This is a genomic window from Rahnella sp. PD12R, assembly GCF_019200965.1.
Lineage (GTDB): Bacteria > Pseudomonadota > Gammaproteobacteria > Enterobacterales > Enterobacteriaceae > Rahnella > Rahnella laticis.
This window is the reverse complement of the sequence record NZ_JAHTMS010000005.1, coordinates 1-57671: the sequence shown is the minus strand read 5'-3', so window position 1 is coordinate 57671 and position 57671 is coordinate 1. Positions and strand designations below refer to the sequence as shown.

The window sequence follows — 57671 nt, the reverse complement described above, 5'->3', positions numbered from 1 at the left end:
AGAACATGCGTTCACCGGCGGCAATCGGAATATGCGTTTGTGCGGCAAGGCGCGGATAATATTCAGATTGTTCGGCCAGAACCGGTTCTTCAATAAACAACGGGCGATACGGTTCGAGCTCTTTGATCAGCACTTTTGCCATCGGCGCACTGACGCGACCATGGAAATCCAGACCAAATTCAATTTCATTGCCGAACTCAGCGCGGATCTGCGCCGCCTGTGAAACTGCGGCATCGACCTGACGGGCGTTTTCGATAATACCCATTTCTTCGCAGCCGTTTAGCTTGAAGGTATCGAAACCAATTGTGCGTAATTTATTAATGCCATCAATGAGTTCAGACGGTCTGTCGCCGCCGACCCAGCTGTAGGCTTTGATTTTGTCCCGCACCAGACCGCCCAGAAGCTGATAAACCGGAACGCCAAGCGCCTTGCCTTTGATGTCCCACAGCGCCTGATCAATACCGGAAATCGCGCTCATCAGAATCGGACCACCGCGATAGAATCCGCCGCGATACAGCGTCTGCCAGATGTCGTTGATACGCGCCGGATCCTGTCCGATAACATATTCACTCAGCTCATGAACCGCGGCTTCCACGCTGCGCGTGCGCCCTTCAATAACCGGTTCGCCCCAGCCCGTAATGCCTTCGTCCGTCTCAATCTTCAAAAACATCCAGCGCGGGGCTAAGCGGTAGGTGGTCAGTTTGGTGACTTTCATTGCGTTGCATCCTTATAGGCTTTGATAAATGCGTTCGCCTTCTGAGCGGTCGTTTCAGGCGTCTGGCCTGCGCGGTACAAATCACTGCCCAGCCCGGCACCGGCGCAACCGGCGTTCAGGTAAACCGAAAGGTTTTCAGGCGTGACGCCGCCGACGGCAAATACCGGCACATCCGGCGGAAGTACGGCTTTCAGCGCTTTGATGTAGTCGGGGCCAAAAGCGGAAGAAGGGAAGATTTTCAGCGCCTGCGCACCGGCATCCAGCGCGCTGAACGCTTCTGTGGCCGTCGCGCATCCCGCGTAAACGGTCATGCCCCGCTCAACCGCGCGGCGGATAACGTCCGGGCAGGTGTTTGGCGTGACCACCAGTTTGCTTCCCAGCGAATGCAGTTCGTCGACCTGTTCCGGTTTCAGCACGGTTCCTGCACCCAGCAGTGCGCGGTGGCCAAAATTTTCGACCGCCAGCGCAATACTTTTTTGCCAGTCCGGCGAGTTGAGCGGTATTTCGATGGCGTCAAAACCGGCATCGAGCAGCGCCGAAATATGCGCGTTCACTTCTTCAGGGCGGATCCCCCGCAAAATACCGATCAGTGGAATTTCAGTTGCCCATTGCATTCACAATTCTCCTTATACCTGATTGAAAAGCCTGGTCGCCGTCGAGGGCCTGCCAGCCAATACCGGCCAGATCGAGCGCCTGTCCGTAGCGGCCAGTTAACAGCGGATTCCCGATAACGGTGATGCGATGTTCACCGCCAAAGTGGCTGAGCATCTGCGCGACTTCGCTGCCGATCAGCAGGCCGGAAAGCCAGTCGCTGACCGCCGTTTTCGCCAGCCGGTTCAGCACATGCGCGGCGCGGACTTCAAATAAGCGCCCCGTAATTTCAGGCTGACAAAAACCGGATTCGAGCCCCTGCCGGAAGATGTCCGCAGAGTTTTGCTGTTCAGGCAGACCCTTGCCGATCAGCGAATAATTCATCAGGAGATGGTGAAGTTCGCCCGTCATCGCGGTGCGAAAATCACAAATTTTGCTGCCTTCGGCATGTACCCATTTACTGTGCGTACCGGGCATCAGATATAAGGAGGCGGGAGATTCGTCATAAGCGCCCAGAAGCTGGGTTTCTTCGCCGCGCATTACGTTGCAGTTATCGTCACGATTGAAGCAGATCCCCGGCACAATCCAGGCTTTTACCGGCAGGGCGGCTTCTACCGGGAAAAGATGCTGACCGAGAGAATCAATACTTACCGGCGCAGAAAGATAAGGAACATCGACCCAGCCAGCGTTACTGCCAATCATGCCCGCCATAATCACGGGCAGATTCAAAGACTGCCACGGCGAAATCACTTCGCTGAAAACCTGCTGAGGCGTGGTGCCGTCCAGCCGGGTTATCCCACGTTCTGAACGGATGTGCGCGGTACATTTCCCCTGTTGATACAAGAACGCGCGCAGGTTGGTTGAACCCCAGTCGAGCGCGATATAGCTTGCTGTCATGTAATGTCCTTGAGTCGTTTCGTCGAAGAGGCAATCATTTTCATGGCCGCCTGCTCCGCTGCATTGGCATCCTGGTGCCGGATTGCGTTGAACAATTCCTGATGTTCACGCAGTGTCAGCGGCATATTGCTGTCATCCGGCATGTACGTTCTTTCAAACACCGCCCGTTGTAGCGAGCTGATGGCGATACTCAGTTGCTGTAAAACCGGGTTATGCACCGCCGCCAGCACGGCTTCATGGAAGCGGATATCCGCTTCGTTAAACGCATCGCGATCCTGATGATGGGCAATCATGCTGTTGAGCGCGTCTTCAATGACCGCCAGTTCGCCAGATGTCGCCCGTTCTGCCGCCCAGCGCGCAATGGTCGGTTCAACCAGGTTACGCACTTCGCTCATTGCCGCGATTAAACGCGGGTCGTAATCACTGGCCAGAACCCACTGCAAGACGTCGGTATCCAGGTAATTCCACTGATTACGCGGGCAGACGAACGCGCCCCGGTAACGCTTAATTTCCACTAACCGTTTCGCCGTTAACGAACGCAGCACTTCACGAATGATGTTGCGTGACGTATCAAACTGTTCGCAAAGCTCCATTTCTGAAGGCAGCGCCGCGCCGGGAATATATTTCCCGCTCACGATTTGCTGCCCCATTTCAATGACAAGACGATCGGTTTTGCTGAGTTCAGATGAGTTCATAAATGCTCCTGGGCTGGAAGAATAAACAACGTACTTTACCGCTCCGGCGCATTCAGGTCTTGGAATTGCTGCACAATCCTGTAAGACTTCACGCTCACATTGTGCACATGGTAGTACCATTTATTGTTGTTGTACTACAATTCAGATCACAAAACGGACAATGCAAAGATAAAAGCGGGCTGAATTGCGGAAAAAAACGTCAGAAAGGGCGTGAGAGGTTAATCAGAAAGGGAGGAAACAGCGATCACGGCAGAAAGACCGTCCGTTTCCCTTCACAGAAACAGACGATTTTTATCAGGAAAGGAAATTACTGGCCCAGCACAAACTTGTTCACGGCAAACGCTACACCGTCTTCAGTATTGGTTTTGGTGACGAACTGGCTGACGGCTTTTACGCTGTCGAGCGCATTGCCCATAGCAACACCCACCCCGGCGTATTCCAGCATCGCGATGTCATTTTCCTGATCGCCCAGCGTCATGACGTTTTCGCGCGGAATGCTCAGTTTTTCGGCCAGCACTTTAACGCCTTCGCCTTTATTCACACGTTTATCCAGGATTTCGAGGAAATATGGCGAGCTTTTCATGATGGTATAACGATCTTTGGCTTCCTGCGGAAGCTGGCTGATGGCGCGATCCAGCACTTCCGGGTCATCAATCATCATGATTTTCGGGAAGGTCAGGGATGCATCCATTTCTTCCGCCGGGCAGTACTGAAGCGGAATGCCGGTCGTGAAGGATTCATGCACGCTGAATTTGCTGATATGACGGTTCGCGGTGTAAAGGTCGGTTTTGGTCAGCGCATGGAAATGCACGCCAAGCTCACGCGCCAGTTGCTCGAAGTAGTGATAATCTTCAATTTTGAGGGATATTTCGGCGATCACGCTGCCATCTTTCGCATTGTGGACCAGCGCACCATTGTTGGTGATGCAGTAACAACCTTCCTGCTGCAAATCCAGTTCTTTCAGATAACGCTGCACGCCGATAAACGGACGGCCCGTCGCCAGAACGATTTGCACACCTTTCGCACGCGCATCGGATAACGCTTTTTTTACGGCAGGTGTCACTTCATGCTGCGGATTGAGCAATGTCCCGTCCATATCAATTGCAATTAATTCAATAGCCATAGCATCCTCAGAGTTTGAAAAATCTTCCTCAATGCTAAGCGACATGCCGGGCTAAAGCCAGCCAGAATGCGGGGAACAACAGACGAAAAAAAGCCCGAAGCGGTTTCCCGTTTCGGACTTTTTCAGCAGACACAATCAGACGTTCATCAGATATCGATATTGGCTGCTTTCAGGGCGTTTTCTTCGATGAAGGCGCGGCGCGGTTCAACCGCATCGCCCATCAGCGTCGTAAACAGCTGGTCAGCGGCAATGGCATCTTTCACGGTCACACGTAACATGCGACGTTGCTCAGGATCCATAGTGGTTTCCCACAGCTGATCAGGGTTCATTTCGCCCAGACCTTTGTAACGCTGAATCGACAGACCACGACGGGACTCTTTCACCAGCCATTCCAGCGCCTGCTCGAAGCTGGTCACTGGCTGACGGCGTTCGCCACGTTCGATGTACGCGTCTTCTTCAATCAGGCCACGCAGTTTTTCACCCAGAGCACAGATTTTGCGGTATTCACCGCCCTGAATGAAATCAGCATCCAGATCGTAATCGGTATCTACGCCGTGAGTACGGATACGCAGAATCGGTTCGAAAATCTGGTGTTCGCGGTTTTCACGCACGATGGCACTGTAGCTGCTGCCGTGCTGCTCTTTTTCGTTGAGCAACGCCACCAGCGACTCCATCCACGCCTGAACTTTAGCCTGATCGGCCAGTTCAGTACCGGCCAGCGTCGGCTGATAAATCAGGTTGTTGAGCAACGCACGCGGATAACGACGTTCCATACGGCCAATCATTTTCTGCACGCTGTGATGTTCAGCCACCAGTTTTTCCAGCGGTTCGCCCGCCAGTGCCGGTGCATGCGCGTTGGCGTGCAGCGTTGCGCCGTCCATCGCAATGGAGATCTGATACTGATCCATTGCTTCGTCATCTTTAATGTACTGTTCCTGCTTGCCTTTCTTCACTTTGTACAACGGCGGCTGTGCGATAAACACATGACCGCGTTCAACAATTTCAGGCATCTGACGGTAGAAGAAGGTCAGCAGCAAAGTACGGATGTGTGAACCATCGACGTCGGCATCGGTCATGATGATGATGCTGTGATAGCGCAGTTTGTCCGGGTTGTATTCGTCACGGCCAATACCACAACCCAGTGCGGTGATAAGCGTCGCCACTTCCTGAGAAGACAGCATTTTGTCGAAGCGCGCTTTCTCAACGTTGAGGATTTTACCTTTCAACGGCAGAATCGCCTGGTTCTTACGGTTACGGCCTTGTTTTGCAGAGCCGCCCGCTGAGTCCCCTTCCACTAAGTACAGTTCGGAATGAGCCGGGTCGCGTTCCTGACAGTCCGCCAGTTTGCCCGGCAAACCTGCCAGATCCAGTGCGCCTTTACGACGGGTCATTTCACGTGCTTTACGCGCCGCTTCACGGGCACGCGCTGCATCGATGATTTTACCGACAACGATTTTGGCGTCTGATGGGTTTTCCATCAGGTAGTCCACCAGTTTTTCGTTCATCAGCGTTTCAACCGCGGTTTTCACTTCGGAAGAAACCAGTTTGTCTTTGGTCTGAGAAGAGAACTTAGGATCCGGAACTTTTACGGAAACCACAGCAATCAGGCCTTCACGGGCATCGTCACCGGTAGCACTGATTTTGGATTTCTTGCTGTAACCTTCTTTGTCCATGTACGCATTCAGGGTACGGGTCATCGCCGAACGGAAACCGGCTAAGTGAGTCCCGCCATCGCGCTGTGGAATGTTGTTGGTAAAGCAGTAAATGTTTTCCTGGAAGCCGTCGTTCCACTGCAACGCCACTTCAACGCCGATATCGTCTTTCACCGTGGAGAAATAGAATACGGTCGGGTGAATTGGCGTTTTGTTTTTGTTCAGATATTCCACGAACGCTTTGATACCGCCTTCGTAATGGAAGTGATCGTTTTTGCCATCACGCTTGTCGAGCAAACGGATTGCGACACCCGAGTTCAGGAATGACAGTTCGCGCAGGCGTTTAGCCAGAATGTCATATTCAAATTCGGTGTTATTGGTGAAAGTGTTGAAGCTCGGCCAGAAACGCACCGTGGTCCCGGTCTGATCGGTATCGCCGATCACTTTCAGCGGATCTTGTGGCTCGCCGTGCACGTAAGTCTGGGTGTGCACTTTGCCTTCGCGGCGGATAACCAGCTCCAGTTTTTCCGACAAGGCGTTAACGACGGAAACACCCACGCCATGAAGACCACCGGAAACTTTGTACGAGTTATCGTCGAACTTACCGCCAGCATGCAGAACGGTCATGATGACCTGAGCAGCAGAAACGCCCTCTTCTTCATGAATGCCGGTAGGAATACCACGACCATCATCCTGCACGGAGACGGAGTTGTCTGCGTGGATCGTGACCTGAATCTCTGAACAGTGGCCCGCGAGGGCTTCGTCGATAGCGTTGTCCACAACCTCGAATACCATGTGGTGCAGACCAGTGCCGTCATCGGTATCGCCGATATACATGCCGGGGCGCTTACGCACCGCGTCCAGCCCTTTTAATACCTTGATACTTGAGGAGTCATAAGAATTCGACATCAACGTTTCTCGCTCATTTTTAGTCCTGTGATAGAACGGCTATTTTACCTTGTTCCACGCGGAACATCTTGCCCTTTTCACCCATCATGTCGGTCACTTGTTCAGCGCTTATCGCACTGACAAAAACCTGTGCCTGGGTGGCTTTCAGGCGATCCGCCAGCAACCGACGTCTGTCGGCATCCAGCTCGGAGGCAAAATCGTCAAGAAGATACAGGCAACGCCGCCCGCTCTGTCGGGTGAGAAACTCACCCTGCGCTAACCGGAGCGCACACATCAGTAATTTCAGCTGCCCACGGGACAGTAAATCTTCCACCGGCGTGCCGTCGGCACGAATGCGGAAATCCGCTTTGTGTGGACCTGATGCGGTATAGGTTAAGGCTCTGTCGCGTTCAAAATTACGCTCCAGCAACTCGCCGTACTCGGTTTCCTTGTCCCATCCACGCTGGAAAGAAAAACTGAGGGCGAATTCAGGCAGGAATTGCGCGCAGGTCGCGCTGATATCAGCCGCGATCGCTTCGCTGTATGCCGCCCGCCATTCGCTAATGCGCTCGGCTAACGGGATCAGTTCCTGATCCCAGGCACGAATTTGCGCATAGCGACTCACCTGTCGCAACGCGGCGTTGCGTTGCTTGAGTAACCGTCTCAGGTTGCTCCAGGCGATAAAAAAACCGGGATCGTGATGGAAACAACCCCAGTCGATAAACGCCCGCCGGTACTTCGGCCCGCCATTGAGCAGGGTGAAGCCTTCGGGCGTGATAAGTTGCATCGGCAACATCTGCGCCAGTTCAGACACTTTATGTCCGTCGCTGCCGTCGATGCGCACTTTACTGTCGCCCTGGCGGCTTTTGCTCAGGCCAATGGATAATTCACGATCACCGCCGTCATCAACCCGCGCATGCAGCACAAATTCAGGCTGATCGTGGCGAATAACGCGTCCGGCCTGCAAACTGCGAAAAGCGCGGCCATGCCCGAGGGTATACACCGCCTCGAGCACGCTGGTTTTACCGCTGCCGTTGGGACCGACGAGAAAGTTAAAACCCGGCGAGGGATCTAAATCCGCCGCCTCGATGTTGCGGAAATCTTTTATCAGTAAGCGCGTTAAGGCCATTAATTCAGACTAGAGCCTCATCGGCATGACAACGTACGCGGCCGACTGGCTCGCAGCATCTTCAATCTGTACGCTGGAAACCGAGTCGGTCAGCAGCAGATTAACGTCTTCGCACTTGAGCGCGTTCAGCACATCCAGCACGTAACTGACGTTAAAGCCGATTTCCATTTCGGTGCCTTCGTAGCCGACATCCAGAATTTCTTCTGCTTCTTCCTGTTCCGGGTTATTGGCGGTGATTTTCAGCTGGTTATGGCTGACGTACAAACGCACGCCACGGAATTTTTCATTAGAAAGAATGGCCGCACGGGCAAAGGCCTGTTTCAGCAGGTCACAACCTGCCTGCAACGTTTTGTCCGGATTTTTCGGCAATACGCGGCGATAATCAGGGAAACGGCCATCAACCAGCTTGGACGTGAAAATGAAGTCACCGACGTGCGCACGGATGTTGTTGCTGCCGATTTGCAGTTGCAGCGTGGTGTCGCCGCCATCAAGCAAACGCACCAGTTCCATCACGCCTTTACGAGGCACGATCACCGAATGCGAAGGCAGTGACTGGCCGATAGGCATCGAACAAACGGCCAGACGGTGACCGTCGGTCGCCACGGTACGCAGTTCTTCACCTTCGGTTTCAAACAGCATGCCGTTTAAATAATACCGGACGTCCTGATGCGCCATGGAAAACTGCGTGGCTTCAATCAGACGTTTCAACGTGGCCTGCGGCAGGGTGAATTCCACCTCGCTTTGCCAGTCATCGAGATTAGGGAAATCTGTTGCCGGCAGGGTCGACAGCGAGAAACGGCTGCGGCCTGAACGAACCAGCATGCGGTCACCGTCAAGTGCGACGGAAATTTCCGCGCCTTCTGGCAATCCACGGCAGATATCAAAGAATTTACGCGCAGGAACGGTGGTCGCCCCGGCTTCATGTGGCTGAGACAGCGCGACTTTCGCCACCATCTCCATTTCCAGATCCGTCCCGGTCAGCGACAACGCGCCATCCGTCACCTGCAATAACAGGTTACCCAGAATTGGCAACGTCGGTCGTCCACCCAGCGGGCTACTGACCTGTTGCAGTGGTTTCAGCAAATGCTCACGTTCAACAATAAATTTCATAGCGCTAGGAAGATAATGTTCTGATTAAGTTGGAGAAATCTTCTTTGATGTCGTGACTTTCTTCACGCAACTGCTCGATTTTCCGGCAGGCGTGCAACACCGTGGTATGGTCCCGACCACCGAACGCATCGCCGATTTCTGGCAGGCTGTGGTTGGTCAGCTCTTTCGCCAGCGCCATCGCCATCTGGCGTGGGCGAGCTACCGAACGGGAACGCCGTTTGGAGAGCAGGTCAGCGACCTTGATTTTATAATATTCGGCCACTGTTTTCTGAATATTATCGATAGTGACCAGCTTCTCCTGAAGCGCCAGCAAATCGCGCAGCGCTTCACGAACGAAGTCGATGGTAATCGCACGGCCAGTAAAGTTGGCATTGGCAATTACGCGGTTCAGTGCGCCTTCAAGCTCACGCACATTGGAACGCAGACGTTTAGCAATAAAGAACGCAACTTCGCCGGGCAGACGGATATCGTTCTCATCAGCCTTTTTCATCAGGATCGCCACGCGGGTTTCTAACTCAGGCGGCTCGATCGCCACCGTCAGGCCCCAGCCGAAACGCGATTTCAGACGATCTTCAACACCGTTGATCTCTTTCGGATAGCGGTCAGAGGTCAGGATGATCTGCTGATTACCTTCCAGCAGGGCATTAAAGGTGTGGAAGAACTCTTCCTGCGAACGTTCTTTATTAGCAAAGAATTGGATGTCATCGATGAGCAAGGCATCGACTGAACGGTAGTAGCGTTTGAACTCTTCAATGGCGTTGTTTTGCAGGGCTTTTACCATATCCTGCACAAAGCGCTCGGAGTGCATGTACACCACTTTGGCGTTGGCTTTGCGCGCCATGATGCCGTTGCCGACCGCGTGCAATAAGTGGGTTTTACCCAAACCGGTGCCGCCATAAAGGAAAAGCGGGTTGTAAGCGCCACCCGGATTATCAGCCACCTGACGCGCCGCCGCGCGAGCCAGCTGGTTTGATTTACCCTCAACGAAGTTGTCGAAAGTATGTTTCGGGTTGACGTTAGAACGGTAAGAAAGTTCGGGCTGAGCCGGAGAACTGTCCCAGCTTGGGCGGGACGGAGCCAGACGTGGAATAGCGGGCGCAGCCTGTGAGCTGACGCTGGCCGCGACAGGTTGACTGACGCGTTGAATCACCGGTTTGCTGCCGACTTCAAAACGCAGCAACGGAGCATCCGTACCGCAGAAATCGTTAAGCAAGCCGTTAATATTGTTTAAGTATTTGTCACGAACCCAATCCAGGACAAAACGATTCGGGGCGTAAAGCGCCAGCGTATTGTCGTTGAGTTCCGCCTGTAGGGGGCGTATCCACATACTGAATTCTGTGGCAGGTAGTTCATCCTGCAAACGGGCAAGACATTGCTGCCAAAGCGAAAGTGACACGGCGGACTCCACTCGAACAAGTATAAAAAAAGAAAAGGATCAGGATATTTTTTAAATCATGATTTTTGGCACACGTTCCGCCCGGCAATGGGGGAAATTTCTCTCACCACCCTGTCAGTGGCGTAAAGTCACGTGTGAACCGCTTTTTACGGTTTTTGTCGAAAGCACCCGTGCTGGGATCGCGATCGGAATGGCGGATCATAACGCAATCCGTCACAGAGATCCTCCCCTTCCTGAGAGTTTAGATCCTTTTTATCCACAGGCACTGATCGGCAAGTGGGTAAGCTTAGCCGATCCTTTTAAAATTAGGCGATGTAATCATCACTCTGGTGAAAAAATAGGAGTCCGCTGACGCTATTTTCGTCGTATTGAGAGAAAGATCTCACCCCTGTGGATAAGGATCAGTCGAGGATCCTTGCGATTTATGGCAGAGTCCGTATAATCCTCAGCCCTACGTGTGAAGCCTGTGTTCCTGATGGTCATAACCAGATGGATATTGCGGTGTGACCACGGGCCATTCTGGTAAACACTTGAGCCATTTCTGGCAATGTAAATTGACTCAGGACTGTACAGTTATTACAATCCCGCTTCTTTATATGTTGCGACAAAGGCATCGGTCGTATTTTCGCCGAAATGTCTTCGCGTTTACTGATCAGTAATAATTTAAGTTTAGGTAGAAATCGCCATGAAACGCACTTTCCAACCGTCCGTATTGAAGCGCAACCGTAGCCACGGCTTCCGTGCTCGTATGGCCACCAAAAATGGTCGTCAGGTTCTGGCTCGCCGTCGTGCGAAAGGCCGTACCCGTCTGTCAGCTTCTAAGTAATAAAAGCTAACCTATTTAGTGGTTAAGCTCGCTTTTCCCAGGGAGTTACGTTTGTTAACTCCCCGTCATTTCACTTTCGTCTTCCAGCAGCCACAACGGGCTGGCACGCCGCAAATCACCATACTCGGCCGCCTGAACGAGCTGGGGCATCCCCGCATCGGTCTCACCGTCGCAAAAAAACACGTCAAACGCGCACATGAACGCAATCGGATCAAACGCCTAACCCGCGAAAGCTTCCGGTTGAATCAGCATACGCTGCCGTCGATGGATTTTGTGGTGGTCGCCAAGAAGGGTGTCGCCGATTTAGATAATCGCGCGCTGACGGAAGCGTTGGAGAAATTATGGCGTCGACATTGCCGACAGGCTCCCGCATCCTGATTAAACTGATACGTGGTTATCAGTTATTCATCAGTCCGTTGCTCGGGCCACATTGCCGCTTTCGACCAACCTGCTCTCAATACGGTATTGAGGCAATTGGTCGTTTTGGCATGTTAAAAGGCAGTTGGTTGACTTTGAAACGCGTATTAAAATGCCATCCTTTGAACCCAGGTGGTGATGACCCCGTACCGCCGAAAACCGACAATAACAGAGAACACTAACGATGGATTCGCAACGCAATCTTTTCCTCATCGCTCTGCTGTTCGTGTCTTTCATGATCTGGCAGGCATGGCAAACGGACCACGCTCCGCAACCCGCCAACCAGACCACGCAACAGACTGCGAACACTGCAAACGGTGATGCTGCTAACCAGGCTGTTCCTGGTAGCGGACAGGGCAAATTAATTACAGTTAACAGTGATGTGCTGTCATTAACGATCAACACCCGTGGTGGCGATATTGAGCAGGCTCTTCTGACTGCTTACCCTACATCTTTGGGCTCTGACCAGCCTTTCCAGTTACTGGAAACCACTCCTAATTTCATCTATCAGGCACAAAGCGGTCTGACAGGTAAAAATGGTCCAGATAATCCGGCGAACGGCGAACGTCCTCTGTTCCAGGCCAGCTCGGATTCGTTCACCCTGGCAGAAGGCCAGTCTGAACTGCGCATCCCGATGACCTATACGGCTCAAAACGGTGCCATCTTTACCAAAACTTTCGTGATCAAACGTGGCTCCTATGCGGTGAATGTTGAGTACAACGTCAACAACACCACGGCTGCCCCGCTTGAACTGACCATGTTTGGCCAGCTCAAACAAACCACCGACTTGCCTAAGCACCGCGATACTGGCAGCAATAACTTTGCTCTGCATACGTTCCGTGGCGCGGCTTACTCCTCAAGTGATGACAAATATCAGAAGTATGCGTTCGATAAGAGCGAAGCGCTGAATGTCACCACACAGGGCGGTTGGGTTGCTATGTTGCAGCAGTATTTTGCAACGGCGTGGATCCCGTCAGCGAAGGACACCAACACGTTCTTCACGACCACCAACAACGGTATCTCATCGATTGGCTTCAAAGGCGCACCGTTTACCGTTGCTCCTGGCGCACAACAGCAGGTTGCTTCAATCCTGTGGGTGGGCCCGGAAATTCAGGACAAAATGGCCGCTATCGCGCCACACCTTGACCTGACTGTCGATTATGGTTGGTTGTGGTTCATCTCTCAGCCGCTGTTCAAACTGTTGAAATTCATCAACAGCTTCGTCGGCAACTGGGGCTTCTCAATCATTGTTATCACCTTCATCGTGCGCGGTATCATGTACCCGCTGACCCGTGCTCAGTACACGTCGATGGCGAAAATGCGTATGTTGCAGCCGAAACTGGCCGCGATGCGTGAACGTATCGGTGATGACAAACAGCGCATGAGTCAGGAAATGATGGCGCTGTATAAGTCTGAGAAAGTGAACCCGCTGGGTGGCTGTCTGCCGCTGGTTATTCAGATGCCTATCTTCCTGGCACTGTATTACATGCTGTCTGGTTCCATCGAATTGCGCCACGCGCCGTTCATCCTGTGGATCCATGACCTGTCAGCGCAAGACCCGTACTACATTCTGCCGGTCATAATGGGTATCACGATGTTCTTCATTCAGAAGATGTCGCCGACTACCGTCACTGACCCGATGCAGCAGAAGATCATGACCTTCATGCCGGTCATCTTCACCGTGTTCTTCCTGTGGTTCCCGTCCGGTCTGGTGGTGTACTACATCGTCAGTAACCTGGTAACCATTCTCCAGCAACAGCTGATTTATCGCGGGCTGGAAAAACGTGGCCTGCACAGCCGCGACAAGAAAAAGTCATAAGTCAGCGTCAGGGCGTTTCCCGCCCTGACCGCTACACTCATGATTAAGACACGAAGGCGGTCATCGAGACCGCCTTTTTGCATATTCAGAAAGAGACAATTGCTATGAGTACCTCAGATACCATTATTGCCCAGGCAACACCTCCCGGTCGCGGCGGCGTTGGCATTTTGCGCATTTCCGGCCGTGCGGCGCGTAATGTGGCACAGGCTGTCTTAGGTAAGCTGCCAAAACCTCGTTATGCCGATTACCTGCCATTTCAGGACGCAGACGGCAGCACGCTGGATCAGGGCATTGCGCTGTGGTTCCCCGGCCCGAACTCCTTTACCGGTGAAGACGTACTGGAGCTGCAAGGCCACGGCGGCCCGGTCATTCTCGACCTGCTGCTCAAGCGAATTGTCGCGCTGGAAAATGTGCGTATCGCGCGTCCGGGCGAGTTTTCTGAACGTGCATTTCTCAACGATAAGTTGGATCTGGCACAGGCAGAAGCTATTGCCGATCTGATCGACGCCAGTTCAGAACAGGCCGCACGCTCGGCGGTGAACTCGCTTCAGGGCGCTTTCTCGCAGCGTATTCACCATTTGGTGGAAGCACTCACTCACCTGCGAATCTTTGTCGAAGCAGCGATCGACTTCCCGGATGAAGAAATCGACTTCCTGTCTGACGGCAAAATCGAAGCCAAACTCAACACCGTGATGGGCGATCTGGATGCCGTCCGTGCTGAAGCCCGTCAGGGCAGCCTGTTACGTGAAGGGATGAAAGTGGTGATTGCCGGGCGTCCTAACGCCGGTAAGTCCAGCCTGCTGAACGCACTGGCCGGTCGTGAAGCAGCGATTGTGACCGACATCGCGGGCACCACACGCGACGTTCTGCGCGAACATATTCATCTCGACGGCATGCCATTGCACATCATTGATACCGCCGGTCTGCGCGAAGCCAGTGATGAAGTAGAACGCATCGGTATCGAACGTGCATGGAATGAGATCGAACAGGCTGATTTAGTGCTGTTTATGGTTGATGGCACCACCACAGCGGCAACCGAACCGGCAGAGATCTGGCCGGAGTTTATGGCACGCCTTCCGGCTTCCTTGCCTATCGTCGTGGTGCGCAACAAAGCCGATATTACTGGCGAAGCGCTGGGGCAAACCGAAGTGAATGGTCACTCACTTATTCGCCTTTCTGCCCGCACTGGCGACGGTGTGGATTTGCTGCGCGATCATCTGAAACAGGTGATGGGCTTTAATCACAACATGGAAGGTGGATTCCTTGCCCGTCGTCGTCATTTGCAGGCGTTGGAAGACGCTGCGCAGCATCTGGTTCAGGGTAAAGATCAGCTGCTTGGCGCATGGGCAGGTGAATTGCTGGCGGAAGAGCTACGCCTGGCGCAGCAGTCGCTGAGTGAAATCACCGGCGAATTCACATCTGATGATTTGCTGGGCCGTATTTTCTCGAGTTTCTGTATCGGGAAATAATGACCTGAAAATGCAGAAAAGCCCGCTATCGTGCGGGCTATTTTATGTGATTCATAATGTTAGCTTACCAGACTTTATAAATCCGCCCGGTTTGCGCACCTTCCACGCTGCGCACATAAGCTTTTGCCACGCGCACCGCCGGAGCAGCTTCAAAGCCCGGGAAGAACGGGCCGTAACCTTCAAGAGATTCTTCAACTACCGTCGGGCTGACGCCATTGATGCGCAGTCCTCGCGGCAATTCGATCGCGGCGGCACGCACAAAACCTTCTACCGCAGCGTTTACTGCCGTTGCATTTGCTCCCTGACGGATAGGTTCGTCGGCAACGATACCGCTGGTCAATGTGATTGAACCGCCATCGTTAAGAAACGCTTTGCCGATCAGCGCGATACGAACCTGCCCGAGCAGTTTATCCTGCAATCCGGTATTAAATTGTTCTGCGGTCATTTCTTCCAGCGGGCCAAAATGCAGGCTGCCGGTCGTGGAGATAATCGCGTCGAGTTTACCGGTGCGGGCAAAAAGCGCTTTCACGCTGCTTTCATCGGTAATATCCACCTGAAAATCGCCGCGCGTTTTGCCTGCTGTGATGACGTTATGGTTGTCGCCTAATGCGCTGACCACTGCTTTGCCCAATGCGCCCGTACCGCCAATGACTAAAATTTTCATTTTTCATTCCTCGATTTTGTGTACAGGCTCATCATTAACCAAACTAAAAGTTAGATATAGACTTACAATATTTGTTCTGTCCTAACTCAGGGTTAGCAATATGGATAAGCTGCGGAATATTGAAGTCTTTATCTGCGTGGTCGAATCAGGAAATTTTAGCAGCGCTGCCGAAAAACTGGGGATTTCAGCGGTGATGGTCGGCAAGCATATTCAGCAGCTGGAAAAACATCTGAACGCCCGGCTTTTGCAGCGCACAACCCGTAAACAAAGCCTGACCGATGCCGGTGACGTGTTTTACGAAAATGGCAAACGGGTGCTGGAGCAGATAAAAGCCACTGAAAACGCGATGGAAAGTCTGCAAAGTGTTCCCACCGGATTACTGCGCGTCAGTGCGCCGGTTTCTTTAGGATCCAGCGTGATTGCGCCGATGCTCGCCCGCTATCTGAATCTCTACCCTCAGGTCAAAGTTGAACTGGTGCTGAGCAACGCCCGCGTCGATTTGATTGGGGAAAATTTCGATCTCGCCATCCGTATTGGTGAAATCGGGGATGACCGGCTGGTCGCCAGGCCGCTGAAATCCTACGAAATGGTGATTTGCGCATCGCCGGAGTATTTGCAGCGCAACGGCACACCTGAATCGCCGGAAGATCTGAAAACGCATCCGTGCCTGATCCACTCCGTCTGGAATCAGAGTGAAGGCTGGCATCTGGCGAACGCCGGGCAAACCACGTCGGCGTGGCCGGTGAACAGCCGTTATGTCTCCAACGACGGCCATGCATTGCGTAATGCCGCGCTGGAAGGAGCCGGTTTACTGCTTCAGCCGAAGGTGCTGCTGGCCGAAGATATTCTCAGCGGCAGGCTTATTCCGGTTCTCGAGTCTTTCATTCCCACACCGCGCGCCGTGCATGTGGTTTATCTGCCCGATTTCCGCCCGCGTGCGAAACTGAACAGCCTGATTAACTACATGACAGAAAACGATTTCTACTGATTATGCCTTCCATAAAAAAACGGTAAGTGATCGCTCACTTACCGTTCGATTTACAGTGAAAAAACAATCAGAGTTTAAAGCCCGCCACCACAGTTTCCAGCTGAACGGTCTGATCCTGCATGGCCTGAGCGGCCGCAGAAACCTGTTCCACCAGCGCCGCATTCTGCTGGGTGGCGTTATCCAGCTGGGTGATTGCAACGTTCACCTGCTCGATACCGAGGCTTTGTTCCTGACTGGAAGACATGATTTCGTTCATCAGCGTCGCCACGTTATTCACGCCGCCCATGACTTCATCCATCGTCGTTCCTGCGGTTGCCACCAGCTGGCTGCCGGTGGTGATATCCGCGACGGAATCTTCAATCAGTTTTTTGATTTCGCGGGCAGACGTAGCAGAACGTTGCGCCAGGCTGCGCACTTCCGAAGCCACGACGGCAAATCCGCGCCCCTGTTCGCCCGCACGGGCCGCTTCTACGGCGGCATTCAGTGCCAGAATGTTGGTCTGGAAGGCAATACCGTCGATCACGCTGATGATATCGACAATTTTGTGCGAGGAACGGGTGATCGAACCCATGGTATCGACCACCTGTTTCACCACTTCCGACCCTTTCTGCGCCACCGCAGACGCATCGCGCGCCAGCTGGTTAGCGCCTTCGGCGTTGGCGGCGTTCTGTTTCACGGTGCTGGTCAGCTGTTCCATGGACGCCGCCGTTTCAACAATCGAACTCGCCTGTTCTTCGGTACGCCCGGAGAGATCCATGTTACCGCTGGCGATTTCACGCGATGCCGAGGTGATCGCCAGACTGCTGTCGCCGACCTGACGGAGGATTGATTGCAGGAATGAAAGGAACTGGTTAAAGCTCTGATTTACGCGGTTGAATTCCGGACTGCGGCTTTCCGGCAAGCGACGGGTCAGATCGGCCCCACCGGCGGAAAGCTGGCTGATATTTTTATGCAGCGCGTCCAGCTGGCGCATAAAGATTTTGATTGCCAGGATCAGCACAACCAGCAGCAAAATCACCATCGGAATTTGCACCAGACCCAGACTTTGCAGGATGCCATGCGTCCGCGTCAGCAACTGGCTGGTTGGCATATCGGTGGCGATATACCAAGGCCCCTGAATGTTGCTCATGAACATCGTGTGAGACGTACCGTTGTTGTCGTAGTCGGCAACCAGATTCGCCTGCCCGTCAATCTGGTCGAGGCTTTTGCGGATCTGCATCGCCAGCGGAGATTGTTCGCCCAGAGAAGCCAGCTTCGGCAACTTTTCATCGCCGGAATGGCTGGTACCCACGATGGTGCCGTCTTTCTCTACGATATAAATAGCGCCATGGACTTTCTTCTCCATTTCGGTCACCAGCTGGTTAAAGAAACCCAGCGTGACGTCAATGGTAGCCACGCCCCAAAGTTTATCGCCTTTATAAATCGGCATCGCGCAGTTGGTACGCGGCTGCGTGCTGGCGTCATCAAAGTAGGCAGGCGCCCAGACACACTGGCCCTTTTCGCCTTTTGAAGCGGCGAGATACCAGGATTGCTCGAAGTAATTCGGCGATTCGGCGCTGTTCCAGAAAGTGTTTACCGTCAGCTGATTATTGTTATTTCGCGCGAAGAAGGTGCTGAATTTGATTTTTGCCGGATCACGCTGATTCGGCAAAGGCCAGATCCCGCCCCCAAATACGGCGGAATCGCCGTATTGATCCACCAGCGCGGGCAGCAGCCGGTCAATGCTGTCGCTGTCCATTTGTGCGACGGTTTGAGTGATGGTACGCACCTGAGATTCCACTTTGTTCAGCCGGTCGTTGATAACGACGGCGATATCATCAACCTGATTCGCAACCAGAGTGCTTTCTGTTTGTTTCAGCTGAGGGGCAACAAAGACCTGGATCACAATGAGCGTGACGATGACCAGCACAATAAAAAACAAGCTGATCAATGCGATAAAGCGGGATTGCGTTGTTTTTAACATTTTAGGGTAACTCACAGGCAAAGCAGCGAGATCGCTGCTTAACTTATAACGGCATTTTCTGAGGTTTCTTTATGAGGCTATAGTAGATATATCTGGCACCCAGATCATATGAGTGAAAATCCAGAACATCGTCCCGATGAGATTCTTTCTCAATATGCGGTTAATACTGTGATTCTTTTCGCTTTATCGTTATGAAAAACTTTCTGAAAAGTAAAAAAAGTGTGCGCGGACGCGGGGTTTAAGCGGTTTTTAATGATTTCTCTTAATGTTATTCTTCACGAATACAGAGAAAATACGGTCGAACCATTAATCATGGAGTGAACAATGGCGTGCCACTTTGCAAGATGGGCTGTGACGGAAGCTGAACCCGATACACATCGGTTGCCCAGAGAAATTGTTGTATCCGCAAAACATCTTTCCGAAAAACAACGAAAACGATTTTTAAACGGTCGTGTTTTACTGGCCGAAATGATTTTCTATCTTTACGGTATCGCGGAACTTCCTCACGTCATCACCCTGCCGAGCGGTCGCCCGAGTTTTGAATCCTCCGATCTTCCCGATTTCAGCCTGGCCTATGCAGGCAGCACCGTCGGTGTGCTGATCAGCAGCGAAGGAAAAGTCGGTCTCGATCTCGAAATCATTCACGCGCGCAGCGCACTGGTTAATCCGCAGCACCAGCTGCAACTTTCCGCCGTCGAAAAAACCTGGATTGCCATGCAGTCCGACCCGATAGAATCCTCCCTGCAGCTTTGGTGCATACGTCAAAGTATGCTGAAGATGTCCGGCCTGAACGACCAAAGCCAGCTGACACTCAGCCTGAATCCGGCTTCCGGGCGCCTGCGATCAACGGTTACGCCGGAGGCGCAGGTGATGAGCGATATTGAAGGGTCGATTACCTGGGCGTGCGCGCAGTCACCGTCGATTATCCGGTTACAGTGCTGGCGCTACGAACCGGAAAATGGCTTTACCCGCACACAAACGCTGTCTGCAGACCAGCAATCTGATTTACCGCATTACATGAAGTTCACCAGCCTGCCGCCTGCCAAATAAAACTTCACTCATGTTTTCAAAAACCTTGTATATCGACGTGCCGTTTTTCGTTTAAGGTAAGAATCAGAGAGTCATCCATAACAGGAGTTAATCATGTCAGTTAAGCCTCTGAAGTTTGTCACACTGTTAGGTAGTCTTCGTAAAGCGTCTTACAACGGCATGCTCGCGCGCACGCTGCCGAAAGTCGCGCCTGAGGGCGTCACCATTGAAGCGTTACCGTCTATCGGTACTCTGCCGTTGTACGATGCCGATATTCAGCAGGAAGAGGGTTTTCCGGCCGATTTAGACGCGATTGCGGAGCAAATCCGCCAGGCGGACGGTGTGATCATCGTGACGCCGGAATATAACTATTCCGTTCCCGGTGGCCTGAAGAACGCCATCGACTGGATTTCACGTTTGCCTGACCAGCCACTGGCGGGCAAACCGGTGCTGATTCAGACCAGTTCAATGGGGCCGGTCGGCGGCGCACGCTGCCAGTATCATCTGCGCCAGATCCTGGTCTTCCTCGATGCGATGGTGATGAATAAGCCTGAGTTTATGGGTGGTGTCATTCAGAACAAAGTCGATGCCCAAACCGGTGAAGTTATCGATCAGGGGACGCTGGATTTCCTCAGAGGCCAGCTGACCGCATTTGCCGACTATACGCACCGCGTCAGCAAATAATTTTCCGCCACTGAAATACAAACAGCCCGCCACTTTCAGCAAAGTGGCGGGCTGTTTTTTTATCGTTCACAGAGGCTAAATCGCGTACGGATTAATGCCCGTCAACAAACGCGATTTTCAGCACGAACAACAGGGCGACGACAACGACGCACGGGCTGATTTCTCTCCAGCGGCCTGTGCCCAGTTTCATCACGACATAAGAGATGAAGCCCAGCGCAATGCCTTCGGTGATGGAGAAGCTGAATGGCATCATTACTGCCGTCACAAAAGCAGGAACCGCTTCTGTCAGGTCATCCCACGAAACGCGCGCCAGGCTGGAGGTCATCAGAACGCCCACATAAATCAGCGCACCGGCTGCCGCGTATTCCGGCACCATGCCCGCCAGCGGAGAAATGAAGATCACCAGCAGGAACAGCAAACCGGTCACGACAGCGGTCAGGCCGGTGCGGCCACCCACAGACACGCCGGACGTACTTTCGATATATGCGCCAACGGAAGATGTCCCGATAAAAGCCCCCGCCACAGAGGAAATACTGTCGACGTACAGCGCCTGTTTCATCTGCGGGAATTTACCCTTTTCATCCGCCAGACCGGCTTTGTCCGTCACGCCAATCAGCGTACCGGAGGAGTCAAACAGGTTGACCAGCATGAAGGAGAAAATCACGCCTGCCAGACCGATATTCAGCGCGCCTTTCAGGTCAACCTGACCGACGACGGTGGTGATGCTCGGCGGCATCGACCAGAAACCGTTGTAATGCACGTCACCGATCGCCAGACCAATGCCCGTGGTCACTACGATCGACACCAGGACGGAAGCGTGGAAGTTACGTGACGCCAGCACCGCAATGATGAAGAAGCCCAGCACGCCCAACAGCACGTTGTGGGATGTCAGATTGCCGATGGTGACGATGGTGTCCGGATTCGCGACAATAATACCGGCGTTTTTCAGCCCCATCATGCCGATGAACAGCCCGATACCGGCGGTAATCCCCACGCGCAGGCTGACCGGAATGTTCGCGATCATCCAGTAGCGGATACGGAAAATGGTCAGCAGCAGCAGGCCAACAGCGCCCCAGAAAATAGCGCCCATCCCGATCTGCCAGGAAACGCCCATCGCACCCACCACCACAAAGGCGAAGAAGGCGTTCAGACCCATCGCTGGCGCCAGTGCAACCGGCAGGTTGGCAATCACGCCCATCAGAATGCTGCCAAACGCGGCAATCAGACAGGTGGTCACAAAGACGGCCTGTTTATCCATGCCCGCGACACCCAGAATCTGCGGGTTCACGAAAACGATGTAGACCATGGTCAGGAAGGTGGTTAAGCCTGCGATAGTTTCGGTGCGTACCGTGGTGCCGTGCTGCGTCAGTTTAAACAGACGTTCAGCCAGACCTTTTCCGCCGGTAGCATTGCTGTGTGGTGTGCTCATTAGTGAGTTCCAAAATGGGGGAAAAACAATCGGGGGGTATCCTAAGGATTTTAGCCGTAAAGCGCCAGCACTGGATGTGTGGGATTAAATCTATCGTTCGGGTAGAGTGCCATAAACCATGCGAATAGATGAAACACTCAAAGGGAGGAAGTATGACGGGGATCCAATGTGTCTTTTTTGATTGCGACGGAACGCTGGTCGACAGCGAATTGCTGTGCTGTGAAGCCTATGTCGAGATGTTTGCACATTTTGGTGTGACGGTTTCTTTTGACGAAATGTATAAAAAATACAAAGGCGTAAAGCTTTACGAAATCGTCGCCATCATCAATAAAGAACACGGCATTGATGTGCCGAAAGAGGAGATGGAAGTCGTTTTCCGTCAGCACGTTGCCCGCCTCTTTGACAGTAAACTCCAGCCGATCGACGGTGCGCGCGAATTGCTCGAACAAATCACCGTGCCAATGTGCGTTGTCTCCAACGGCCCGGTCACCAAAATGCAGCACTCGCTCGGCCTGACCGGATTGCTGCATTTTATGGGCGATAAGCTGTTCAGTGGCTACGATTTGCAGCGCTGGAAACCCGATCCGGCGGTGTTATACAAAGCCGCCGAAGTGATGGAAGCGCCGGTGGAAGCCTGCATTCTGGTTGAGGATTCCCTGGCGGGCGCACAGGCCGGGATCGCCGCCGGGATCCCGGTATTTTATTACTGCGCGGATCCGCACAACCCGCCGCTGGACAATCCGCTGGTGACTACTTTCCACGACATGCGCGAGTTGCCGGCGATCTGGCGTAAAAAGGGTTATCAGATTACGCGTTAAGGGTTTGGTCGTAAGCCCGCATGCGCCGCTCCAGTTCCGTCAGGGAACTCAGGCCCTCTGCGAGCGGCAGGGTTTTATCGTTGAAGATTTCCAGCGACCACGGCCCGGTAAAACCTTTCCGGTTCAGCGTGCTGACGAAATCCACCAGCGGCAAGTCGCCCTGGCCGGGATAACACCGGTAACTGCGGCTCCACTGCTGCACGTTCATGTCTTTGAACGGCGCATCAGCCAGTTGCAGGAAACTGATTTTCTCCAGCGGCACTTCGTCCAGACGGTCGAGGTTGTCGCCCGCGGCGAGAATATGGAAGCTGTCGAGCACAATCCCCAGCGCCGGATGGTTCACTTCACGCACGCGATCCCATGCCTGCCGGTAACGGTTGATGTGTTTCCCCCACGCCAGCGCCTCAAAGCCAATATGGATATCATGAGGCTGCGCCATTTCGGCCAGAGCAGCGAGATCGGCAATCTGGACATCGCGCTCCGCCGAACTTTCGGGGTCGGTATTACTGCAGACCAGCAAGCGGTCGCAGCCCAGTTCATTCATCAGATCAAACTGCCGGCGCGCGCTGGCTAACTTCTCATTACGCTTTTCCGGCTGAACGCCTTCAAAGTCGCGGAAAGGCTGTAGCAGGAAAATCCGTAATCCGAGTGAATCCGCCAGATTCCGGATGGCGATGGGTTTAACCGGGCTTTTGAGTAAATCATCTTCAAAAATCTCCACACCATCAAACCCCGCAGCCGCGATGGCGGTGAGTTTTTCGGGCAGAGTTCCTGGTACTGAAACTGTCGCAATAGAACGTAACCGGGTGGTAGCAGGCAAAATAGCGTCCTTTTTGTCAGGCTTCGAGACTTACAGTAGTGGACCTTCATGCCGCATTCGTCAAGTGTTGGCGGCTTGTATGAACGCACAGATTGTAACTGATCGAATCAATGGTTAATCTCTGTGGCGAGATTGAGGTTATTAATGAGGATATGACGCTGAGCAGCCAAAGTTCCCCGGCGCCGGGACGTAAAAATGATCCGATAGGACTGAAACAGCGCATTTTCGACAGTGCTCTGGCTGAATTCGCTGAATCCGGCCTGATGGGCGCGCGTATGGAAAATATCGCCTCAAACGCCAGCACCACAAAACGTATGGTGGTCTATCACTATAAGACCAAAGAAGCCCTGTACATGCTGGTGCTCGAGCACGTTTACCGCGGCATCCGCCAGCACGAGCTGGATCTGGATTTGTCGTCATTTCCCCCGGCGGAGGCGATCGTCAAACTGGTGGAAGCCAGCTTCGATTTTCACGTTTCTCACCCGGAATTCATCCGCATTGTGTCGACAGAAAACATGCTGCGCGGCCGGTTTATCCGTCAGTCCACCAGCATCCGCGAAATCAACAAAACGGCGTTAACGCTGCTGGAAGATATTCTCGAACGCGGAAAACAGAGCCATTTATTTAAGGAAGATTCCCAGGCGCGCGACGTTCACCGGCTGATCAGCAGCCTGTGTGTGCATCAGGTCGCGAACCAGTACACGTTCGGTGCGCTGTTCGAAAACCCTGATGAAGTGGATTTGCAGGTCGCGCATTATCGCCAGCTGGCGGTGGTGGTGGCACTGCGGTATGTGATGAAATAACGCGTCAGCGGACAGCAAAAAGGCCTCGTAAGAGGCCTTTTTTATGGCGAAAATTTTGTATGACGAGTATCAGTGACCGATCAGTCTTTCGCCACGTCTTTGCCGTCTGTCAGCAATTTGTCCAGCGCATCGCCGCCAACGTGACGGAAATCCTGCCCTTTCACGAAGTAGAAGATGAATTCACAAATATTCTGGCAACGGTCGCCGATACGCTCAATAGAGCGGGCGCAGAACAACGCGGTCAGGACGCTTGGAATGGTACGCGGATCTTCCATCATGTAGGTCATGAGCTGGCGCACAATGCCTTCGTATTCCTGATCCACTTTCTTATCTTCACGGTAAATACGCACCGCTTCGTCAAGATCCATACGCGCGAACGCGTCGAGCACGTCGTGCAGCATTTCTACCGTGTGGCGGCCCAGAGATTCCAGGCTGACCAGCAGCGGCTGATGCAGATGCGAGAATTTCTCCAGCGCGGTACGGCAGATTTTATCCGCCACATCGCCGATACGTTCCAGCTCAGAAATGGTTTTGATAATCGCCATCACCAAACGCAGATCGCTGGCGGTCGGCTGGCGCTTGGCAATAATGCGCACGCACGCTTCGTCAATCGCCACTTCCATCAGGTTAACTTTGTCATCACCCTTGATGACGCGCTGCGCCAGTTCGGCATCCTGATTGTGCATCGCGGTGATCGCATCAGTCAGTTGCTGTTCAACCAGCCCGCCCATCGCCAGAACCTGCGTACGGATGTGCTCGAGCTCGGCATTAAACTGGCCGGAAATGTGTTTATTTAAGTTCAGGTTGTCCATCGTTCTTACCTCAACCGTAGCGGCCAGTAATGTAATCTTCAGTCTGTTTGCGCGCTGGCGAAGTAAACAGCGAGTCAGTGTCACTGTATTCGATCAGCTCACCCAAATACATAAACGCAGTGCGGTCTGAACAACGCGCAGCCTGCTGCATGTTGTGGGTCACGATCACCACGGTGTAATCAGATTTTAGCTCGGTGATCAGCTCTTCGATACGGCCGGTTGAAATGGGGTCCAGCGCCGAACACGGTTCATCAAGCAGGAGAACATCAGGACGGATAGCAATGCCGCGCGCAATGCACAGACGCTGTTGCTGGCCGCCGGACAAGCTGTAACCGCTCTGGTGCAGCTTGTCTTTGGATTCATTCCACAAAGCGGCTTTGGTCAGCGCCCATTGCACGCGCTCATCCATGTCCGTACGGGAAAGTTTTTCAAACAGACGGACACCAAACGCGATGTTGTCGTAAATCGACATCGGGAATGGCGTCGGTTTCTGGAAGACCATGCCGACTTTGGCACGCAGCAGCGCGATATCCTGTTTATCGACCAGAATATTTTCGCCATCGAGCAGAATTTCGCCTTCTGCATGCTGCTCAGGGTAAAGCTGGTACATTTTGTTAAACGTACGCAGCAGCGTGGATTTACCACAACCTGACGGGCCGATGAATGCCGTGACTTCGTTCTTAGCGATATCCAGGGAAATATTTTTCAGCGCGTGGAACTTACCGTAATAAAAATTCAGATCGCGAACCTGAATCTTGCTGTTGGATGCGTCAGTCATTCGACTCATTAAGACATCTCTCTTTTGCGCGCGCCGCTGTGCGACGCCGGGTAAACAGTGACGGCAGAGTGAAAAGCTCTGCCATCAGTAATGAATTAACTTACTGCTTCTTCGCGGCGAAGATCACACGCGCCAGAATGTTCAGCAACAGCACACACACTGTAATCAGCAGCACGCCTGCCCAGGCCAGTTGTTGCCATTCGCCAAACGGGCTCATCGCAAACTTGAAGATGGTCACCGGCAGGTTGGCGATCGGCTGCATCATGTCGGTGCTCCAGAACTGGTTGGAGAGCGACGTAAACAGCAGCGGTGCGGTTTCGCCGGCGATGCGGGCGATAGCCAGCAAAATACCGGTGATAATGCCGGAAACAGAGGCTTTCAGGGTGATCGCAGAAATCATTTTCCATTTCGGCGTCCCCAGCGCATAAGCCGCTTCACGCAGGCTGTCCGGCACCAGTTTCAGCATGTTTTCCGTGGTACGGATAACAATCGGGATTTGCAGCAACGCCAGCGCCAGTACGCCCGCCCAGCCAGAGAAGTGCCCCATTTTCGCCACCATGATGGTGTAAACGAACAGGCCAACCACAATGGAAGGAGCAGAAAGCAGAATGTCGTTGATGAAGCGAATGAATTCCGCCAGCCAGGATTTACGGCCATATTCTGCCAGATAAATCCCCGCCATCACGCCCAGCGGCGTACCGATAACCGTCGCCCATAAAATCAGCAGCCCGCTACCCGCAATGGCGTTCGCCAGACCACCGCCTGCCGTATTTGGCGGCGGTGTGTTTTGGGTAAACAGCGCCAGGGACATGCCGTCTACGCCTTTCACGACGGTCGTGAACAGGATCCAGACCAGCCAGAACAGGCCAAAAAGCATGGTCAGCATGGAAATCATCAGCGCCAGACGGTTCTTCTGACGGCGCCATGCCTGACGTTTGCGACGCGATTCCAGTAAGGCTGCGTTACTTTGCATTTCGAGTGTCGTCATCTTAACGGCCCTCTTTCTTAGCCAGACGCAGAATCATGACTTTCGACAGCGCCAGAACAATAAAGGTGATAACAAACAGGATAAGGCCCAGTTCCATCAGCGCGGACGTGTGCAGACCCGCTTCAGCTTCGGCGAATTCGTTCGCCAGCGCCGAGGTAATACTGTTGCCGGGCGCATAAAGCGAAATGCTGTCGAGCTGGTAGGTGTTACCGATAATGAAGGTCACCGCCATGGTTTCGCCGAGCGCACGGCCAAGACCGAGCATGACACCGCCGATGACACCATTTTTGGTGAACGGCAGCACGATGCGCCAGATCACTTCCCAGGTCGTACAACCAATTCCGTAGGCCGATTCTTTCATCATGACCGGCGTTTGCTCGAACACGTCACGCATGACGGAGGCAATGTACGGAATAATCATGATGGCCAGAATGACGCCTGCCGCCAAAATACCAATACCAAATCCCGGGCCGGCGAAAAGCGCGCCAACAATCGGAATCCCGGAAAGCACATCACCGACCGGTGTCTGGAAATACTGCGCAAACAGCGGAGCGAAAACGAATAAACCCCACATGCCGTAAACAATACTGGGGATCGCCGCCAGCAGTTCGATGGCAATACCCAGCGGACGTTTCATCCAGTTAGGTGCCAGCTCGGTGAGGAATAATGCGATACCAAAACTGACGGGAACGGCAATCAGTAAGGCGATAATCGAGGTCACGACAGTACCGTAAATAGGCACCAGTGCGCCGAACTGCTGATTCGGGGCATCCCATGTTTTCGTCCACAGGAAGGATAATCCGAATTTTTCAATGCTAGGCAGCGAAGCAATAAACAGCGAGACGATGATTCCGCCCAGCATTAATAACACGATCAGCGCAGCCAGTTTGACCAGCGCGCCGAAAAGGATGTCACCGTTTTTGCTTGGTGCTTTGATAGCCGGCTTGTATTCAGCCATACCACTCTCTTTTAATTAAGATTTAATTCCCTCCCCGGCCGGAGAGGGAATGAAGCAGAAGACTTGTACTCTATATCAGACGAGACGTCAGATCCTAGTAAAGTGCTTTGCCGCTGCTATCTTTGATATTTGCTTTCCAGGCTGCACGAACCTGCTCAACCACTGAAGGTGGAAGCGTTGCATAATCCAGGTCAGTCGTCAGTTTATTGCCGTTTTTGTAAGCCCAGTCGAAGAACTTCAGAACTTCAGCACCTTTGGTCGCATCCTGCTGATCTTTGTAAATCAGGATGAAGGTGGTGGAGCTGATTGGCCACGCGTTGTCGCCTTTCTGGAAAGTCAGGTCCTGAGCGAAGGTTTTGCTCCAGTCAGCGCCTTTAGCTGCTGCACTGAAGGATTCTTCTGTCGGGCTGATCGCCTTGCCATCCGCATCAACCAGTTTGGTGTAAGCCAGGTTGTTTTGTTTAGCGTAAGCATATTCTACGTAACCGATTGAGCCCGGCAGACGCTGTACAAATGCGGCCACGCCATCGTTACCTTTGCCGCCCAGACCGGTAGGCCAGTTAACTGTTGAGCCTGAACCGATTTTCTCTTTCCACTCGTTGTTCACTTTTGCCAGATAGCTGGTGAACACGAAAGAAGTACCGGAACCGTCAGCGCGACGAACAACGGCGATATTAGTATCTGGCAGTTTCACGCCCGGGTTCAGCTTAGTGATCGCTGCGTCGTTCCACTTTTTGATTTTGCCCAGGTAGATATCACCCAGCGTTGCGCCGTCCAGCGTCAGCTGACCTGATTTGATACCCGGGATATTCACAGCCAGTACCACGCCACCGATCACGGTAGGGAACTGGAACAGGCCGTTTTTGTTCAGATCTTCTTCTTTCATCGGAGCATCGGATGCGCCGAAATCAACGGTCTTGGCGATGATTTGTTTCACGCCGCCAGAAGAACCGATGCCCTGATAGTTAACCTGAGTGCCGGTTGCTTTCTGGTATGCATCCGCCCACTTAGCGTAGACAGGTGCAGGGAAGGTGCCGCCAGCGCCAGTCAGATTACTAGCAGCGAAAGCAGACATTGCTGTGAGGGAGAAAGTCGCTGCTACAATACCGGCGACGGTGTTACGCATCAATTTCATGTTCCACTCCTAGTGGTTTTTTTTTGTTCGACCCAGGTCGAGATTTATAAAGTGTTTGGCACAGGAGGAAAATAGGACAGTTTGGTGACAGTAAAATGTACGTTATGTGACAGTTTTATGACACCGATCACAATTTAGGCGAGATGGGCAAACTGAAGCGGACTGATCAAATAAAAACCGGCCCGAAGGCCGGTGGCAGCGGAAAGGGATGCGGACTTAACGCCCTTTCTTTTTACGTCCTGGCTGAGCAAAACGTTTACGGGAAGCTGAATTTCCGTCGGGTTTCTCGGTATTTTTCGGTTTTGTGACAACCGGTTTTTTGGCCTGTGCAGGTTTAGACTGCGTTTTTTTGGCCGGCTTTTCTTCCGAAGTTGAGTTTTCAGTCAGCCTGAATAATTCGACCAGCTCATCGTCCGTCAAATCACGCCATTCCCCCAAAGGAAGGCCTTTCAGGTTGATGTTCATGATCCGCACACGCTCAAGCTTGGTGACTTCAAAGCCAAAATGCTTACACATACGGCGGATCTGGCGGTTAAGCCCCTGAACCAGCGTGATGCGAAATACAAAGGGCGCTTCTTTCTTCACTTTGCATTTTTTGGTCACCGTTCCCAGCATCGGCACACCCGCGCCCAGGCCGGTAATAAACTCATCCGTCACCGGTTTGTTGACCGTTACGACATATTCTTTTTCGTGGTCGTTGCCCGCACGCAGGATTTTATTGACCAGATCACCGTGGTTGGTCAGTAAAATCAGGCCCTGAGAATCTTTATCCAGACGCCCGATAGGGAAAACGCGTTTGCTGTGGTTAACGAAGTCACTGATGTTGTCCCGCTCACCGTCTTCCATCGTGGTGATGATCCCCACGGGCTTATTGAGCGCGATAAGTACTAAATCTTCTTCATCACGTGGTTCAATCAGCTGGCCGTTAACTTTCACCACATCACCGGCAAATACTTGTGCGCCCACGGAGGCGCGTCTGCCATTGATAAAAACGTTTCCCTGTTCAATGTAACGATCGGCATCACGGCGTGAGCAGATCCCGCTCTCGCTAATGTATTTGTTGAGACGAATGGAGGGGTTGGACAGCATTCAGCAAATCACCTTCGTAAAAAGGCGGACTATACCTTATCCGTGGCGGCTAACGAAGCCTGAGAGAGGAGAATCGTGACCACGCCTTAGCCTTTTAGAAATAAAAAAGCGCCCGGGATGTGCGCTTAGCAGGCAGTTTCAAAGCCAGCGAGGCTTATTCTACTGTGACCGATTTGGCCAGATTACGTGGCTGGTCTACGTCAGTACCTTTTATCAGCGCGACGTAGTAAGACAGCAGCTGCAACGGAACCGTGTAGAAAATCGGTGCGACGATTTCTTCAACGTGCGGTAACTGAATGATCTTCATACCGTCGCTGTCAGTGAAACCGGCATCCTGATCGGCGAAGACATACAGCAGGCCGCCGCGGGCGCGCACTTCTTCGATATTCGACTTCAGCTTTTCCAGCAGTTCGTTGTTAGGTGCAACGACGATCACCGGCATATCCGCGTCAATCAGCGCCAGCGGGCCGTGTTTCAGCTCACCTGCCGCATAGGCTTCAGCATGAATGTAGGAAATCTCTTTCAGCTTAAGCGCACCTTCCATCGCGATCGGGTATTGATCGCCACGTCCGAGGAACAGCGCATGATGTTTATCAGAGAAGCCTTCCGCCAGCGATTCGATGGTTTTATCCAGCGACAGCATCTGTTCGATACGCGCAGGCAGCGCCTGTAACGCGTGAACAATGTCATGTTCAACCTGCGGTGCCATGCCTTTCAGACGACCCATGCGCGCCACCAGCATCAGCAGAACGGTCAGCTGCGTGGTAAACGCTTTCGTCGACGCCACGCCGATTTCCGTGCCCGCTTTGGTCATCAGCGCCAGATCGGATTCACGCACCAGCGAAGAACCGGCAACGTTACACACAGCCAGAGAACCGAGATAACCCAACTCTTTGGACAGGCGCAGCGCAGCCAGCGTATCGGCGGTTTCACCGGACTGAGACAGGGTGATGATCAGGCTGCCAGGACGAACGGCAGATTTGCGATAACGGAATTCCGACGCAATCTCGACATCACAAGGCATACCGGCCAGTGATTCGAACCAGTAACGCGCCACCATACCGGAGTTGTATGACGTGCCGCAGGCAATGATCTGAACATGCTGAACGCGGGACAGGATCTCATCCGCCTTTTCGCCCAGCTCGCTCAGATTCACTTCACCGTGGCTGAAACGACCTTCCAGCGTGTTTTTGATCGCCAGCGGTTGTTCGTAAATCTCTTTTTGCATGTAGTGACGGTATTCGCCTTTGTCACCGGCGTCGTACTGCACTTTGGACTCAATTTCTGCGCGCTCAACGGCATGACCGTTTTTGTCATACACGCTGACCGAACGGCGTTTAACCTCGGCCACATCGCCTTCTTCCAGGAACATGAAGCGACGGGTGACAGGCAACAGCGCCAGCTGATCGGAGGCAATGAAGTTTTCACCCACGCCACGACCAATTACCAGCGGACTGCCGGAACGGGCTGCGACCAGAACGGACGGATCACGTCGGTCCATTACCACGGTGCCATAAGCGCCGCGCAGCTGAGGGATCACACGCTGAACGACTTCCAGCAACGTGCCGCCCTGAAGTTGTTCCCAATGCACCAGATGCGCGATCACTTCGGTATCCGTTTCGGAATCAAAACGGTAACCGCGTTCAATCAGTAATTCACGCAAAGGTTCGTGGTTTTCGATAATTCCGTTGTGCACTACCGCAATGTAATCAGAGACATGCGGGTGTGCGTTCGCTTCAGAAGGTTCACCGTGCGTTGCCCAGCGGGTATGTGCAATACCGGTACCGCCGTGCAAAGGATGTTGATCAAGAGCGTCAGCCAGCATCTGGACTTTGCCCAGACGACGCAGGCGCCCCATTTTTCCGTCTGCATCAATCACGGCCAGACCCGCTGAGTCATAACCGCGGTATTCCAGACGGCGTAAACCTTCCAACAGAATCTCAGCAATATCGCGTTGCGCTACTGCGCCTACAATTCCACACATCAGTTTTATTCCTATTGAAGGTCTTTCGGGACCTTTTTTGATGCCTGACCTGATTTATCCACACGCCCCGTTTTCCGGTGTACGTACGGTTCCCCGAGCCTTGTAGAAGTTGGGGATTATTATGTTTTGGTCTGCATTCGGATAAAAATGCAGACCAAAATACAAAGCGACAGAAAGAAATCAGGCGCAAATTTCTGCGCCTGACGCACTACGTTTCAGGGTAGCTTATTTTTTCTTCACAGGTTTTTGCCAGCCCGGCTTATGTACCTGCGGAACGCGGCTCAGCAGCAAACCGTTATCCGGCACATCGCGCGTGACGGTTGTTCCGGCAGCGATGGTGACGTTATTGCCCACGGTGACCGGCGCAATCAGTTGGGTATCCGATCCGACAAAGACGTCATTGCCGATAATCGTTTTGCTTTTGTTCACGCCGTCATAGTTGCAGGTAATCGTCCCCGCGCCGATATTCACGTTGTCGCCAATTTCAGCGTCGCCAAGATAGGATAGATGTCCTGCTTTCGAACCTTTCCCCAGGCGCGCTTTTTTGATTTCGACGAAGTTACCCACATGAGCGCCTTCAGCCAGTTCGGCACCCGGACGCAGACGGGCGAAAGGTCCGACGGTACAACCGCTTTCCAGCACCGCATCTTCGAATACGCTGTAAGGGCTGATTTCGCAGTCATCGCCGATCACGCAATTCTTCAGCACGCAACCCGCACCGATTTTCACGCGATCGCCCAGTTTAATGTGGCCTTCGATAATGACGTTGGTGTCGATTACCACATCAATCCCATGAGACAACTCGCCACGGAGATCAAAGCGCGCCGGATCCATCAGCATTACGCCTTCCAGAAGCAGGCGTTCGGCCTGTTCGGTCTGATATACGCGCTCAAGGCGGGAAAGTTGCAGGCGGTTATTCACGCCATCAACTTCGCTGTCGCGCGCCGGATGAACGGTGGCGATCAGATTGCCTTCCGCATGTGCCATCGCGATGATGTCGGTAATGTAATACTCGCCCTGCGCATTATTGTTGTTCAGCTGACCGAGCCAGCGTTTGAACGATGCGCCGTTGGCCACCAGAATACCGGTGTTAATTTCCTGGATTTTAAGCTGCTCAGCATTCGCATCTTTCTGCTCAATGATGCCGGTCACAATGCCATTTTCACGCACAATGCGGCCATAGCCGGTTGGATTATCCAGCACGACGGTCAGCAAACCGATACCACCTTCAGGCTTAGCTTTCAGCAACTTATCCAGCGTTTCGACCGAAATCAGCGGAACATCGCCGTAAAGCATTAGGACATCTTCGTCATCCGCAAAGAAAGGCGCAGCCTGTTGCATTGCATGTCCGGTACCCAGCTGTTCAGCCTGTAATACCCAGTTCAGTTCACTGCCAGCCAGCGTTTTCTTCAGTAGATCGCCACCGTGGCCATAGACCAGATGCACGTTTCTGGCACCCACTTGCGTGGCCGCATCAATGACGTGTTGAACCATTGGCTTGCCCGCCAATGTATGAAGAACTTTAGGGAGGTTGGAATACATGCGTGTTCCCTTGCCCGCGGCAAGGATCACCACACTCAGTGCGCTGTTTGACATAGATGACCTGACAAATCCAATTTGAGTGACAAAAGTAACCCGTTATATGAACGAATTACTACATATTTCGCGTCAAAAACCGCCTGTAAGCCACAGCCCGCAAGGGTTGAACACGATATAGACTATAACAAAAAAACTGAGGGTAATACGTCCATTAATCACGCAAGTATTCCACCAAAAGCCAAAATTAGCCTTGGGGAAAATGCTGAAAAACACCCTTTTTTAAAGGTAAAAAAAAAGCGACCCGAAGGTCGCTTTTCTCAATGATGTTGTTACATCGCTTTTCTGGTCAGTTCGATAACGCGAAGTTTCGCGATCGCCTTAGCCAGTTCCGCTGACGCCTGAGCGTAATCAACGTCGCCGTGAGAACCACTAATGTGTTCTTCCGCTTTGCGCTTAGCTTCAAGCGCGCGCGCTTCGTCGAGGTCTTGCCCACGGATTGCAGTATCAGCCAACACGGTCGTTGCATTCGGCTGCACCTCAAGGATGCCACCGGAAAGATAGATATACTCTTCTTCACCGTGTTCTTTAACAATGCGCACCATGCCAGGCTTGATGGCGGTGAGCAGCGGAGCATGCCCCGGGAAAATACCCAGTTCGCCTTCGCTACCCGTCACCTGGATTTTCTGTACCATGCCGGCAAACATACGTTTTTCCGCACTGACAACATCCAGATGGTAAGCTTTTTCAGCCATGTCATCCTCTCTCACAACAAACTAGCGTTACAGTTTCTTGGCTTTTTCCACTGCTTCTTCAATGGTGCCGACCATGTAGAACGCTTGCTCTGGCAGGTGATCGTAGTCGCCGTCCATAATGCCTTTGAAACCACGAATGGTATCTTTCAGCGATACGAACTTGCCCGGAGAACCGGTGAAGACTTCGGCCACGAAGAATGGCTGGGACAGGAAGCGTTCGATCTTACGCGCACGGGATACGGCCAGTTTGTCATCTTCTGACAACTCATCCATACCCAGGATCGCGATGATATCTTTCAGTTCCTTGTAACGTTGCAGAATAGACTGCACGCCACGAGCCACATCATAGTGTTCCTGACCAACAACCAGTGGATCCAGCTGACGGCTGGTGGAATCCAGTGGGTCAACCGCCGGGTAGATACCCAGAGACGCGATCTGACGGCTCAGTACCACGGTTGCATCTAAGTGAGCAAAGGTGGTGGCTGGAGATGGGTCAGTCAAGTCATCCGCAGGGACGTAAACGGCCTGTACGGAGGTGATAGAACCACTTTTAGTAGAGGTGATACGTTCTTGCAGAGCGCCCATCTCTTCCGCCAGCGTTGGCTGATAACCTACCGCTGATGGCATACGGCCCAGAAGTGCAGACACTTCGGTACCGGCCAGGGTGTAACGGTAAATGTTGTCAACAAACAGCAGTACGTCACGACCTTCATCACGGAATTTCTCCGCCATGGTCAGGCCGGTCAGTGCAACGCGCAGACGGTTACCTGGTGGCTCATTCATCTGACCATAGACCAGGGAAACTTTGTCGATAACGTTGGATTCGGTCATTTCGTGGTAGAAGTCGTTACCCTCACGAGTACGTTCACCCACACCTGCAAACACAGAATAACCGGAGTGCTCGATCGCGATGTTACGGATCAGCTCCATCATGTTTACAGTTTTACCTACACCCGCACCACCGAACAGACCGACTTTACCGCCCTTAGCGAACGGGCACATCAGGTCCATAACTTTGATACCGGTTTCCAGCAATTCCTGGGAGTTTGCCAGCTCTTCATAAGAAGGCGCAGCACGGTGAATTGCACGACGTTCTTCTTCGCCGATTTCACCTTTCATGTCGATTGGTTCACCCAATACGTTCATGATACGACCCAGTGTTGCAACACCCACCGGAACTTCAATTGGGTGTTCCAGGTTGTTCACTTTCAGACCGCGACGCAAGCCATCTGATGTACCCATTGCGATACAACGAACAACGCCGCCGCCTAACTGTTGCTGAACTTCCAGCACCAGCTTGGAGGTACCGTTTTCTACCTCAAGAGCATGGTACACGTTCGGTACCGCATCCTGAGGGAACTCGACGTCCACCACGGCGCCGATTACCTGGATAATCTTTCCAGTAGCCATCTTGAATCCTCTACGTAATTCGTAAACCTAGCTTAAACCGCGGAGGCTCCCCCGACGATCTCGGTGAGTTCCTGAGTGATGCTGGCCTGACGAGCTTTGTTGTATACCAACTGCAGCTCTTTGATCAGGCTGCCGCCGTTATCGGTTGCGGCTTTCATCGCTACCATTCGCGCGGCCTGTTCGCTGGCCAGGTTTTCTACGACGCCCTGATAAACCTGAGATTCCACATAGCGGCGCAGGAGGGTATCCAGCAGTGCTTTAGGGTCTGGCTCATACAGGTAATCCCAGGATTTCTTCGCCAGTTCGCCGTCTTCTGCCGGTGGCAGAGGCAACAACTGAACGATGCGTGGTTCCTGAGACATGGTATTGACGAATTTATTGCTAACAACGCATAACTTGTCTAAACGACCTTCGTCGAAAGCTTGCAACATCACTTTCACCGGTCCGATCAGCTCTGACAGGGAAGGGTTATCCCCCATGCCAGTCACCTGAGCAACAACGTTGCCCCCAACGGATCCGAAGAAAGAAGCTGCTTTGGAACCGATCAGGGCTAAGTCAACCTCAACGCCTTTCGCGGACCAATCTTTCATCTCTGTGAGCAGTTTTTTGAACAAGTTAATGTTCAGACCACCACAAAGACCACGGTCGGTAGACACCACCAGATACCCGACGCGTTTAACTTCACGCTCATCCAGGTAAGGGTGCTTGTATTCCAGATTCCCGAGCGCGAGGTGACCAATCACTTCACGAATGGTTTCTGCATAAGGACGGCTGGCCGCCATGCGATCCTGCGTTTTACGCATTTTGGAGGCGGCGACCATTTCCATCGCTTTAGTGATCTTTTGCGTGTTCTGCACGCTGCCGATCTTACTACGTATCTCTTTTCCGCCGGCCATCTCTGCTTCTCCTCATGACCAAACGGCCTGCTGCTTATCTGCTAAAAGCAGGGCAGCAGGGCCGTTTAGTATTACCAGGACTGGGTTGCTTTGAAGGTATCGAGGATATTTTTGAATTTCCCCTCGATCTCATCGTTGTACGCACCAGTTTGGTTGATTTGCTGCAGAAGCTCGCCGTGCTCACGGTCAGCATAAGCCAACAGTGCCGCTTCGAAGCTACCGACTTTGGACAACTCAACGTCTTCCAGATAACCACGTTCTGCTGCGAAGATGATCAGAGACTGCGCAACGATGGACATCGGAGCGTATTGTTTCTGTTTCAGCAACTCAGTCACTTTCTGACCGTGATTCAGCTGTTTACGGGTTGCCTCATCCAGATCAGATGCGAACTGCGAGAACGCAGCCAGTTCACGGTACTGTGCCAGAGCGGTACGAATACCACCGGACAGTTTTTTCATGATCTTAGTCTGAGCAGCACCACCAACACGGGATACCGAAATACCCGGGTTAACCGCAGGACGAATACCGGCGTTGAACAGGTTTGATTCCAGGAAGATCTGACCATCGGTAATCGAAATTACGTTAGTCGGAACGAACGCGGAAACGTCGCCTGCTTGCGTTTCAATGATTGGAAGCGCAGTCAGGGAACCCGTTTTGCCTTTCACTTCACCCTTAGTGAATGCTTCAACGTAATCGGCGTTTACACGCGCAGCACGTTCCAGCAGACGGGAGTGGAGATAGAAAACGTCGCCTGGGTAAGCTTCACGACCTGGTGGACGACGAAGCAGCAGGGAAATCTGACGGTAAGCAACAGCCTGTTTAGACAGGTCATCATAAACGATCAGTGCGTCTTCGCCGCGGTCACGGAAGTATTCACCCATTGCGCAACCGGAGTACGGTGCCAGGTATTGCAGTGCAGCAGATTCTGATGCAGTTGCAACAACAACGATGGTGTTTGCCAGTGCGCCGTGCTCTTCCAGTTTACGAACCACGTTAGAAATGGTGGACGCTTTCTGGCCGATAGCCACATAGATACATTTGATGCCGGAATCGCGCTGGTTGATGATCGCATCAATGGCCAGAGCAGTTTTACCGGTTTGACGGTCACCGATGACCAGTTCACGCTGACCACGACCGATTGGGATCATGGCGTCAACGGACTTATAACCTGTCTGCACAGGCTGGTCTACGGATTGGCGTTCGATAACGCCCGGTGCGATTGCTTCAACAGCTGAGAAGCCGTCGTGCTCTACCGGACCTTTACCGTCAATTGGCGCACCCAGGGTGTTAACAACGCGGCCCAGCAGGCCACGGCCAACGGGAACTTCCAGGATACGGCCAGTACATTTTACTTTCATACCTTCGGCGAGGTCAGCGTAAGGGCCCATGACAACGGCACCTACAGAGTCGCGCTCCAGGTTCAGGGCGATAGCGTAGCGGTTACCCGGCAGCGCAATCATTTCGCCTTGCATGACATCGGCCAGGCCGTGCACGCGGATGATCCCGTCACTGACGGAAACGATAGTACCTTCATTGTGAGCTTCGCTCACTACATTGAACTGAGCAATGCGCTGCTTTATCAGTTCGCTGATTTCGGTGGAATTCAGTTGCATGCTCCAGTCCCCTTAAGACTGCAAGACGTCTGCCAGGCGTTCAAGACGACTGCGAACGCTGCCATCAATCACCATATCACCTGCACGGATAATGACACCGGCAAGAACAGACTTGTCAATTTTGCAATTCAGCTTAACTTTGCGAGACAGACGTTTTTCCATCGCAGCAGCAATTTTTGCCTGCTGTTCTTCCGTCAGTGGATTTGCTGAGGTCACATCAACTTCAGCAATCGCCTCCAGTGAGGCGCGCAGTTCGATGAACTGCTGCAACACTTCAGGAAGAACGCGTAAACGTCCATTTTCGGCCATTACCTTAATCAGGTTCTGGCCTGCGTCGTCGAGTTGTTCACCACATACGGCAATAAACGTTTTAGACAAAGTTTCTGGCGCGCTAGCACCGGAAAGCAGTTCTTCAATCTGTTCATTGCGCGTGACTTCAGCCGTGAACGCTAACATGGACTGCCAGCGATCTAAGCTTTGGTGCTCAACGGCAAAGTCAAAAGCTGCTTTGGCGTAGGGGCGAGCTACAGTTACAAATTCAGACATCAGCCCCTCCCTCCTTACAGTTCAGCGACCAGTTTATCAACGATGTCGCTGTTAGCAGCTTCATCCACGGAACGTTCGATGATCTTCTCGGCGCCAGCAATGGCCAAAATCCCGACCTGTTTACGCAACTCTTCGCGGGCGCGTTGGCGTTCGGCGTCAATCTCTGCCTTAGCTTGCGCTACGATCTTGTTACGTTCCTGCTCGGCTTCGGTCTTCGCTTCGTCGACGATCTGTGCTTTACGCTTGTTCGCCTGGTCGATGATTACCTGAGCTTCAGCTTTGGCTTTCTTCAGTTGGTCGGTCGCATCGGCTTGCGCTAAATCCAGTTCTTTTTTTGCACGTTCTGCAGAAGATAAACCTTCAGAAATCTCTTTCTGACGTTTTTCGATGGCAGCCATAATTGGCGGCCATACGTACTTCATACAGAACACGACAAACAGGACAAACGCGATAGCCTGGCCGAGGATTGTTGCGTTAAGATTCACAGCACAATGCCTCTTTCAAAGTGAAATATTTGATGTAGTTCGTTTAACGCTGAGCGAACTCAGTGTTAGGCGACAGCAAACATCACGTACAGACCCAGACCAACAGCAATCATTGGGATTGCATCGACCAGACCCATAACGATAAAGAACTGTGTACGCAACAGAGGGATCAGGTCAGGCTGACGTGCAGCACCTTCCAAGAATTTACCACCCAAGATGCCGATACCGATCGCAGCACCGATTGCCGCCAGGCCCATCATCACAGCGGCAGCCATGTACAGCAGATCCATACTCAGGTTTTCCATGACAGTCTCCAGTTTGTTTCAGTTAAAACGCAGTAGTGTTGAAAGAAAATCAGTGTTTTTCAGATGCCATCGAGAGATAGACAATCGTCAGAACCATGAAAATAAAGGCTTGTAGCGTAATGATCAGGATGTGGAAAATGGCCCAAGGCACATTCAGGATCCACTGTGACCACCACGGCAACAGGCCAGCAATAAGGATGAAGATCAACTCACCCGCATACATATTGCCAAACAGTCGCAGACCCAGTGAAACTGGTTTAGACAGCAGGCTGACACCTTCAAGAATCAGGTTAATTGGAATGAAAACCGGATGATTGAATGGCTGCATTGTCAGTTCTTTAATGAAACCGCCAAAGCCTTTCATCTTAATGCTATAGAAAAGAATCAGAATGAATACGCCAAGTGCCATGGATAACGTGATGTTCACGTCAGCCGTTGGAACCACACGCAGCGCTGGCAGACCAAAGATGTGTTCACCGATGTACGGCAGCAAATCGATTGGCAGCAAATCCATCAGGTTCATCATAAACACCCAGACGAAGACGGTCAGCGCGAGAGGTGCAATCACTTTGCTTTTGCCGTGATACATGTCACGCACGCTGCTGTCGACGAAACCAACGACCAGTTCAACTGCAGTTTGCAGCTTACCCGGAACACCGCTGGTGGCGTTTTTGGCTACGCGATGGAAAATAACCAGAAAGAGTACTCCGAGGAACACGGAGAAAAACATCGAATCGATGTTAATCGACCAGAATCCCGTCCCGATCTGAAGCTGAGTCAGATGGTGACCGATATACTCTTGTGGAGTAGAGATTTCTCCTGATGCAGACATGATGCCTCTTACCCTTTAGTAGTTAAGTACGGTAACTGTTAATGACGGCCGGTGCCAAAATCTGAGTCATCAACACCGATAAATAGGCCAACCCCAACGGAGCAAAAGCCGCCTTAAACAGGCCAAGTGCGACAATCATTAAGATCACCGTAACCAGAACCTTCAGCGCTTCCCCGATAGCAAAGGACCAGGCAACCCGTCCAGAGACCGTTGTTTGCGCCTGGTGGCGCCATGCAAACAGCATAAACAGTACATTTGGCACCCAGGCGGCCAAACCACCCATAAGGGCCGATGTGGTCCATTCCAGGCTTTTAAAGCCAAATACAGCACTGAGCAGAACAAAGGTCAATAACTGCAGTATTAACAGCTTTCTGGCAACCTTCACACTATTGGCACTGTGTAAAATACCGGATACAGACATGACGTTTGTTCTCTCCGTATCAAGTACCTAGCTGGAGGTATTCTGAAGGCCGTATATCACTGCCTTTACTGTTTTGAGTCAAGCAGCAAAAACCGAGCAAATTATACGGTGCACTGGAACGAATTCAATGGATAAGTAGCGAAAAGGTGAACAATTATTTAAATTTTCCGCTTCATCACTATTTTGACCACCAAACTATAGCTGAATTTGCCCTTTTTACTTTGCTTCGGTTATTTCATCACCTGACAAAGAAGCGTGCACTGGATCACATAATTAACCCAGACCTCTTTATATACCTTGCGTTGTTTGAATGTCTTTAGCTAATCAGGCCTTTTAAAAGCTATATAAATCAGATCGTTAATAATCTCATGTTTGATAATCAATCTTATTTAAAAATAGGCACGATTTATTGATACAACAACCCAACAAATAACAACATTTTCATTACAAGTTGAATATCAGCAGGTTGCCGATTGTTCAATTTCAAAAGTGACTATTACGTCCTGGATTAAAATAAAAACATCACTGAAATGCTATCAGTGTGTAAAAAATCAGTAATTGACAGGCCGTTGACGCTATTTAATTAGCCTGCTCATTTTAACTCTGATAACACACACGTTTTTTAAGGATTATTTGATAAAACTCAACTTTAGTTTGCAGTCAGAATTACCAGATGACGTTCTCCGTCAAGTTCCGGGACCTGCAATTTTATGACGTTTTCCAGAGTGATACCTTCCGGCAGCACGTTGAGCTCATCATCAGGACGCACGCCTTTCAGGGCATAAAAACGCCCCTGCCCTTTCTGAGGAAGATGGTGGCACCATGACAACATATCCTGCAACGAGGCAAATGCACGGCTGATCACGCCATCAAAGGGTGGCTCTGGCTCAAACTCTTCAACGCGGCTTTGTACCGGCTCGATGTTCTTCAGACCCAGCTCATGCTGAACCTGACGCAGGAAGCGTACGCGTTTACCCAGGCTGTCCAGCAGCGTGAAATGTGAATCAGGGCGGACAATGGCGAGCGGAATGCCTGGCAGGCCAGGACCGGTTCCCACATCAATGAAACGGCTGCCTTGCAAATGTTCGTTCACCACAATGCTGTCCATAATATGGCGCACCAGCATCTGCATCGGGTCACGGACAGAAGTCAGGTTGTAAGCCTTGTTCCACTTATGCAGCAGTTCGACATAGCCAATCAGTTGATGTTTTTGCTGATCGGGTAACGCTATTCCTGCCGCAGCAAGCAGCGAGTCCAGTTTCTTTTGCACAGTGAAATCCTCAGACAGAGTCGATATGCCGGTAACAGCCCGGTTTAGAAATGATAAAACAGCCAGAAAAGTGGGAAAAGCAAGAATTGACCGCTCTTCGAGTTTAAAGAGCGGTCATTAAAGATGTGGTTCAGGCACTGCGGCGCAGTAAGCCCTGTTTTTTAAGCCAGATCAGCAAAATGGAGATCGCAGCCGGTGTAATGCCGGAGATCCTCGAAGCCTGACCGATAGATGTCGGTTTGTGATCGTTGAGCTTGGCAATCACTTCGTTCGACAGACCGTTCACCTGGCGGTAATCAAGATCGACAGGCAACACAGTGTTTTCGTTGCGCTGTTGTTTTTCGATCTCTTCCTGCTGACGGGCGATATAGCCTTCGTACTTAATCTGAATCTCAACCTGTTCTGCCGCCTGGACATCAGGAACTGCCGGGGCAAACGGAGAGAGACGCGTGATCAGTTCGTAAGTCATCTCAGGACGACGCAGCAACTCTTCGGCGCTGGCTTCTTTCGAAAGCGGTGCAGAAAGATGCGCGTTAATCTCTTCAACCTGAGCGTGGTGAGGATTGACCCAGATCCCACGCAGGCGCTGACGTTCTTGTTCAATCATTTCCAGCTTCTGGTTGAAACGTGCCCAGCGGGCGTCATCAACCAGACCGAGTTCACGGCCTTTTTCAGTCAGACGTAAATCGGCATTGTCTTCGCGTAGCATCAGACGATATTCAGCACGAGACGTAAACATACGGTAGGGTTCTTTGGTGCCCAGTGTGCACAAATCGTCAACCAGAACGCCAAGGTAAGCCTGATCGCGACGTGGTGCCCAGCCTTCTTGTTCGCTGGCGCTGCGTGCGGCATTCATACCGGCCAGCAGGCCCTGTGCGGCAGCTTCTTCGTAACCGGTGGTGCCGTTAATTTGCCCGGCAAAGAACAGACCGGCGATAAATTTGCTTTCCAGCGTCGGTTTCAAATCACGAGGATCGAAGAAATCGTATTCGATAGCGTAGCCAGGACGAACGATCACCGCATTTTCCATCCCCTGCATTGAGCGGACGATTTGCATCTGAACGTCAAATGGCAGGCTGGTCGAAATTCCGTTTGGATAGACTTCATTGCTGGTCAGGCCTTCCGGTTCAAGGAAGATCTGATGAGAATTTCGATCGGCAAAACGCATGACTTTATCTTCGATCGACGGGCAATAACGCGGGCCGATCCCTTCGATGATCCCGGCATACATCGGGCTGCGATCCAGATTATTGCGGATCACATCATGCGTTTTTTCGTTGGTGTAGGTCATGTAGCATGGGATCTGGCGCGGATGCTGCGACACGTTCCCCATGAACGAGAATACCGGCGCCGGATTATCGCCGTGTTGTTGCGCAAGAACACTGAAATCAATGGAGCGTGCATCAATACGCGGCGGTGTACCGGTTTTCAGACGGTTTACGCGTAATGGCAATTCACGCAAACGCTGTGACAAAGAGATCGCAGGAGGATCCCCTGCACGGCCGCCGCTGTAGTTCTCCAGACCGATATGGATCTTCCCGTCCAGGAAAGTCCCGACGGTCAGCACAACGGCCTTAGCGCGGAATTTAAGCCCCATTTTGGTCACAGCACCCACGACACGATCGTTTTCGACGATCAGGTCTTCAACGGGTTGCTGGAAGATCATCAGGTTCGGCTGATTTTCTAGCGCAGTACGGACAGCCTGGCGGTAAAGCACGCGGTCTGCCTGAGCACGGGTTGCCCTTACGGCAGGGCCTTTGCTTGCGTTTAGTATCCTAAACTGAATGCCCGCATGATCGATAGCAGTGGCCATCAGTCCGCCCAGTGCGTCCACTTCTTTAACCAGATGTCCCTTCCCGATCCCGCCAATCGCCGGGTTACACGACATTTGTCCGAGCGTGTCGATATTGTGGGTTAATAATAAGGTCTGACGTCCCATGCGTGCAGAAGCCATGGCGGCTTCAGTACCTGCATGACCACCACCTATGATGATGACGTCAAATTGATCCGGATAAAACATGCGACTGCACCTCGGCGTTCAAGCGAACTTTCTTTGTATGGCGTTGGGAGGAGGGATTCTACTCAAGTTTAGAGGTTCCACAAGTCCCCGGGGATCTTCACTAATTAAAAGAAGATCTTTTTTATTTAAAGATCTCTTATTAATACTTCTATTAGGATCGCGATCCTCTGTGCATAAGTCTCTTTTGTTTAAGAAGATCAAGATGCTAAGAAGGATCCAATGCTGTGAATGATCGGTGATCCTGGCCAGTATAAGCTGGGATCAGAATTGAGAGTTATGCACAGCATGAAAAGAGTACAGGAGTTGTTATAGGGATAACTACGGGTTTTACCCTGCTTTTAAGCATAGTTATCCACATCTGATCGCCTGAAATTTACACTTATTTGATCAAATTAATCCAGTTAAGGACCCAAACCTCAGCGGGATCTTCAGGAATTTCGTGTTGAGTCACGTCGATCTCAAGACGATCACCGATCCGTTTAGCCCCTAATGAGGTCAGTTTCCGATCCAAAGCGCCGATCGCACCACAGAAGGTGTCATATTCGCTGCTGCCTAAACCTAAGGCACCAAAACGCACTTTGGACAGATCGGGTTGCTGATCTTCCAGCTGTTCCAAAAAGGGCTGCAAATTGTCAGGCAGTTCACCCGCACCGTGTGTTGAACACACCATCAGCCAGATCCCGTCCTGCGGGACTTCATACAGCTCCGGGCCATGAAACATCTCGGTAGAAAAACCGGCTTCTTCCAGTTTCTCTGCCACGTGTTCTGCCACATATTCGGCGCTGCCAAGCGTACTGCCACTGATCAGGGTAATGTCTGCCATTGTGCTCTCAACCCGAGAAAAGGAGGCTATTGTACGCTGTGAATGAGCTGGGATCTACCTGTGGATAATAGGGGTATAGAAATGGATGTTCAGGGCTGGATAGTCCGTGTTATGGGGTTCTGCAGGGAGATCAGGGTTTCCGTAGACTGGATCTCGTCAATGGTCTGGATCTTGTTGATAAGTACGTGCTGGAGGGAATCAATGGAGCGGCACATGATCTTAATGAAGATGCTGTAATGGCCGGTGGTGTAATAGGCTTCCACCACTTCTTCTATACTCTCGAGCTTTTTCAGCGCGGACGGATAATCCTTGGCACTTTTGAGAATTATGCCAATAAAGCAGCAAACGTCATAACCCAGCTGCTTTGGATTCACGGTGATATGTGCGCCAGTAATGATGCCTGCCTGCTTCATCTTCTCGACGCGTACGTGAATGGTTCCCGGGCTGACGGTAAACACTTTAGCCAGCTCAGCGTAAGGTGTGCGGGCATTTTCCATCAACGCGTTCAGAATCCCGCGATCCAGCTCGTCGAGCTGATAGATTTCAGTCATGGTTTTCTTTCTCTTTAAGCTTAATTTCTCTGCCAGCGTCGCTGAACGCGGCTTTTAACGCCGGTATCAAAGCGCCAGATATGATCGAATATGCGCAGGATTCCGGGCTTTCCGTAGTGTGACATTGCCAGCGCGTGGAAACGGTGCTGTTTTTCCCGTTGCAGCAATTTTACTTTTCTCTGCACCTCATCGGGTAAGCGCTGGGCAATAAAATCTGAGATGACGACCGCATCTGCGTCGTGCCATTGCGGAGAGGCCAGTTTGTCCAGCGTGGCATTGAGGCAGGCGGCCAGATCGGTACCGCCGCGGAAATGCTGCCCGAGAAAGCGTAACGCCTGATCCAGCCCGCCTGCAGAAGTCAGCTCGTAATGGATCACTTCGCTGGCAAACAGCATGATGTAACACTTACGGTTATCGGCGAGCGCGATTTTCAGCAGCGCCAGGCAGAATGCTTTCGCACATTGCTCATTGAAGCCGCCCATCGAACCTGACGTGTCCACGCAGACCACAAATGGGCCACGCGGCTGTGGCTCCTGCTGCTGATAGACCACCGGACGTTTTACGACTTTTTCGCACCAGACGTCGCCTTGCAGCCGGTAGGTCATCAGGCGTTTTTCCAGCAGACGCCGGTAAAATTCATATTCCAGTTCAGGGATGCCCAGAGTGCCCAGCTCGGTGGGCATCAGACGCAAAATGTCATCGCTCTGATGAATGCCATTCACTTCTTCCGGCACCGTCGCCGGCTCGCGAACCATCAGCCGGTGCGTTTCCATTTTGGCATCTTCATGCGGGCTCGTTTTCACCGTCTGGCTGCGCCCGAGCTGTTCTGCCAGTTTCATCAGTTCCGGCTGCTGCTGGAGGAAAGCGCCAAAACGTGCCAGCGACTGGATATCGCCTCGAAGACGCTTTCCTTTACTCATGTCCCACAACCGGCCTGCGGCGGTATCGTTCTCTGCTAATAAAGGAGACAACTCGCTGCTCAGCTCGAGACGTTGTAGCAATTCTTCCTGAAGCTGTTCCTGCTCCTGTTCGAGCAACTGATGATGAACGTTCACCGTCTGGAATGTCAGGTTCAGGCGCCAGCGCTGGAGGAATAAGGTCTGAAAGCTGTTACCGGTTTGCGCCGTGCGGGAGGTTTCATTATTGTCCCGTAAAGTACGGGCTTCGGTCGCAAACGGTGAATTCAGCCGCGCCAGCTCATCAAGCAGGGAGCCCAGCTCTGACTGAAACGCCACGGCATCAGTTTGCTGACAATGCTGATAGAGATAAAACTCTTTTGCCAGATCCGGGGGCACCGGGGTTTCGTGGATCCTCTGACGCAGGCGTAATTTCCACTCAGGAAGATCCCGGGTCAGAGCGCGTTTGAGCCGCGGAAACTTCTCGAAGAAAACTGCCAGGGCTGGCGCGGCCAGTAACCCGACGATCAGTTCCTCAATCAGTTCCCCTTCGCTGATGGCCAGCAGAAGATCCAGTGATTCCAGGGTAAACACGATCAGTGGCCGCTGAAGGTTTGTTGCTGGAGGCGCAGCTGTTCAGAAACCTGTAACAGGCTGGCTTCAATCTTTGCCATCCACGCCGCGGGAACAAACAGGCAGTTCTGCTGCTGGCCGAACTCATGTCTTTGCTGAGCGAGTTTTGCAGTCAGGTCATTCAGCGTATTTTTCATTTCGTCCGGCACCGCGATGTGCTCGTTGCCCGGCAGCGTCAGCGGCGTACTTTGGCGGCTGACATCCAGCACCAGCAATTGCTGCTTATCATCGATTTCGGCATCAATCGTTTGAACAAAACCAATCCCGTTAAGTTTGGCTTTCAGAACACCACCTTTATTTATCCACTCTTCAAGAACGCTGCGTTCAAAAAGCAGATGCGTGACTTTAATCTCGTGCAGATGCAAAGGCGTTTGCAGTAATAGCGTCACTCCGCTGGCAACGAGCGCATCCGGCAGGCTGTATTGTGGCTTACGGCTGAAAATACCGGCTTTTTTGCTCAGCTTAATCGACTGGCGTGAGCTTTGTTGCTGCTGGTATTGCATCCATTGCTGATTGAGTTGCTGGATTTTCATCAGCAAGGTTTGCTGCTGATAAGCCTGTTCAGTGATCAGTTGCTCTATTTGGGTTTGCAGCAGCTGATAGGTATTCAGGTCATGCCAGAGGCAATCTTTCAGCAGAATCAGATCTATCGGGGTGATAGTATTCCGGCCGCTGAAGAAGGCGCAGGCCTGCAACAGGCGGAGTGCTTTTTTCCAGCGACGGTCAGAAACATAAGGCGCCGTGTCGAGTGCATCAAGGCGCTGGCGAAGCTGAAACACCAGTTCAAAGCAACTGTCTGAAAGATTGACTTTATCGATCTCCGGCTGCCATTGTTGGTATTCTTCATCGCTGATACTCAGGGATTCCGCCACCGGATTGGTGCTTTCATTGTTACGGCTGGTTAGCAGTAAGCGGAAATTCTGCTTATCCTGCACTTTATCCAGCCACAGGCGAATCAGCATGCGGTCATACAATGCTTCCAGGCCGCCGTCGGCTTCAGGCAATTCGTTGGAAGCGCTGACCAGCAAACGCAGCGGAATCGGTTCTTCGCGCTCGCCATTACGGAAACGGCGTTCGTTGATGGCCGTCAGCAAGGTATTAAGGATGGCGGGACCCGCTTTCCAGATCTCATCAAGGAAGACAATTTCCGCTTCCGGCAGATAACCTTCGGTCAGACGCAGATAGCGGCCTTCATCTTTCAGGGCCTGAATCGAGAGCGGACCAAAGACTTCTTCCGGGGTGGAAAAGCGCGTCATCAGGTATTCAAAAGCACGCGCATGGCGGAAGGCAAATTTCAGGCGACGGGCGATCAGGCTTTTCGCGATGCCGGGCGGGCCGAGCAGAAAAACGCTCTCGCCGCACAGGGCCGCCAGCAGGCACAGGCGTATGGCATCTTGCCTCTCGTACAGGCCATGTTCTAATGCGTTAGCAAGACGGGCTATCCGTTCTGCCAGAAGGGGGGATTGCGCCATACTGTCTCTTCCGGTTTCCATTTAGTTGTTGAATAGTGTACTGGCTTATGACGATATGCCACGTTTATTTTTATCGCTATAGCTTGTTGATTACTAAAAATTTTCTATTATCAAAATTGTGACCGCGTTCATCTGAATGGCGGTTTAGCTGCACATTTAAGGGTAGGCAATCTGATTTATTCGTGCATACTGTGCGCCTTTTAGTGGGCATCATAAGACTGAGCGCACGCATCGCTTACGGATGTTCGAGCAAAAAAGAAACGAAATATGAGCACTGAACATAAACGGTCACTCCCAGCAGTAACCCTGGCCGCCATTGGTGTGGTCTATGGCGACATTGGTACCAGTCCTCTCTATACCTTAAGAGAGTGCTTTTCTGGTCACTATGGTTTCAACGTTGAACCCAGCGTCGTTTTTGGTTTTCTCTCTCTGATTTTCTGGATGTTAATCCTCATTGTTTCGCTCAAATACCTCACTTACGTGATGCGGGCAGACAACGCAGGTGAAGGCGGTATTCTTACGCTGATGTCTCTGGCTGGCAGAAATACGTCGGCACGTACCACCGCCGTTCTGGTGATCCTCGGCCTGATTGGGGGCAGCTTCTTCTATGGCGAAGTGGTCATCACGCCGGCTATCTCAGTGCTTTCCGCGATGGAAGGTCTGGAAATCGCCGCGCCTGCCCTTGATCCTTATATCGTCCCTCTTTCTATTACTGTCCTGACGTTGCTCTTCATTATTCAAAAGCACGGCACCGGCATTGTGGGCAAACTCTTTGCACCGGTAATGTTGCTGTGGTTCCTGTCGCTGGCGGTTCTCGGTGTGAACAGCATCATGCAGAACCCGGAAGTGCTGCGCGCCATGAACCCGATGTGGGCGGTTAACTTCTTTATTGAGCATAAATCCTTCTCCTTCCTGGCGCTCGGCGCGGTCGTTCTGTCGATCACAGGGGTAGAAGCGTTGTATGCCGATATGGGGCACTTCGGGAAATTCCCGATCCGTCTGGCCTGGTTTACCGTGGTATTGCCTTCTCTGGTGCTGAATTACTTCGGTCAGGGCGCGTTGCTGCTGAAAAACCCGGAGTCGATCAAAAACCCGTTCTTCCTGCTGGCACCCGACTGGGCGCTGATTCCTTTACTGATTCTGGCGACGCTGGCGACCATCATCGCGTCTCAGGCTGTTATCTCCGGTGTGTTCTCCCTGACCCGTCAGGCTGTGCGTTTGGGCTATTTACCGCCGATGCGCATCATTCACACCTCCGAAATGGAAGCGGGGCAGATCTACATTCCTGCGATTAACTGGTTGCTGTATTTTGCTGTGGTGATCGTCATCGCCAGCTTTGAGCATTCGAGTAACCTGGCGGCGGCGTATGGTATTGCCGTCACCGGCACCATGGTGCTGACCAGCATTCTTTCCTGCACGGTGGCGCTTAAAAACTGGCACTGGAAACCGTTCCTGGTCGGGCTTTTGCTGATTGCCTTGTTGTTCATGGATATCCCGCTGTTCGCTGCGAACGCCACGAAACTGTTCTCCGGTGGCTGGCTGCCGCTGACGCTGGGTCTGTGCATGTTCATCGTCATGACCACCTGGAAAAGCGAGCGTTTTCGTCTTATGCGCCGCATGAACGAGCACGGGAATTCTCTCGAAGCGATGATTGCATCACTGGAGAAATCACCGCCGGTTCGTGTTCCGGGGACTGCGGTTTATATGTCGCGCGCCATCAACGTGATCCCGTTTGCGCTGCTGCATAACCTCAAGCACAACAAAGTGTTACATGAGCGAGTTGTCCTGCTGACGTTGCGAACGGAAGATGCGCCTTATGTGCATAACGTCCGGCGCGTCACCATTGAGCAGCTTTCTCCGACATTCTGGCGCGTGGTCGCGAGTTACGGATTTAAAGAAACGCCGAATGTGGAAGAAGTCTTCCACCGCTGTGGTCTGGAGGGATTGCCATGCAGGATGATGGAAACCTCATTCTTTATGTCGCACGAATCGCTGATCCTTACCAAGCGTCCGTGGTATCTGTATTTCCGCGGCAAACTGTTTATGGCGCTGAGCCGTAATGCCCTGCGCGCGCCGGACCAGTTTGAGATCCCGCCGAACCGTGTGATAGAACTTGGTACGCAGGTGGAAATCTGATTTCCCATTCTGCTGTGAACAGGGCACCTTCGGGTGCCCTGTTTTATTTCAGCCTTCTCCCTTTATTTAATCGCTAACTCAAATTGATCTGCGTTTTACGAAACGTTCAGCGAAACGTTTCGACGTTGATCACAATTCCATCACATCTTCATTGCCAAGTTCTGCGAGTCTCATAAACTCATCCGTGAGCGAAACGTTTCGCTGTAGGAGTTAACAATGAAGAAGTCACCGCTATTAAATGCCGAAATCTCAAATGTTATTGCCCGGTTAGGTCATACCGATCAGCTGGTTATTGGCGATGCCGGTCTTCCGGTGCCAGCAGCTTGCCAACGCATCGATCTGGCGCTAACCCAGGGAGTCCCCACCTTTTTACAAGTCTTTGAGGTAGTGACACACGAGATGCAGGTTGAGCGGGCTATCCTCGCCGAGGAAATCCTCACTAAAAATCCTCAACTCCATGAAGCGTTGCTCGCCCAATTGACACAACTCGAACAACACCAGGGAAACACCATTGCTTTGGATTACGTCAGTCATGAGGCGTTCAAAGCGCAAAGCGAAAAAAGTCGGGCTGTAATCCGCAGCGGGGAATGTTCGCCTTACGCGAACGTTATTCTGTGTGCCGGCGTAACCTTCTGAGGCCTTTATGCAACCTTTGCTGAAACTGACAGGGATTGATAAAGCCTTTCCCGGCGTAAAAGCACTTTCCGGCGCGGCGCTCAGCGTTTATCCGGGACGTGTGATGGCGCTGGTGGGAGAAAACGGCGCGGGCAAGTCCACCATGATGAAAGTGCTGACCGGCATCTACCAGAAAGATGCCGGCTCAGTACAGTTTCTTGGCAAGGAAACCACCTTCAATGGCCCTAAAGCTTCTCAGGAAGCGGGGATTGGCATCATCCATCAGGAATTAAACCTGATCCCACAGCTGACTATCGCTGAAAACATCTTTCTTGGCCGTGAGTTCGTCAACGGCTTTGGGCGCATCAACTGGAAGAAGATGTACGCCGAAGCCGATAAACTGCTGGCGCGTCTGAATCTGCGTTACAAAAGCGACCGGCTGGTTGGTGAATTATCGATTGGCGACCAGCAGATGGTTGAGATCGCCAAAGTGCTGAGCTTTGAATCCAAAGTCATCATTATGGATGAGCCGACGGATGCGCTCACCGATACCGAAACGGCTTCTTTATTTAACGTCATTCGCGAACTGAAAGCCGCCGGATGTGGCGTGGTGTATATCTCCCACCGCCTGAAAGAGATTTTTGAGATTTGCGATGACGTCACCGTATTCCGCGACGGTCAGTTTATTGCCGAACGTCCGGTCAGCGAGCTGCAAGAAGATACGCTGATCGAAATGATGGTGGGCCGTCGTCTCGAAGAGCAGTACCCGCGCATAAACCACGAACGCGGCGCACTGCGTTTGCAGGTCCGTAATTTATGCGGTCCGGGCGTGGATAATGTCAGCTTTGAACTTCACAGCGGCGAAATCCTCGGCGTGTCCGGACTGATGGGCGCGGGCCGTACTGAACTGATGAAAATTCTCTACGGCGCGTTGCCACGTAAAAGTGGTTACGTTTCGCTGGATGGCCGCGAGATCGTCACACATTCTCCGCAGGACGGGCTGGCAAACGGCATCGTCTACATTTCCGAAGACCGTAAGCGCGATGGTTTGGTGCTCGGGATGTCAGTGAAAGAAAACATGTCACTGACCGCGTTGCGCTATTTCAGCCACGGCGGCGGGCGTTTGAAACATGCCGATGAGCAACAGGCTGTGGGCGATTTCATCCGTCTCTTCAATATCAAAACGCCTTCAATGATGCAGACCATTGGCCTGCTTTCCGGCGGGAATCAGCAAAAAGTGGCGATTGCCCGCGGATTAATGACGCGGCCAAAAGTTCTGATCCTCGACGAACCGACACGCGGCGTTGATGTTGGCGCGAAAAAAGAGATTTACCAGCTTATTAACCAGTTCAAGCGCGAAGGGCTGAGCATCATTATAGTCTCCTCGGAAATGCCGGAAGTCATCGGCATGAGCGACCGGATTTTAGTGATGCATGAAGGCCATTTGAGCGGTGAATTCCCGATAGAACAGGCAACGCAAGAAGTGCTGATGGCAGCCGCTGTCGGCAAGCAATACGGCGTGACGCAGGAGTAATCAGATATGAGTTCTCAGACATTGCCAGCCAAAAAGCGCTGGATCAGTAAAGAGTGGTTGTTGGAGCAAAAGTCTCTGATTGCGCTGCTGGTGTTGATTGCCGTGGTTTCCTCCATGAGCCCGAATTTCTTCACGGTTAATAACCTGTTCAATATTCTTCAGCAGACGTCGGTCAACGCCATTATGGCCGTGGGCATGACGCTGGTTATTCTGACTTCCGGCATCGATTTGTCTGTCGGCTCTTTGCTGGCGCTGACCGGTGCGGTTGCCGCTTCAATTGTCGGGCTGGAAGTTAATGCGCTGGTTGCTGTGGCGGGCGCGCTGGCGCTGGGTGCCGGTGTCGGCGCTGTCACGGGGTTGATTGTCGCTAAAGGCAAGGTGCAGGCGTTTATCGCCACGCTGGTCATGATGTTACTGCTGCGCGGTATCACGATGGTTTATACCAACGGCAGCCCGATCAGCACCGGTTTTAACGATGTGGCAGACGTATTCGGCTGGTTTGGTATCGGACGTCCGCTGGGCATTCCGACGCCGGTCTGGCTGATGGCCGTAGTGTTTATTGCCGCCTGGTACATGCTCCATCACACACGCTTAGGGCGTTATATCTACGCACTGGGCGGTAATGAATCTGCCACGCGTCTGTCAGGTATCAGTGTCGATAAAGTCAAAATAATCGTCTACTCCCTGTGCGGATTGCTGGCGGCTCTGGCCAGCATCATCGAAGTGGCGCGTCTGTCTTCTGCGCAGCCTAACGCAGGTACCGGTTACGAGCTGGATGCGATTGCCGCTGTGGTATTAGGGGGAACCAGCCTCTCCGGCGGGAAAGGACGTATTGTCGGCACCCTGATCGGTGCTTTGATCCTTGGCTTCCTGAATAACGGTTTGAACTTATTAGGTGTTTCTTCCTACTACCAGATGATCGTAAAAGCAGTCGTCATTCTGCTGGCGGTTCTGGTGGATAACAAAAGCAACAAATAAACTCTCCTACAGGACTTATGACCATGAATATGAAAAAACTGGCTGTCTGGGTTTCCGCCGCAGCGATCACCGCTTCCTTCAGTGCAAACGTTCTGGCGAAAGATACCATTGCGCTGGTCGTTTCAACTTTGAATAACCCGTTCTTCGTTTCCATGAAAGACGGCGCGCAAAAAGAAGCCGATAAACTGGGCTACAACCTGGTGGTTCTTGATTCTCAGAACAACCCGGCGAAAGAACTGGCCAACGTGCAGGACCTGACCGTTCGTGGCACTAAGCTGATGCTCATCAACCCGACCGATTCTGACGCGGTAGGTAACGCCGTCGCGATGGCAAATCAGGCGAAAATCCCGGTGATCACCCTTGACCGTCAGGCGACCAAGGGCGTTGTAGCCAGCCACGTTGCTTCTGATAACGCCTTTGGCGGCCAGATGGCGGGTGATTACATTGCTAAGAAACTGGGCGATAACGCGAAAGTTATCGAACTGGAAGGGATTGCCGGGACGTCTGTTGCCCGCGAACGTGGTAAAGGTTTCGCTCAGGCCGCTGAAAAACACCACTTCCAGATCCTCGCCAGCCAGCCTGCTGACTTCGACCGCACCAAAGGTCTGAACGTTATGCAAAACCTGCTGACTGCGCATCAGGACGTGCAGGCGGTCTTTGCTCAGAATGATGAAATGGCACTCGGCGCATTGCGTGCCCTGCAGACTGCCGGTAAAACTGACGTGCTGGTTGTCGGTTTCGACGGCACAGAAGACGGCATCAAAGCGGTCAATGGCGGCAAAATGGGCGCTACCGTGGCACAACGCCCTGAACAAATCGGCGTAATCGGCGTCCAAACCGCAGATAAAGTGCTGAAAGGCGAAAAAGTTCCGGCGGTTATCCCTGTTGATTTGAAACTGGTTGCTCAGCCGTAATACTGACGCTGTATCTGCGCGCCTCCTTAAGGGGGCGCTATTTAACTCAGGGAGCAACACGTGAAGACAGGCAAACTGGTGGTTCTCGGCAGTATCAATGCCGACCATATTTTGAATATCAACCATTTCCCGCAACCGGGTGAAACCGTAATCGGTAAGCAATACACCGTGGCTTTCGGCGGCAAAGGTGCAAACCAGGCGGTCGCCGCCGGTCGCAGTGGCGCTGATATTTCATTTATTGCCTGTGTCGGTGATGACGATATTGGCGAGCGTGTTCGCAAGCAGCTGGCGAGTGACCACATTAATACGCAACCTATCGAAGCCATTAAAGAGACAACCACCGGCGTAGCGCTGATTTTTGTGAATGCGGAAGGTGAGAATGTCATTGGTATCGATGCAGGGGCAAATAAAGCCGTCACGCCTGATTATCTTGAGCGTTACAAACAAAACGTAATTGACGCTTCAGCCTTGCTGATGCAGCTGGAATCTCCGCTGGAAACGGTTATTGCAGCGGCGAAGCTGGCTAAAGACAATAACACGCAGGTTATCCTTAATCCGGCACCGGCCTGTGAACTACCAGATGAATTGCTGGCGCGGGTGGATATGATCACCCCGAACGAAACCGAAGCTGAAAAGCTGACGGGGATTAAAGTCGAAAATAATGATGACGCCACACGCGCCGCCCGCGTATTGCATGATAAAGGTATCGCGACGGTCATTATTACGATGGGAAGTAAAGGTGTATGGCTCAGCCAGAACGGTGAAGGTAAGCAGGTTGCCGGGTTCAGCGTCAAAGCAGTGGATACCATCGCCGCCGGTGATACCTTCAACGGTGCATTAGTCACTGCGTTGCTTGAAGGCAAAGCCATGGACAGCGCCGTGCGTTTTGCCCATGCCGCTGCCGCGATAGCCGTAACACGTCCTGGCGCGCAGCCCTCGGTTCCGTGGCGTAAAGAAATCGACGATTTTCTTGCTCAACAGGAGGCCTGATTGGCCACCATGAAAGATGTCGCCCGCCTCGCGGGCGTTTCAACCTCTACAGTCTCTCATGTCATCAATAAAAATCGCTTTGTCAGCGAATCCATTGCCGACAAAGTGAATGCCGCTGTTGAACAACTTAACTATGCCCCTTCCGCGTTAGCCCGAAGCCTTAAACTCAATCAAACCCGCACCATCGGAATGTTGCTGACCGCCAGCAGTAACCCGTTTTATTCCGAAGTGGTTCGTGGTGTTGAGCGTAGTTGCTATGAACGCGGCTACAGTCTGATCCTCTGTAACACCGACGGGGACGCGGAACGCATGAATCGCAGCCTGGAAACGCTATTGCAAAAGCGCGTCGACGGGTTACTGATCATGTGTACTGAAAATCACCGGCCATCGAAAGATGCCATCAGCCGTTATCCTTCATTACCTATTGTGATGATGGACTGGTCGCCGTTTGAAGGTTCAATCGATGTGATTCAGGATAATGCGTTGCTGGGTGGAGAAATGGCGACGGACTATTTAATCCGTCATGGATATAGCCGTATTGCCTGCATTACCGGCCCGCTGGACAAAACGACGGCGCAGGAACGGCTGAACGGATATCGTCAGGCCATGAAAAAAGCCGGGCTGGAGATCCTGCCGGGTTATGAAGTCAGCAGTGACTTTGAATTTGGCGGCGGTCTGGTGGCGATGGAGCAGTTGCTGATGTTGACCGAACCGCCTCATGCCGTTTTTGCCAGCAATGATGCGATGGCCGTGGGCGTCTATCAGGCACTTTATCAGCGCGGATTGCGCGTGCCCGATGATGTCGCTGTCGTGGGATACGATGACATTCAGCTGGCGCAATATCTGATGCCTCCGTTAACCACCATCCATCAGCCGAAAGATTCTCTGGGGGAGCTGGCCGTGGATGCATTATTACATCGTCTGCAAGAGCCTGAATCAGAGCCTCAGGTTTTAGTGCTGACGCCGGAACTGGTTGTACGCCAGTCCGTGGGATCACTCATCAGCAAGTAACAGACGCTGGCATTCCTGTAATGCGGCTTTCGCATTGCCTGCAAGGATTGCGTCCGTCAGGCGCTGATGATGTTCCAGCCTGATAACTTCATTCTCCGTGATGGCCCGGAAATAACTCTGGTAGACAGAACTGAACAAATTCGAAAAGGAAGTCAGGAAAGGGTTTTTTCCCGCTTCATAGATTAGCTGGTGGAACTGTGTATCGACGGTAATCCAGCGTTCCCGGTCAAAGCGCTTATGCAGCTGGCGCATCTCTGACATATATAGAGAGAGCTGATGCTTTTGCTCCTGCGTGGCTGAGATGGCCGCAAGAGCACAAGCCTGTGGCTCCAGCGCCCGGCGCAAAACAATAAAATGCGCCATCACCTCATCAAAGTTCTCACGCGTCATCCACCAGGTCAGTAATTCCTGATCGAGGAAATTCCAGCTGGACTGTGGCATCACCCGTGTACCAATACGTGGCCGTGGTAATAGCATCCCTTTTGCAGTTAACGTTTTGACCGCTTCACGCACTGCTGTCCGGCTGACGCCAAAAATCTCGCCCAGCTCGTTTTCACCAGGAAGGATAGAACCCTCCGGATACTCGCCAGACAAAATGCGCTGTGCAATCTTCTCCGCCAGTAAATAAGAAAGGTTGCGTTGAGCAGCCTGTTGATGTGCATTGAGTAGCATGTAAGGTATTCCTGAATGTCTTTCTCTTATTATAAAGGAGAGTTTACGCCAGCCTCTGGCTTTAAACTGACGCTTTTTGGGCCGATTTAGATTGTTTATTATCCAATTCGGGCGAAATTGTTGAATTAGTGAACGGTTGATAAAATAATTGAAATTAGGGGTTGCGGCCTTCTGAGAACTCCCTATAATGCGCCTCCACTGACCGGGAACAACGACTGACAAGTCGCTCGGACAGGAAGAGAAAAAGATGAAAGTTCGAATGAATAATCTCTTGACTCTTCAGCGGGAAAACGTAATATACGCCTCCCGCGCCGCATAAGATTCCTTGCGAACCGCGGCATGCTCTTTAACAATTTATCAGACAATCTGTGTGGGCACTCACAAGACGATATCAGCCACCTCGGTGGCAAAAAATATCAAGTCTTAGAGTGACCAAGCAGTAATTCATTTAGTTGAATTATTACGAAAGTAAACTTTGAGCACCGCTTAACTTGTTTAAGCAAATCGAACTTTTAATTGAAGAGTTTGATCATGGCTCAGATTGAACGCTGGCGGCAGGCCTAACACATGCAAGTCGAGCGGTAGCACGGGAGAGCTTGCTCTCTGGGTGACGAGCGGCGGACGGGTGAGTAATGTCTGGGAAACTGCCTGATGGAGGGGGATAACTACTGGAAACGGTAGCTAATAC

54 protein-coding genes and 1 rRNA gene (1 of these 55 running past the window's edge) are annotated in these 57671 nt (G+C 52.2%); 18 read left to right on the top strand and 37 right to left on the bottom strand.

What is annotated here, in order from left to right; genetic code table 11:
- The 9 genes from dgoD to dnaA all read right to left on the bottom strand — a co-directional run.
- Positions 1 to 715, bottom strand: the 5' portion of a protein-coding gene (dgoD, locus tag KWG64_RS11395; protein WP_218521938.1) for a galactonate dehydratase. Its footprint begins 434 nt before the window's first position; only the first 715 of its 1149 coding nucleotides appear in the window; the start codon lies at positions 713 to 715; the stop codon falls past the left edge of the window.
- On the bottom strand, positions 712 to 1329 hold the full coding sequence (locus KWG64_RS11390) for a 2-dehydro-3-deoxy-6-phosphogalactonate aldolase (protein ID WP_218521937.1): 618 nt from the start codon (positions 1327 to 1329) through the stop codon (positions 712 to 714). Before KWG64_RS11390 ends, dgoD begins: the two co-directional genes overlap by 4 nt.
- Positions 1313 to 2203 carry a 2-dehydro-3-deoxygalactonokinase gene (locus KWG64_RS11385; protein ID WP_218521936.1) on the bottom strand — a complete coding sequence of 297 codons (891 nt, stop codon included), beginning with the start codon at positions 2201 to 2203 and terminating at the stop codon, positions 1313 to 1315. Before KWG64_RS11385 ends, KWG64_RS11390 begins: the two co-directional genes overlap by 17 nt.
- On the bottom strand, positions 2200 to 2898 hold the full coding sequence (locus KWG64_RS11380; protein WP_195814963.1) for a FadR/GntR family transcriptional regulator: 699 nt from the start codon (positions 2896 to 2898) through the stop codon (positions 2200 to 2202). The genes KWG64_RS11385 and KWG64_RS11380 overlap by 4 nt, the downstream gene beginning before the upstream one ends.
- 307 nt (positions 2899 to 3205) lie before the next feature.
- Complete coding sequence (gene yidA / locus KWG64_RS11375; RefSeq protein WP_218521935.1) at positions 3206 to 4021, bottom strand: sugar-phosphatase; 816 nt, start codon at positions 4019 to 4021, stop codon at positions 3206 to 3208.
- A 146-nt stretch (positions 4022 to 4167) separates the two neighbouring features.
- Positions 4168 to 6582, bottom strand: a complete 2415-nt coding sequence (gene gyrB, locus KWG64_RS11370) for a DNA topoisomerase (ATP-hydrolyzing) subunit B (RefSeq protein ID WP_195814965.1) — start codon at positions 6580 to 6582, stop codon at positions 4168 to 4170.
- A gap of 19 nt (positions 6583 to 6601) precedes the next feature.
- Positions 6602 to 7690, bottom strand: a complete 1089-nt coding sequence (gene recF, locus KWG64_RS11365) for a DNA replication/repair protein RecF (RefSeq protein ID WP_195814966.1) — start codon at positions 7688 to 7690, stop codon at positions 6602 to 6604.
- Between the two features lie 9 nt (positions 7691 to 7699).
- The gene (gene dnaN, locus KWG64_RS11360) at positions 7700 to 8800 is read right to left on the bottom strand and encodes a DNA polymerase III subunit beta (RefSeq protein ID WP_195825566.1); all 1101 of its coding nucleotides are present in this window, start codon (positions 8798 to 8800) and stop codon (positions 7700 to 7702) included.
- A gap of 4 nt (positions 8801 to 8804) precedes the next feature.
- Entirely contained in the window at positions 8805 to 10196 is a 1392-nt protein-coding gene (gene dnaA / locus KWG64_RS11355; RefSeq protein ID WP_014333276.1) for a chromosomal replication initiator protein DnaA, read from the bottom strand.
- Between the two features lie 685 nt (positions 10197 to 10881).
- Here dnaA and rpmH point away from each other — a divergent pair.
- The 5 genes from rpmH (at position 10882) to mnmE (ending at position 14727) form a co-directional block, all read left to right on the top strand.
- Positions 10882 to 11022: a 50S ribosomal protein L34 gene (rpmH, locus tag KWG64_RS11350; protein ID WP_009637487.1), complete on the top strand. Its 141-nt coding sequence runs from the start codon at positions 10882 to 10884 to the stop codon at positions 11020 to 11022.
- A gap of 18 nt (positions 11023 to 11040) precedes the next feature.
- A complete protein-coding gene (rnpA, locus tag KWG64_RS11345) occupies positions 11041 to 11400 on the top strand; it encodes a ribonuclease P protein component (RefSeq protein WP_071823635.1) in 360 nt (119 codons plus the stop codon).
- Positions 11364 to 11621: a membrane protein insertion efficiency factor YidD gene (yidD, locus tag KWG64_RS11340; protein WP_095924029.1), complete on the top strand. Its 258-nt coding sequence runs from the start codon at positions 11364 to 11366 to the stop codon at positions 11619 to 11621. Before rnpA ends, yidD begins: the two co-directional genes overlap by 37 nt.
- A gap of 2 nt (positions 11622 to 11623) precedes the next feature.
- Positions 11624 to 13258 (top strand): membrane protein insertase YidC, encoded by a 1635-nt coding sequence (yidC, locus tag KWG64_RS11335; RefSeq protein WP_195814968.1) that lies wholly within the window; start codon positions 11624 to 11626, stop codon positions 13256 to 13258.
- Positions 13259 to 13362: 104 nt separating this feature from the next.
- Entirely contained in the window at positions 13363 to 14727 is a 1365-nt protein-coding gene (gene mnmE / locus KWG64_RS11330; protein ID WP_218521934.1) for a tRNA uridine-5-carboxymethylaminomethyl(34) synthesis GTPase MnmE, read from the top strand.
- Between the two features lie 64 nt (positions 14728 to 14791).
- Here the strand turns inward: mnmE and KWG64_RS11325 are convergent, their stop codons facing one another.
- A complete protein-coding gene (locus tag KWG64_RS11325; RefSeq protein ID WP_218521933.1) occupies positions 14792 to 15391 on the bottom strand; it encodes a short chain dehydrogenase in 600 nt (199 codons plus the stop codon).
- Positions 15392 to 15491: 100 nt separating this feature from the next.
- Between KWG64_RS11325 and KWG64_RS11320 the strand changes: the two genes are divergently transcribed.
- Positions 15492 to 16379 carry a LysR substrate-binding domain-containing protein gene (locus tag KWG64_RS11320; protein ID WP_218521932.1) on the top strand — a complete coding sequence of 296 codons (888 nt, stop codon included), beginning with the start codon at positions 15492 to 15494 and terminating at the stop codon, positions 16377 to 16379.
- 67 nt (positions 16380 to 16446) lie between these two features.
- Here the strand turns inward: KWG64_RS11320 and KWG64_RS11315 are convergent, their stop codons facing one another.
- Entirely contained in the window at positions 16447 to 18342 is a 1896-nt protein-coding gene (locus KWG64_RS11315) for a methyl-accepting chemotaxis protein (RefSeq protein ID WP_218521931.1), read from the bottom strand.
- A gap of 324 nt (positions 18343 to 18666) precedes the next feature.
- Between KWG64_RS11315 and KWG64_RS11310 the strand changes: the two genes are divergently transcribed.
- Positions 18667 to 19392, top strand: coding sequence for a hypothetical protein (locus KWG64_RS11310; RefSeq protein ID WP_218521930.1), 726 nt, complete (start codon positions 18667 to 18669; stop codon positions 19390 to 19392).
- A gap of 93 nt (positions 19393 to 19485) precedes the next feature.
- Positions 19486 to 20055, top strand: coding sequence for an NADPH-dependent FMN reductase (locus KWG64_RS11305; RefSeq protein ID WP_218521929.1), 570 nt, complete (start codon positions 19486 to 19488; stop codon positions 20053 to 20055).
- A gap of 91 nt (positions 20056 to 20146) precedes the next feature.
- On the opposite strand, the gene KWG64_RS11300 is transcribed toward KWG64_RS11305, so the two are convergent.
- Positions 20147 to 21484 (bottom strand): NCS2 family permease, encoded by a 1338-nt coding sequence (locus KWG64_RS11300; RefSeq protein WP_104923876.1) that lies wholly within the window; start codon positions 21482 to 21484, stop codon positions 20147 to 20149.
- 152 nt (positions 21485 to 21636) lie between these two features.
- Here KWG64_RS11300 and yieH point away from each other — a divergent pair, with 152 nt between their 5' ends.
- Complete coding sequence (gene yieH, locus KWG64_RS11295; RefSeq protein WP_218521928.1) at positions 21637 to 22302, top strand: 6-phosphogluconate phosphatase; 666 nt, start codon at positions 21637 to 21639, stop codon at positions 22300 to 22302.
- On the opposite strand, the gene KWG64_RS11290 is transcribed toward yieH, so the two are convergent.
- Positions 22292 to 23122: a sugar phosphate isomerase/epimerase gene (locus KWG64_RS11290; RefSeq protein ID WP_195825562.1), complete on the bottom strand. Its 831-nt coding sequence runs from the start codon at positions 23120 to 23122 to the stop codon at positions 22292 to 22294. The two genes, yieH and KWG64_RS11290, sit on opposite strands and share 11 nt — an antisense overlap.
- A 110-nt stretch (positions 23123 to 23232) precedes the next feature.
- Here KWG64_RS11290 and KWG64_RS11285 point away from each other — a divergent pair, with 110 nt between their 5' ends.
- A complete protein-coding gene (locus KWG64_RS11285) occupies positions 23233 to 23925 on the top strand; it encodes a TetR family transcriptional regulator (protein WP_195814977.1) in 693 nt (230 codons plus the stop codon).
- An 80-nt stretch (positions 23926 to 24005) separates the two neighbouring features.
- Here the strand turns inward: KWG64_RS11285 and phoU are convergent, their stop codons facing one another.
- The 23 genes from phoU to ravA all read right to left on the bottom strand — a co-directional run bounded on the left by phoU (position 24006) and on the right by ravA (position 48133).
- On the bottom strand, positions 24006 to 24737 hold the full coding sequence (phoU, locus tag KWG64_RS11280; protein WP_218521927.1) for a phosphate signaling complex protein PhoU: 732 nt from the start codon (positions 24735 to 24737) through the stop codon (positions 24006 to 24008).
- Between the two features lie 10 nt (positions 24738 to 24747).
- Entirely contained in the window at positions 24748 to 25515 is a 768-nt protein-coding gene (gene pstB / locus KWG64_RS11275; RefSeq protein ID WP_013577692.1) for a phosphate ABC transporter ATP-binding protein PstB, read from the bottom strand.
- Between the two features lie 100 nt (positions 25516 to 25615).
- Positions 25616 to 26503 (bottom strand): phosphate ABC transporter permease PstA, encoded by an 888-nt coding sequence (gene pstA, locus KWG64_RS11270; RefSeq protein ID WP_195814978.1) that lies wholly within the window; start codon positions 26501 to 26503, stop codon positions 25616 to 25618.
- 1 nt (position 26504) lies between these two features.
- Positions 26505 to 27461 (bottom strand): phosphate ABC transporter permease PstC, encoded by a 957-nt coding sequence (pstC, locus tag KWG64_RS11265; protein WP_152323758.1) that lies wholly within the window; start codon positions 27459 to 27461, stop codon positions 26505 to 26507.
- 94 nt (positions 27462 to 27555) lie between these two features.
- A complete protein-coding gene (gene pstS, locus KWG64_RS11260; protein WP_152323759.1) occupies positions 27556 to 28596 on the bottom strand; it encodes a phosphate ABC transporter substrate-binding protein PstS in 1041 nt (346 codons plus the stop codon).
- A 216-nt stretch (positions 28597 to 28812) separates the two neighbouring features.
- A complete protein-coding gene (rluF, locus tag KWG64_RS11255; protein WP_152323760.1) occupies positions 28813 to 29685 on the bottom strand; it encodes a 23S rRNA pseudouridine(2604) synthase RluF in 873 nt (290 codons plus the stop codon).
- A gap of 154 nt (positions 29686 to 29839) precedes the next feature.
- Complete coding sequence (gene glmS / locus KWG64_RS11250; protein ID WP_195814979.1) at positions 29840 to 31669, bottom strand: glutamine--fructose-6-phosphate transaminase (isomerizing); 1830 nt, start codon at positions 31667 to 31669, stop codon at positions 29840 to 29842.
- A 225-nt stretch (positions 31670 to 31894) separates the two neighbouring features.
- Positions 31895 to 33265: a bifunctional UDP-N-acetylglucosamine diphosphorylase/glucosamine-1-phosphate N-acetyltransferase GlmU gene (gene glmU, locus KWG64_RS11245; RefSeq protein WP_218521926.1), complete on the bottom strand. Its 1371-nt coding sequence runs from the start codon at positions 33263 to 33265 to the stop codon at positions 31895 to 31897.
- A gap of 272 nt (positions 33266 to 33537) precedes the next feature.
- Positions 33538 to 33960 (bottom strand): F0F1 ATP synthase subunit epsilon, encoded by a 423-nt coding sequence (locus tag KWG64_RS11240; RefSeq protein ID WP_101077831.1) that lies wholly within the window; start codon positions 33958 to 33960, stop codon positions 33538 to 33540.
- A gap of 27 nt (positions 33961 to 33987) precedes the next feature.
- Positions 33988 to 35370, bottom strand: coding sequence for a F0F1 ATP synthase subunit beta (atpD, locus tag KWG64_RS11235; protein ID WP_101077832.1), 1383 nt, complete (start codon positions 35368 to 35370; stop codon positions 33988 to 33990).
- Between the two features lie 32 nt (positions 35371 to 35402).
- Complete coding sequence (gene atpG / locus KWG64_RS11230) at positions 35403 to 36266, bottom strand: F0F1 ATP synthase subunit gamma (protein WP_152323763.1); 864 nt, start codon at positions 36264 to 36266, stop codon at positions 35403 to 35405.
- A 71-nt stretch (positions 36267 to 36337) separates the two neighbouring features.
- Positions 36338 to 37879, bottom strand: a complete 1542-nt coding sequence (gene atpA, locus KWG64_RS11225) for a F0F1 ATP synthase subunit alpha (protein WP_152323764.1) — start codon at positions 37877 to 37879, stop codon at positions 36338 to 36340.
- A 12-nt stretch (positions 37880 to 37891) separates the two neighbouring features.
- On the bottom strand, positions 37892 to 38425 hold the full coding sequence (gene atpH, locus KWG64_RS11220) for a F0F1 ATP synthase subunit delta (protein ID WP_152323765.1): 534 nt from the start codon (positions 38423 to 38425) through the stop codon (positions 37892 to 37894).
- 14 nt (positions 38426 to 38439) lie between these two features.
- Positions 38440 to 38910: a F0F1 ATP synthase subunit B gene (atpF, locus tag KWG64_RS11215; RefSeq protein WP_104923890.1), complete on the bottom strand. Its 471-nt coding sequence runs from the start codon at positions 38908 to 38910 to the stop codon at positions 38440 to 38442.
- A gap of 65 nt (positions 38911 to 38975) precedes the next feature.
- Positions 38976 to 39215 (bottom strand): F0F1 ATP synthase subunit C, encoded by a 240-nt coding sequence (gene atpE, locus KWG64_RS11210; protein WP_004093904.1) that lies wholly within the window; start codon positions 39213 to 39215, stop codon positions 38976 to 38978.
- 49 nt (positions 39216 to 39264) lie between these two features.
- Positions 39265 to 40047 carry a F0F1 ATP synthase subunit A gene (gene atpB / locus KWG64_RS11205; protein ID WP_195814981.1) on the bottom strand — a complete coding sequence of 261 codons (783 nt, stop codon included), beginning with the start codon at positions 40045 to 40047 and terminating at the stop codon, positions 39265 to 39267.
- Positions 40048 to 40069: 22 nt separating this feature from the next.
- Positions 40070 to 40468 (bottom strand): F0F1 ATP synthase subunit I, encoded by a 399-nt coding sequence (gene atpI, locus KWG64_RS11200; protein WP_195814982.1) that lies wholly within the window; start codon positions 40466 to 40468, stop codon positions 40070 to 40072.
- Positions 40469 to 41117: 649 nt separating this feature from the next.
- A complete protein-coding gene (gene rsmG / locus KWG64_RS11195) occupies positions 41118 to 41738 on the bottom strand; it encodes a 16S rRNA (guanine(527)-N(7))-methyltransferase RsmG (protein ID WP_195814983.1) in 621 nt (206 codons plus the stop codon).
- Between the two features lie 130 nt (positions 41739 to 41868).
- Positions 41869 to 43758 (bottom strand): tRNA uridine-5-carboxymethylaminomethyl(34) synthesis enzyme MnmG, encoded by a 1890-nt coding sequence (gene mnmG, locus KWG64_RS11190; RefSeq protein ID WP_101077839.1) that lies wholly within the window; start codon positions 43756 to 43758, stop codon positions 41869 to 41871.
- A 379-nt stretch (positions 43759 to 44137) separates the two neighbouring features.
- Positions 44138 to 44581, bottom strand: a complete 444-nt coding sequence (gene mioC / locus KWG64_RS11185; protein ID WP_195825555.1) for an FMN-binding protein MioC — start codon at positions 44579 to 44581, stop codon at positions 44138 to 44140.
- An 89-nt stretch (positions 44582 to 44670) separates the two neighbouring features.
- A complete protein-coding gene (asnC, locus tag KWG64_RS11180) occupies positions 44671 to 45132 on the bottom strand; it encodes a transcriptional regulator AsnC (protein WP_095924057.1) in 462 nt (153 codons plus the stop codon).
- Between the two features lie 20 nt (positions 45133 to 45152).
- Positions 45153 to 46622, bottom strand: coding sequence for an ATPase RavA stimulator ViaA (gene viaA / locus KWG64_RS11175; RefSeq protein WP_218521925.1), 1470 nt, complete (start codon positions 46620 to 46622; stop codon positions 45153 to 45155).
- A gap of 2 nt (positions 46623 to 46624) precedes the next feature.
- On the bottom strand, positions 46625 to 48133 hold the full coding sequence (gene ravA, locus KWG64_RS11170) for an ATPase RavA (protein WP_195825552.1): 1509 nt from the start codon (positions 48131 to 48133) through the stop codon (positions 46625 to 46627).
- A gap of 267 nt (positions 48134 to 48400) precedes the next feature.
- Between ravA and kup the strand changes: the two genes are divergently transcribed.
- The 7 genes from kup (at position 48401) to rbsR (ending at position 56311) form a co-directional block, all read left to right on the top strand.
- A complete protein-coding gene (gene kup / locus KWG64_RS11165; protein WP_195814988.1) occupies positions 48401 to 50269 on the top strand; it encodes a low affinity potassium transporter Kup in 1869 nt (622 codons plus the stop codon).
- A gap of 216 nt (positions 50270 to 50485) precedes the next feature.
- Positions 50486 to 50905, top strand: coding sequence for a D-ribose pyranase (gene rbsD / locus KWG64_RS11160; RefSeq protein ID WP_195814989.1), 420 nt, complete (start codon positions 50486 to 50488; stop codon positions 50903 to 50905).
- Between the two features lie 7 nt (positions 50906 to 50912).
- Positions 50913 to 52418, top strand: a complete 1506-nt coding sequence (gene rbsA, locus KWG64_RS11155) for a ribose ABC transporter ATP-binding protein RbsA (protein WP_218521924.1) — start codon at positions 50913 to 50915, stop codon at positions 52416 to 52418.
- A gap of 6 nt (positions 52419 to 52424) precedes the next feature.
- Entirely contained in the window at positions 52425 to 53396 is a 972-nt protein-coding gene (gene rbsC, locus KWG64_RS11150) for a ribose ABC transporter permease (protein ID WP_195814991.1), read from the top strand.
- 23 nt (positions 53397 to 53419) lie between these two features.
- Positions 53420 to 54310, top strand: a complete 891-nt coding sequence (rbsB, locus tag KWG64_RS11145; protein WP_152323778.1) for a ribose ABC transporter substrate-binding protein RbsB — start codon at positions 53420 to 53422, stop codon at positions 54308 to 54310.
- Positions 54311 to 54370: 60 nt separating this feature from the next.
- Complete coding sequence (rbsK, locus tag KWG64_RS11140; RefSeq protein ID WP_218521923.1) at positions 54371 to 55300, top strand: ribokinase; 930 nt, start codon at positions 54371 to 54373, stop codon at positions 55298 to 55300.
- On the top strand, positions 55301 to 56311 hold the full coding sequence (rbsR, locus tag KWG64_RS11135; protein WP_218521922.1) for a ribose operon transcriptional repressor RbsR: 1011 nt from the start codon (positions 55301 to 55303) through the stop codon (positions 56309 to 56311).
- Here the strand turns inward: rbsR and KWG64_RS11130 are convergent.
- Complete coding sequence (locus KWG64_RS11130) at positions 56294 to 56983, bottom strand: FadR/GntR family transcriptional regulator (protein ID WP_195825548.1); 690 nt, start codon at positions 56981 to 56983, stop codon at positions 56294 to 56296. The two genes, rbsR and KWG64_RS11130, sit on opposite strands and share 18 nt — an antisense overlap.
- Positions 56984 to 57496: 513 nt before the next feature.
- On the opposite strand from KWG64_RS11130, the gene KWG64_RS11125 reads away from it, so the two are divergent.
- Positions 57497 to 57671: ribosomal RNA gene (locus KWG64_RS11125) — 16S ribosomal RNA — on the top strand; the annotation flags it as partial.

Coding starts and splice junctions, on each gene's coding strand:
- rluF (WP_152323760.1), bottom strand. CDS start 29,685: ATGCTGTCCAACCCCTCCATTCGTCTCAACAAATACATTAGCGAGAGC.
- KWG64_RS11130 (WP_195825548.1), bottom strand. CDS start 56,983: ATGCTACTCAATGCACATCAACAGGCTGCTCAACGCAACCTTTCTTAT.
- atpD (WP_101077832.1), bottom strand. CDS start 35,370: ATGGCTACTGGAAAGATTATCCAGGTAATCGGCGCCGTGGTGGACGTC.
- gyrB (WP_195814965.1), bottom strand. CDS start 6,582: ATGTCGAATTCTTATGACTCCTCAAGTATCAAGGTATTAAAAGGGCTG.
- KWG64_RS11325 (WP_218521933.1), bottom strand. CDS start 15,391: ATGAAAATTTTAGTCATTGGCGGTACGGGCGCATTGGGCAAAGCAGTG.
- atpB (WP_195814981.1), bottom strand. CDS start 40,047: ATGTCTGCATCAGGAGAAATCTCTACTCCACAAGAGTATATCGGTCAC.
- atpH (WP_152323765.1), bottom strand. CDS start 38,425: ATGTCTGAATTTGTAACTGTAGCTCGCCCCTACGCCAAAGCAGCTTTT.
- mioC (WP_195825555.1), bottom strand. CDS start 44,581: ATGGCAGACATTACCCTGATCAGTGGCAGTACGCTTGGCAGCGCCGAA.
- KWG64_RS11315 (WP_218521931.1), bottom strand. CDS start 18,342: ATGTTAAAAACAACGCAATCCCGCTTTATCGCATTGATCAGCTTGTTT.
- recF (WP_195814966.1), bottom strand. CDS start 7,690: ATGGCCTTAACGCGCTTACTGATAAAAGATTTCCGCAACATCGAGGCG.
- KWG64_RS11310 (WP_218521930.1), top strand. CDS start 18,667: ATGGCGTGCCACTTTGCAAGATGGGCTGTGACGGAAGCTGAACCCGAT.
- atpE (WP_004093904.1), bottom strand. CDS start 39,215: ATGGAAAACCTGAGTATGGATCTGCTGTACATGGCTGCCGCTGTGATG.
- atpI (WP_195814982.1), bottom strand. CDS start 40,468: ATGTCTGTATCCGGTATTTTACACAGTGCCAATAGTGTGAAGGTTGCC.
- pstS (WP_152323759.1), bottom strand. CDS start 28,596: ATGAAATTGATGCGTAACACCGTCGCCGGTATTGTAGCAGCGACTTTC.
- dnaN (WP_195825566.1), bottom strand. CDS start 8,800: ATGAAATTTATTGTTGAACGTGAGCATTTGCTGAAACCACTGCAACAG.
- glmU (WP_218521926.1), bottom strand. CDS start 33,265: ATGTCAAACAGCGCACTGAGTGTGGTGATCCTTGCCGCGGGCAAGGGA.
- yidC (WP_195814968.1), top strand. CDS start 11,624: ATGGATTCGCAACGCAATCTTTTCCTCATCGCTCTGCTGTTCGTGTCT.
- asnC (WP_095924057.1), bottom strand. CDS start 45,132: ATGACTGAAATCTATCAGCTCGACGAGCTGGATCGCGGGATTCTGAAC.
- pstB (WP_013577692.1), bottom strand. CDS start 25,515: ATGACTGACGCATCCAACAGCAAGATTCAGGTTCGCGATCTGAATTTT.
- yidA (WP_218521935.1), bottom strand. CDS start 4,021: ATGGCTATTGAATTAATTGCAATTGATATGGACGGGACATTGCTCAAT.
- rbsC (WP_195814991.1), top strand. CDS start 52,425: ATGAGTTCTCAGACATTGCCAGCCAAAAAGCGCTGGATCAGTAAAGAG.
- mnmG (WP_101077839.1), bottom strand. CDS start 43,758: ATGTTTTATCCGGATCAATTTGACGTCATCATCATAGGTGGTGGTCAT.
- phoU (WP_218521927.1), bottom strand. CDS start 24,737: ATGGACAACCTGAACTTAAATAAACACATTTCCGGCCAGTTTAATGCC.
- KWG64_RS11305 (WP_218521929.1), top strand. CDS start 19,486: ATGTCAGTTAAGCCTCTGAAGTTTGTCACACTGTTAGGTAGTCTTCGT.
- KWG64_RS11300 (WP_104923876.1), bottom strand. CDS start 21,484: ATGAGCACACCACACAGCAATGCTACCGGCGGAAAAGGTCTGGCTGAA.
- atpA (WP_152323764.1), bottom strand. CDS start 37,879: ATGCAACTGAATTCCACCGAAATCAGCGAACTGATAAAGCAGCGCATT.
- rpmH (WP_009637487.1), top strand. CDS start 10,882: ATGAAACGCACTTTCCAACCGTCCGTATTGAAGCGCAACCGTAGCCAC.
- yieH (WP_218521928.1), top strand. CDS start 21,637: ATGACGGGGATCCAATGTGTCTTTTTTGATTGCGACGGAACGCTGGTC.
- pstA (WP_195814978.1), bottom strand. CDS start 26,503: ATGACGACACTCGAAATGCAAAGTAACGCAGCCTTACTGGAATCGCGT.
- rbsB (WP_152323778.1), top strand. CDS start 53,420: ATGAATATGAAAAAACTGGCTGTCTGGGTTTCCGCCGCAGCGATCACC.
- KWG64_RS11240 (WP_101077831.1), bottom strand. CDS start 33,960: ATGGCTGAAAAAGCTTACCATCTGGATGTTGTCAGTGCGGAAAAACGT.
- mnmE (WP_218521934.1), top strand. CDS start 13,363: ATGAGTACCTCAGATACCATTATTGCCCAGGCAACACCTCCCGGTCGC.
- ravA (WP_195825552.1), bottom strand. CDS start 48,133: ATGGCGCAATCCCCCCTTCTGGCAGAACGGATAGCCCGTCTTGCTAAC.
- yidD (WP_095924029.1), top strand. CDS start 11,364: ATGGCGTCGACATTGCCGACAGGCTCCCGCATCCTGATTAAACTGATA.
- KWG64_RS11285 (WP_195814977.1), top strand. CDS start 23,233: ATGGTTAATCTCTGTGGCGAGATTGAGGTTATTAATGAGGATATGACG.
- pstC (WP_152323758.1), bottom strand. CDS start 27,461: ATGGCTGAATACAAGCCGGCTATCAAAGCACCAAGCAAAAACGGTGAC.
- atpG (WP_152323763.1), bottom strand. CDS start 36,266: ATGGCCGGCGGAAAAGAGATACGTAGTAAGATCGGCAGCGTGCAGAAC.
- KWG64_RS11385 (WP_218521936.1), bottom strand. CDS start 2,203: ATGACAGCAAGCTATATCGCGCTCGACTGGGGTTCAACCAACCTGCGC.
- KWG64_RS11380 (WP_195814963.1), bottom strand. CDS start 2,898: ATGAACTCATCTGAACTCAGCAAAACCGATCGTCTTGTCATTGAAATG.
- kup (WP_195814988.1), top strand. CDS start 48,401: ATGAGCACTGAACATAAACGGTCACTCCCAGCAGTAACCCTGGCCGCC.
- glmS (WP_195814979.1), bottom strand. CDS start 31,669: ATGTGTGGAATTGTAGGCGCAGTAGCGCAACGCGATATTGCTGAGATT.
- rbsA (WP_218521924.1), top strand. CDS start 50,913: ATGCAACCTTTGCTGAAACTGACAGGGATTGATAAAGCCTTTCCCGGC.
- rbsD (WP_195814989.1), top strand. CDS start 50,486: ATGAAGAAGTCACCGCTATTAAATGCCGAAATCTCAAATGTTATTGCC.
- KWG64_RS11390 (WP_218521937.1), bottom strand. CDS start 1,329: ATGCAATGGGCAACTGAAATTCCACTGATCGGTATTTTGCGGGGGATC.
- KWG64_RS11320 (WP_218521932.1), top strand. CDS start 15,492: ATGGATAAGCTGCGGAATATTGAAGTCTTTATCTGCGTGGTCGAATCA.